This is a genomic window from Pseudomonas sp. RIT623 (genome assembly GCF_004519305.1).
In the GTDB taxonomy this organism is placed as follows: Bacteria; Pseudomonadota; Gammaproteobacteria; order Pseudomonadales; family Pseudomonadaceae; genus Aquipseudomonas.
In genome coordinates this window covers 1-54,312 of record NZ_SOZA01000025.1, presented here as the reverse complement: position 1 = coordinate 54,312, position 54,312 = coordinate 1, and the positions used below count along the sequence as shown (strand labels likewise).

Below are 54,312 nucleotides of genomic sequence, written 5' to 3'. Positions count from 1 at the left end.
GACTACTTGTGGGTCGACCAGAACAAGACCGATAAGAAGTTGCGAATTCGCCGGCACGTGAATGGCGTACTGACCGGCCTGGGCCTGTTCATCGAGGCGCTGCTTGAACGGCGCAAACTGCAGGGCGTGCGAAATTCACGCCTGATCACCAATGACGCGGGACTGCGCATGAGCTGGGAAATGCTGCGCAACCGCTTCGCAGAAGCGCGGGACAAGGCAGCGAGGAAGCTCGCTGCCGATGGCAACGCTGACCTGGCCGCCAAGGTTCGTCAGTTTCAGTTCCGCGACATCCGCCCGAAGGCTGCCTCGGAGATCGAGGATATCAGCCACGCCAGCCGATTGCTGGGGCACTCGAAAGAAGAGATCACCAAGCGGGTTTATCGCCGCGTGGGCGAGGTTGTGAGCCCAACGAAATAGGCATGGGTTGCGGAACACATGCCAAAAGTTGCGGAACACTTTGCATTTCCTGCCCGCAAAGAAAAACCCCGCAGATCTAGATCTGCGGGGTTTCGAATGGTGGAGGCCGAGGTCGGAATCGAACCGGCGTAGACGGATTTGCAATCCGGAGCATAACCACTTTGCTACTCGGCCTCAAAGTCGGAGTCAGCTTTCGCTATCTCCTTGAAACCGCTGAACTTTTTCAAGTCAGCTGCGTTTCGATGGAGGCCATTATGTCGGCATTCGAATCACCTTGCAACCCCCTTGAAGAAAAAAATCTTCAAGGGCTTCAAGGTGTTAGCGCAAGCGACCAAGCTTGCTCCACAGCCCCACCACGGTATTCTCCACCGCGCCGCTGGCCGCCATGCCGATTCGCTCCTGCAGGCTCTTGCGTTCAGCAAAGCGCAGGTGGAACACATTGGCCTCGCGAGCACTGCGGCTCAGGTATTCGTCGCTGGTGCCCAGCTCGTCGACCAACTGGCGGTTCAGCGCGGCGATACCCAGCCACACTTCACCGGTGGCCACTTCGTCGATGTGCAACTGCGGGCGGTAGCGGGCGACGAAGTCCTTGAACAGCTTGTGGGTGATGTCGAGGTCTTCCTGGAACTTCTCCCGGCCCTTGTCGGTGTTCTCGCCGAACACGGTCAGGGTGCGCTTGTACTCGCCGGCGGTGAGCACCTCGAAATCGATGTCGTGCTTTTTCAGCAGGCGGTTGACGTTGGGCATCTGCGCTACCACGCCGATGGAACCGAGCACGGCGAACGGCGCGCTGACGATCTTCTCGCCGATGCAGGCCATCATGTAACCGCCACTGGCGGCGACCTTGTCAATGCAAATGGTCAGCGGGATGCCGGCTTCGCGGATGCGCGCCAGTTGCGAGGCGGCCAGGCCGTAGCTGTGCACCAGGCCACCGCCGCTCTCCAGGCGCAGCACCACCTCGTCACGCGGGGTGGCCAGGGTCAGCAGCGCGGTGATCTCGTTGCGCAGGCTCTCGGTGGCCGAGGCCTTGATGTCGCCGTCGAAATCGAGGACGAACACCCGGCGCTTGTCCTCGGGCTTTTTCTTCTGCTGTTTTTCCGCCTTGGCCTGCTGCTTGCGCACAGCCTTGAGCTGGGCCTTGTCGAGCAGGCCCGACTCCAGGCGCTCGCGCAGTTCCTTGTAGAACTCGTTGAGGCGGGTGACCTGCAGTTGCCCGCCCGGCTTGCGCCGCCCTTTGCCACGCAGGCCGGCGATGGCCGACAGCACCACCAGGATGGCAATCACCAGGGTGGCGGTTTTGGCGAGAAAGCTTGCGTATTCGGCAAGAAACTCCACATTGACTCCTTGATAAACCAGCGCCGCAAGGACGCGAACTGGATGCAAGCATACCGGGGCGCCAGAGCCGCTGCCAGCGGGTGAAAATGCTGGCAACACAGTTCAAACGACCTTTTCAAACGCTTGTATGTTTTTTCGTTGACAGCCTGCCTGGGGCAACCTAACCTCGCAGCAACCTCCAACCGGGCCGGACTTCAACGTGGGCAATCTCTACCTGATCCGACATGGCCAAGCCTCCTTTGGTGCCGCCGACTACGACGTGCTGTCGCCTGTAGGCGAACGTCAGAGCCAGGCGTTGGGCGAACACCTCGCCCAACTGGGCCTGCGCCTGGACCGCTGTGTGGCCGGCACCTTGCGTCGCCAGCAGGACACCGCCCGCCTGGCCCTGGATGCGCTGCATGGCCATGGCAACCCGATCCCGGCCATTGAGACCGATGCGGCTTTCAACGAGTTCGACGCCGATGGCGTGATCCGCGCCCTGCTCCCGCGCCTGCTGCCTGAAGAGCCTGAAGCCCTGCATGTACTGCGCAACGGCGCCCAGCACCGCAGCGAGTTCCAGCGCCTGTTCGCCCTGATGGTGCAGCGCTGGCACGACGGCGACCATGACCACGACGACCGCCTGGAAACCTGGCAGTCCTTCACTGGCCGGGTCGGCGCTGGCCTGGAGCGCCTGCTCGCCAGCGCCGCCAGCGCCGACAACATTGCCCTGTTCACCTCCGGCGGCACCATCGCCGCCCTGCTCCACCTGATTACCGGAATCACGCCGGCTCAGGCGTTCAGCCTGAACTGGCAGATCATCAATACGTCGCTCAGCCACCTGAAGTTCCGTGGCCGCGACGTGACACTGGCTTCCTTCAACAGCCAGGCCCATGTGCGGCTGTTGCGGTTGCCGGAGCTCATCACCTACCGATGAGCCCGGTCTGTTGTGTCCTTGCGGACGCGAAAATCACTTAACAAGGAATACACCATGAGCGATGTAGCTAAAGCCGTCGAGGCGATGAAAGCAAAATTCAACCCGGCAGCGGCCGCCGGCCTGGACCTGGTGTTCGGCTTCAACATCACCGACGAAGACAAGCACTACGCCCTGCTGGTCAAGGACGGCACCTGCGAGATCCAGGAAGGCGAGAACGCCGACGCCAACTGCACCCTGGTAATGGACAGCGAAACCCTCAAGGGCATCGTCAGCGGTGACACCGACGGCATGCAGGCCTTCATGGGCGGCAAGCTGCGCGTCGAAGGCGACATGATGCTGTCGATGAAGCTCAGCGAGCTGTTCCCGGCCTGATTGGCGCGGTAGATCGCCAATGAAAAAGACCGAAGCCTGATGCGCTTCGGTTTTTTTTCGCCCGCGCAAAGCCCGTCCATCAGGGCCATTGATCGGCCGGCAACACCCAGGCCAATAAGCGTCTGGCACGCTTGTACCAGCTTCGACAGGAAATTAGATTAGCCAATAGTCCTTGCTATCGATCATAAGGAAATCGCATGACGCTCACCGACCAGTCCACCCAGGTACGCCCCGGCGAAGAACTCGACGCGGCCGTCATCGATCCTTACCTCAAGGGTCATGTACCTGGCCTGCAGGGCAGCCCGACCATCAGCCAGTTTCCGGGTGGCGCCTCGAACCTGACCTACCTGGTGGCCTACCCGGGCAAGGAACTCGTCCTGCGCCGCCCGCCCTTCGGCCACAAGGCCAAGTCGGCTCACGACATGGGCCGCGAATTCCGTATTCTCAACCAGCTCAATGCCGGTTTCCCCTATTGCCCCAAGGCCTACGTGCACTGCACCGATGAAGCGCTGATCGGCGGCGAGTTCTACGTGATGGAGCGGGTCAACGGCATCATCCTGCGCTCGGACATCCCTGTCGAACTCGATCTGGACGCCGGTCGCACCGAGGCGCTGTGCAAAAGCTTCATCGATCGCCTGGTCGAGCTGCACCAGGTGGACTACCAGGCATGCGGCCTGGCCGACCTGGGCAAACCGGAAGGTTATGTGCAGCGCCAGATCGAAGGCTGGGCCAGCCGCTATGAAAAAGCCCTGACCCCCGACGCGCCGCGCTGGGAACAGGTTATCGCCTGGCTACGCGAGAAGATGCCCACCGACCACCCGCGCCCGGGCATCGTGCATAACGACTACCGCTTCGACAATGTCATCCTCGACAGCACCAACCCGATGCGCATCATCGGTGTATTGGACTGGGAAATGGCCACCATCGGCGACCCGCTGATGGACCTGGGCAACAGCCTGGCCTACTGGATCGAGGCCGGCGACCCGGCGCCGGTGCAACTGATGCGCCGCCAGCCGAGCAACGCCCCCGGCATGCTCACCCGCCAGCAATTCGTCGACTACTACGCCGAGCGGGCGGGCATCCGTATCGACAACTTCGACTTCTATTACTGCTACGGCCTGTTCCGCCTGGCCGGCATCGTCCAGCAGATCTACTACCGCTTCTTCCACGGCCAGACCCAGGACAAGCGCTTCGCCCAGTTCATCCACATGAACAAGCTGCTGGAGCACATGAGCCTGCAACTGATCGGCAAATCCAGCCTGTAACTTCGGCAGACAACAAGGAATACGCGCATGTCCAAGACCCACCTGTTCGACCTCGACGGCAAGATCGCCTTCGTTTCCGGTGCCAGCCGCGGCATCGGCGAAGCCATTGCCCACCTGCTGGCCCAACAGGGCGCCCATGTGATCGTCTCCAGCCGCAAGCTCGACGGCTGCCAGCAGGTGGCCGAGGCCATCATCGCGGCAGGTGGCAAGGCCACTGCGGTGGCCTGCCACATCGGCGAGATGGAGCAGATCCAGCAGGTGTTCGCCGGCATCCGCGAACAGTTCGGGCGCCTGGATATCCTGGTCAACAACGCCGCGACCAACCCGCAGTTCTGCAACGTGCTGGACACCGACCTGGGCGCGTTCCAGAAGACCGTGGATGTGAATATCCGTGGTTACTTCTTCATGTCGGTGGAGGCCGGCAAGCTGATGCGCGAGCACGGCGGCGGCAGCATCATCAACGTGGCCTCGATCAACGGCGTGTCGCCAGGGCTGTTCCAGGGCATCTACTCGGTGACCAAGGCGGCGGTGATCAACATGACCAAGGTCTTCGCCAAGGAGTGCGCGCAGTTCGGTATCCGCTGCAACGCCCTGCTGCCGGGCCTGACCGACACCAAGTTCGCCTCCGCGCTGGTGAAGAACGACAGTATCCGCAACGCCGCCCTGCAGCAGATCCCGCTCAAGCGCGTCGCCGACCCGAGCGAGATGGCCGGCGCGGTGCTGTACCTGGCCAGCGCGGCGTCCAGCTATACCACGGGCACCGCGCTCAATGTCGACGGTGGCTTCCTGTCCTGATTAGCGCCGACCGGGGCTGCTGCGCAGCCCTTTCGCCGGCGCGCCGGCTCCTACAGGACAGCGTGCGCCTTCGGGAGCGCGCCCTACCCCTTGACCGCCTGCAGCGTATAGCTCAGCGGTAACCGCCAGGGCGCCTCGTTCAGGCGCCACTCGCCGTCATCGCCCAGCGTCATCTGCCCCGGCAATGCCTCCCACGGGATGGACTGGTGCTCCTCCAGGCCAGTGATGCGCATACCCTGCTTGAGCAACGCGGTAATCACCTCGCCCAGGCCGTGGTTCCACTCATGGGTCTCGGTATGGGCCAGGGCCTGGTCGGTGTCGACGTAGGTCTGGTCGCTGACCCACACGGTGGGCGCTTCGCGTTCGAAGTATGGGTATTCCAGCTGCAAACGGTCCTCGTGGTCCTCATTGACCGCCATCAGCATCGGGTGGCCATCGCGCAGGAACAAGCGCCCACCCGGCTTGAGCAAGGCCGCCACGGTACGCGCCCAACGCTCGATGCTGGGCAGCCAGCACAAGGCACCGATACCGGTGTAGACCAGGTCGAAAGAAGCGGCCGGCAGTACCTGCGCCGCCAGGTAGACATCCGCCTCGACATACCCGATGTCGGCACCGCAACGTTGGCCAAGGGTTCGCGCCTGGGCCAGCGACGCCGAGGAGAAGTCCAGGCCGCAGACCTCAGCGCCCAGGCGTGCCAACGACAAGGTGTCGGTGCCGATATGGCATTGCAGATGCACCGCGCGCTGGCCGCGGATATCGCCCAGGCGCGGCAGGTCGAAGCGCACCACTTCGGAAAGGTGCCCAGGGTTGGCCACGAAGCATTCGACTTCATAGTCCTTCGACGCCGCGTGCAGCGGCGCGCGCTCATCCCAACTGGCGCGGTTGAGCTCCTGTGATCGGCTCATGCGATGCTTTCCTTGTCGTGATCAGGTCAGGCGCAACGGTAACCGCCCTTGACGTATACGGCAACCAGCCGCGCGCCCATTACAAGCAGGTAGCCGCCGCTGCCCGACGCTGCAGCGCCACACCGTCGTCGTGCTGCGCGTAGTAGTCCACTCGCGTCCCGGCGGCCTGGGCATAGACATCGACGAACGACTCCGCTTCCCGGGTATACACGGTGAAGCCACCTTGCTTGCGCGCTTCAAGGTAGCCGCTGGCATCGACGCCAAAGGTCTTCTCTTCCTGCCAGCTGAACTGGATGCATTGGGCGACCACATCCGGGGTCTTGTGCGAAGCCAGCTGTGCAGTTGGCGCCCCATTGCGCGCCGCTTCCATGGTCGACGACGCACAGCCCAGCAACAACAGCGCCGCAGTCATCGGCAAAATCGCTCGCATGTTCGATCCTCGAAAAAAAGAAAGCGACTCTAGCACTGGCGCCCATGCTGCGCGCGGCATTTTGCAGCAACGACCACTCATCAGCAGCGCGGCAATTTTTTGCGTGCCAGAGAACCAAATCGATCGAATCCGGTCCTATCAGTTACCCCGTAAACCTTTGCGGATCAAGGACCTATAACCTGATGAAGCGCCTTGCAAGCCTTTCGCTGATCACTGCCGTGCTGCTACTGGGCGGTTGCTACAGCCACCACTACCACGATGACGACGATGGCTGGCGCGACCGTGATCGCGGCCACCGTCATCACCATCGCCACGACCGCGGCGACGATGACGACAACCGTCAATACCGTGACCGTTACTGGCGCTGAAGCGTCTTTGCCCCCTGACTGGCCGCCTACCTGCGGCACCCTACCCTGATGATTCCCCTGAGGTTCCTGAACATGCGTCTGACTTTGCCTTCCCTCGCCCTCGGCCTTCTGCTGTGCCAGGGCGCCTTTGCCGGTGACGGCACTGCTGCCATCGGTGGCGGCCTGGGCGGCGCCCTGGGCAACGTCGTCGGCAAACAGATCGGCGGCAGCACCGGCGCGGCCATCGGCGCCGGCCTGGGTGGCGCGGCCGGTAGCGCCGTCGGCGCACGCAAGGGCAACCGCACCGAAGCCGCGATTGGCGGCGGCCTGGGTTCGGCGGGCGGCTCGCTGATCGGCGGCAAGCTCGGCGGCTCCAACGGCTCGACCATCGGTGCCGGCCTGGGCGGCGCGGCCGGCGGCGCGATCGGCAACCACATGGGCGACAACAACCGCAAGCACAAGCGTCACCGTCACTGAGCAGCAGCGTAACGGCCGTGCCGCGCTCCAAGCAGGAGCCGGCCCTGCCGGCGGCCACCGACGCAGCCGGTGCCATGCTCCGTGGAGCCGGGTTCGCCAGCAAGGCTGGCTCCTACTAGCTCCCCACCTGCAATCAACGGGCAAAACACTGCAGCACGTCAACGACGCATTCGCGTCAAGCTGCCACACTTGGGCCATAACCTTACGTGCCCCGTGTGAAGGAACACCCCCTCCCCATGAACCATGAGCTGCTCTGGGTCCTCGGTCTGCTGGCCGTTGTCGTCTGCCTGTTCATCATCAACCGCCCGCGCATGGATGTGGTCGCCCTGATGGTGATCCTCGCCCTGCCGCTGTCGGGCATCCTCACCGTGGAACAGGCCCTGGCCGGTTTCAGCGACCCCAACGTGGTGCTGATCGCCGCGCTGTTCGTGATCGGCGAAGGGTTGGTGCGCACCGGTATCGCCTACCGCATCGGCGAGTGGATGAGCGAGCGCGCCGGCAACAGCGAGGCACGCCTGCTGGTGCTGCTGATGGTCGCGGTGGCTGGGCTCGGTTCGGTGATGAGCTCCACCGGCGTAGTGGCGATCTTTATCCCGGTGGTGCTGAGCATCGCCGCGCGCCTGCAACTGTCGCCCAGCCGGCTGATGATGCCGCTGAGCTTCGCCGGCCTGATCAGCGGCATGCTCAGCCTGGTGGCCACGCCCCCGAACGTGGTGGTGCACAGCGAGCTGATGCGCCACGGCGAGGCCGGCTTCGGCTTCTTCAGCTTCACCCCCTTCGGCCTGGTGGTGCTGGTGCTTGGCATCGGCTACATGCTGCTGACCCGCCACTGGCTCAACGGCGAGGTGCGCAAGGACGGCCGAGTGGAAAGCCGGCGCACCCTGCTCGACCTGGTCCTGGACTACAAGCTCAATGGCCGCGAACGGCGCCTGCGCATCCGCCCGCATTCACCCTTGATCGGCCATACCCTGGGCGAACTGGAACTGCGCACCCGCCATGGCGCCAATGTGATCGGCATCGAACGCCAGCACAAATTCACCACCCGGGTGATCGCCGCCGATTCCGGCACCCTGCTGCAACAAGGCGACGTGCTGCTGCTCGACCTGTTCGCCAATCGCGACGACCTGCGCAGCCTGTGCCAGGCCATGCTGCTCGAGCCCCTGCACTTCAAGGCGGCCTATTTCATCGACCAGTCCCAGGAACTGGGCATGGCCGAGATTTCCCTGCCCCCAGGCTCGCAGTTGATCGGCAGAAGCATCCTGGAGCTGACCTTCCGCACCCGCTACGACCTCAACGTGGTAGGCCTGCGCCGCGACCAAGTGGCCATCGAGGGCCCCTTGGTTGAAGAAAAACTGCGCCTGGGCGACACCTTGCTGGTGGTCGGCCCGTGGAAGGCGGTGCGGCAACTGCAAGGCAAGCCGCGCGACTTCCTGGTGTTGAGCCTGCCGGCGGAGATCGACCAGGTGGCCCCGGCACGTACCCGCGCGCCGTTCGCGCTGCTGAGCCTGGCGGTGATGGTCGGCTTGATGGTCAGCGGCCTGGTGCCCAACGTCATCGCCGCGCTGATCGGTTGCCTGCTGATGGGCGCCGGGCGCTGCATCGACATGAACAGCGCCTACCGCGCCATCCACTGGCAAAGCCTGGTGCTGATCGTCGGCATGCTGCCCTTTGCTTTGGCCCTGCAAAAAACCGGGGGCATCGATATGGCGGTCGGTGCGCTGGTCGGCCTGCTTGGTGACGCCGGCCCGGGGGTGATTCTCGCCTGCCTGTTTGCCGTCACGGCAGTGATCGGCCTGTTCATCTCCAACACTGCCACCGCCGTGCTGATGGCACCGGTGGCGGTGAGCACCGCGCAACAGTTGGGTATGTCGCCCTACCCGTTCGCCATGACCGTGGCCCTGGCGGCTTCGGCGGCGTTCATGACGCCGGTGTCCTCGCCCGTGAATACCCTGGTGCTGGGGCCGGGGCAGTACCGCTTCGCCGACTTCGTCAAGATCGGCGTGCCTTTCACCGTGCTGGTGATGCTGGTCACGGTGCTGATGGTGCCCTGGGTGTTCGGGTTGTAAACCGGCGCCAAATCTTCGCCGTTCGCGGCGAATTGACATCAAATGCCGACTTGAAACACACTGACATCACATATCCCAGGGGCCTACAAACCAATTCCTGGATTCTGTCTTCGCTTGCCGGTCGAGCCTATGGTGTCTCCAGCCCCGTCGCGCCTGTTGCCTCTGCTGATTCTGTTTGGCTTGACCCTGGGCCTGACCCTGGCCGGCATTCTCGCTCGGCCAATCGAATCGCTCTCGCTGTTCTGGCCGGTCAACGCGGTACTGGCCGGCGTGCTGCTGCGCAACCCGCGCCAGGCCAGCCCCGTCGGTTTCGCCCTGGTGTACCTGGCCATGGTCCTGGCCGACCTGGCCTGTGGCAGCGCCTGGCAGCCGGCCTTGTGGCTCAACCTGTGCAACCTTGGCGCCATCGCCACCATCTGGTACCTGATGGCGCGCCTGCCACGCCTGCACCGCCGCCTGCGCACGCCCCACGGCACCCTGTGCCTGTTCGGCGCCTGCGCCGCCGGCGCCATGGTCGCCGCCACCCTGGCCTGCGTCATGGCCACGCCCTGGTTCGAACAATCCTTGCGCGCCACCTGGCTTGCCTGGTTCAGCGAGCAGTTCTCCACCAGCGTGCTGGTGCTGCCGGTGTTGCTCACCGCGCCCTCGCCTCGCGCCTTGACCCACAGCAGCAGCGATAGCCAGCCGATTCGCCTGGCACCGCTGCTGGTGCTGCTCGGTTCATTGTCGCTGAGCATCGTCTTTGGCGGCCCCGGCGCCATCGCCTTCCCGATTGCCGCATTACTCTGGTGCGCGCTGAGCTACTCGGCGTTCCTGGTCTCGCTGCTGACACTCACCGCCGGCAGCACCCTGATCGTCGCCGTGGCACAGAACCTCATGCATTTCAGCGTGCCGCAGAGTGAACCCGGGGTTACCACGCTGATGTCGGCGCGCCTGGGCATCGCCATGCTGGTGCTAGGGCCGCTGGTGCTGGCTTGCGTGAGCAGCGCCAACCGCAGCCTGATGGCGCGCCTGGCGCACCAGGCGACCATCGACCACCTGACCGGCGCCCTCAGCCGCAGTGCCTTCACCCGCCGCGCCAATGCGCTGCTTGACGACCGCCAGCAGCACACCCCGGGCCTACCGCTGACCCTGATGATGCTCGATATCGATCACTTCAAGGCCATCAACGACCGCCATGGCCATGCCGTGGGCGACCAGGTGCTGCGCCAATTCGCCAACACCGTGCAGGACCACTTGCATGAAGGCGAACTGTTCGCCCGCCTGGGGGGCGAGGAGTTCGTCATCGTCGTGCCGGGCCTGGCGCCGGAACAGGCCACGTTCACCGCCGAGCGCCTGCGCCGGGCGATTCAGGACCTGCACGCGACCCATGCCGAACAGCACCTGCCGATCACCGTCAGCATCGGCCTGGCCGGTTGCGCCGCCAATGCCCCGGCGCCCAGCCTGGATCTACTGCTGGCCAGCGCCGACCAGGCGCTGTACCGGGCCAAGGCCCAAGGCCGCAACCGCATCGAGCAGGCCGAGGCGCAACGCCAGGTAGTCTGACTCAGCCAGCCAGCAAGTCCCAACTGAGCTTGGCGATCAGCAAGCACAGCAGGATCAGGAACAACCCCCGCACGAACCCTGCCCCCTTGCGCACCGCCAGCCAGGTGCCGGTCAAGGCGCCGAGGATATTGAACAGCGCCATCGGCAGGGCAATGGCCCAGAGCACGTTGCCAGTCGGAATGAAGAACACCAGCGCGGCCAGGTTGGTGGCGATGTTGACCAGCTTCGCCGACGCCGAGGCGTGCAGGAAGTCCAGGGCGAAGAAGCGGATGAACAGGAAGATCAGGAAGCTGCCGGTACCAGGCCCGAACAAGCCGTCGTAGAAGCCGATGGCGCCACCGATCAGCACCGCCAGGCATTGCTCCTTGCGGCCGATCGCGGTCGGCGCGTGCAAGGTGCCGAAGTCCTTCTTGCAGAAGGTATAGATAGCCATCAGCACGATCAGCACCAGTACCATCGGCCGCATCACGCTGGCCGGCACCAGTGACACCGTGGCCGCGCCGAAGAACGACATGACGAAGGCGCTGAGCGCCGCCGGCACGATCAGCCCCCAGTCCAGCTTGACCTTGCGGATGAACGACCGCGCCGCGAATGTCGTGCCGCATACCGAGGCCAGCTTGTTGCTGCCCAGCAGGGCGGCCGGCTGCGCCGTGGGCAGCACATTGAATAACGCCGGGATCTGGATCAGCCCGCCACCACCCACGGCAGCATCGATCAGGCCAGCGGCGAAGGCGAACAGCGAAAGCAGGGCGATATCCATCATTTCGAACGTCCAAGCGGCAGCAAACAGGCCGTCAGACTAATCAAAGCCGCGCGCTTGTGTTGAAATACCACGTTGCGAAAACTGCAATGAGGATTGACCACCATGGCCCTGGACATGCTGCGCGAAATACAAGCTTTCGTCAGCGTTGCGCACAAGCGCAGCTTCGTCAGCGCAGCCCGCGCCCTGGGCCGCTCGCCCAGCGCGGTAACGCGCGCCGTGCAGGCGCTGGAAGATAACAGCGGGGCCAAGCTGTTCAACCGCAATGCCAGCGCCGTGACCCTGACCGAGGCCGGGGAGCGCCTGCTACCCCATGCCGAGCGCTTGCTGGATGTGCAACGGGACGCCGCCGACGAGCTGGCCGCGCTGACTGGCAGCGCGCAAGGCTGGATCCGCCTGGCGGCCCCCGAGGTGTTGGCCCAGCAGGTACTGCCCGCGGTGCTCGCGGAATTTTCCCGACGCCACCCGCAGGTGACCCTCGACGCGCAGTTCAGCGACCAGACCCTGGACCCATTGCAGGGCAAGTTCGACTTCGTCATCCGTGGGGCATTTCCGCAGTCCAGCGAACTGATTGGCTATCCGCTGTGGCGCTATCGTCGGCACTTGTATGCCAGCCCGCAGTACCTCGAGCATGCCGGCACGCCCCAGGGCCTGGACGAACTGGAGCAGCATGCGCTGATCCTGCACACCGCCCCGCGCATCCTCAAGGCCTGGCATTTCTGCCGCGCGCAACGCATCGTCAGCCTGCGTCCGCAACCTCGCCTGCGCCTGGGCTCGGGCGTGGCCGTGCTGCAAGCCACCCTGGCCGGCGCCGGGATCGCCCGCCTGGCGGACTGGCTAGGAGAGCCCGAAGTAAGCGCCGGACGCCTGGTGCGGGTGTGCCCCGACTACCACCTGACCTCCAGTACCGGCCAGGATCCGCAGATGCATGCCGTGTACCCGGCAGGCGATGTGCCGGCACGGGTGCGCGAGCTGCTACAGGCCCTGCGCGAGGCCCGTCCGCGCTCAGGCTGAAGACCGGCACAGGCCTGCTCACTTTCTGCTCAATCTAACAGAGGCCTTGATAAATCTGGCCTCCAGCGGTTTATCCACAGACCTACCCACGTTTTTTGTGGACAGTTTCTACAAGCCTTGCAGGACTTTTTACAAGCGCAGTAACGCCGCATTGGCCAGCTTCACCAGCTCGATCCATTCGCTTGCGCTGATCACCCCGGAACGCTCCAACTCTTCGGCACGGCGCAATGCCTGGTCATAGTCCTCTTCGTGGAGAATACCCTCGCCGAGAAAACGACCGCGCCACTCCAGCATCGCTGCAGTGCCTTTCTTGCATTCCATAGTGTGTATCAACTCCAAGGCAGGTGATCGGCCCGTGTCTGCGGGCCCTAAAGGGGGGCGGCAGATTACACGAGCGCCTTGCACTTGAGAACGACTTGCAGATACCGCTTGTCTAGACGAGCGCGGCAGAGGCGCGCCGAGGGCGCAGGGAAAGGGTCTAGCCCGCCTTGAGGCCAGACGGGCTGAAGCAGGAAAAAAGGCGGTTCAGCTTGGCGGAATGGTACCCAGCAGGCCGATCATGATTGTCAGCAGCAGAAAACCACCCAGAAACAGCGCGAGCTTGCCCATCGGAACCTCTACAGTGTGATGACGGAACGGCTGCGGGCATAGGCGGCGCAACCGGCCCAGCGCACACCGGTGTGGAAGGCTGGGCCTGGAGCTATTGTCCGCGCCTGGCTGATACGGTTACAGATTCAGATTCTTGCAAAAAAAGCGTATCAGATGCGCGACAGGCACTGCTTGCCTCCTCGTTGTGGAGACAGGCTTCGTCTCCCCAAGGCGCTCAGCGTTCAACTCACCCGCTGATACCCGCCCACCACTCCGCGCCGCGACAATACCCACTGCCACAACTGGATATCCCGGGCACGAAACGCCCCCGCGCACGACAGCAGGTAATAGCGCCACATGCGCCGAAAGCGCTCCCCCAGCTCGGCGGCGAAATACTGCCAATGGCGCTCGAAGTTGTCATGCCAGGCCATCAGCGTGCGGTCATAGTCGGCGCCGAAATTGTGTAGGTCCTCGACCACCAGCAGGCCATCGGCGGCATCGCCGATCTGGCCAATGGAAGGCAAGTCACCATTGGGAAAAATGTACTTGTCGATCCAGCGATCTGGCACGTCGCGCCGACGGTTCTTGCCAATGGTGTGCAGCAGCATCAGCCCATCGTCGTCCAGGCAGCGCGCCGCCACTTCCATGAAGGTGCGGTGGTTCTTGCGCCCGACATGCTCGAACATGCCAACACTGACGATGCGCTCGAAGCGCTCGTCGAGTTCGCGGTAATCCTGCAGGCGAAACGTCAGCGGCAAGCCCTTGTAGCGCTGCTCCGCCCACTGGCACTGCTCGCGGGAGATGGTCACGCCGACACACTCCACGCCGTAACGTTCGGCGGCAAAACCCATGAAGCTGCCCCAGCCACAGCCGATGTCGAGCACGCGCATGCCCGGGCGCAGGTCGAGCTTGCGGCAGATCAGGTCGAGTTTGTCCTCCTGGGCCTGGGCCAGGGTGTCGGCGTCCTTCCAGTAGCCACAGGTGTAGGCCATGCGCGGATCGAGCATGGCCGCGTAGAAGTCGTTGCCCAGGTCGTAGTGCTGTTCACCCACGGCCCAGGCACGCCGGGCTGTCTGGCGGTTGAGCAGGCGCGCCTGCAGGGCATGGCGCAGCAGCGCCAGCGGGCTGACCTGGTCGGCCACCCCGGCACGCAGCAGGCGAGCGAAGAACGCGTCCAGTTGCTCGCACTCCCAGTCACCGTCCATGTAGGCCTCACCCAACCCCAGGTTGCCCTGGGCCAAGGCGCGCCGGGGAACATCGTCGCTGTGCAGCTGCATGTCCCAGGGTTGCTCGCCGTTGAAATCCAGGCCAGCCTGGGCCAGCAGGGAACGGGCAAAACGGGAACTACGATCAGCCGGCGCGGCCAGCGGCAGGTCGGAAGAAAATTCGGAAGGCATGAGGGATCCTTGATTCTTATAGGGTCGGGCGAGTCAGGCGTCAGGGCTGGCCTGGTGCAGGTGCAGCACCACGGTCAATTCATCGCGCAGCCAGGCAGGCTCCAGCGCGGGCAAGCGCTCCTGGACCTGGCGGGCGACCCAGCGCTGGCCGCGGGCGATGAACTGCATGCGTGCCTGCAGGTCGGGGATGGCCATGGCCTTGGCATGGAATTCACCCATGCCCTGCCCCGGCTCGACGCCAAGGCGCTCCAGACAATGGCGCAGGCGCCGACAACTTTCCGCCTCGCCATGGTGCAGTTGGGCGAAACGTCGAAGCAGCCCAGGGTCGTCGGTCTGACCGGCGCTGTCGAGCATCAGTCGCGCACCGGCGCGCTCGGCGCGCAGCAGCATGCGCAGCCAGTCGATCAGTTCAAGGGAAGGGTTGAAGGTGGACGAGGTGACAGGCGTATCAGGCAACATCGAAAGGCTCCTGAAGCCGCTCTACGGCGCGGCGACAGCAGGAGCTTAGAGCGATGGAGCAATGAAAATAATTGAAATTAAATGGGCGTTGAATGCAACAAAATGAATAGACACCCAGGTTTACGGCAGCCCGATTGCCCACCAACATCCATCCGCTGCGAAGTTACCAGGCCCTACCGCCAAGCCCGCTACACAGTTTTGAATTCAATTTTTTTGAAGTATCCGACGCTGTGCTAGTGTCCGTTGCAAGCCTCTGGGAGAACCGCCGGACATGACCGCTTTCGCCAGCAACACCGCCTTGCTGATCATCGACATGCAAAACGGCATCAACCACCCCCGACTGGGGCCGCGCAACAACCCCGAGGCGGAACTGCGCATGGGCGAATTGCTCACTGCCTGGCGTCACAGCGAGCGCCCGGTGATCCATGTACGGCACATCTCCCGCGATCCCCAGTCGGTGTTCTGGCCTGGCCAATCCGGTTGCGAGTTCCAGCACGCCTTCACGCCGCAGGCCAGCGAAGCGCTGTTCGAAAAGCATGTGCCCGATGCCTTTTGCGACAGCGGCCTTGCGCACTGGCTGCATCAGCGGGCGATCCGCCAACTGGTGATCGTCGGGGTGATCACCAACAACTCGGTGGAATCGACCGCGCGCTCGGCGGGCAACCTGGGGTTCGACACGACGGTGGTGGCGGACGCCTGCTACACCTTCGACCAACGCGACCTGCAAGGGCGGTCATGGCCGGCACAGGATGTCCATGCGCTGGCCTTGAGCAACCTGGCCATGGACTACGCGCGCGTCCTCGATAGCGCCGAGGTGCTAACTGGGCTTTGAGTACGCCCAATAACCTGCCCGCCTAAAGCGTCATGACCATCTCATGCCAGGCCATGCCGCCATGCTCGGAGGCCGACGGACGTACATAGGCGTAGCCCATCTTCTCGTACAAGCCAACATGCCTGTCCTTGCACATCAGGTGGATGGTCGCCTTGCCCGCCGCGCGCATCTGTTCGACGAAGCGCGCCATCAGCCGGCTGGCATGGCCTCGCCCCTGAAAGGCCGGGTCCAGCACCACCGACATGATCACCACGTTCGGCGCCAGCGGGTCATGCCCGACCAGTTCCTTGAAGGCTTCGTCCGACATCACCACTTCATGGGCACAGCCACTGTTGATGAAGCCGATCGCCTGGCCCTCGGCCTGCAGGATCAGGAAACCTTGCGGGTATTGGCCGATACGCGTGGCGATCTTCTCCCGGGTGGCGGCCTCGTCACCTTCGTAGGCGCAGGTTTCGATGGCAAAGCAACGGTCCACGTCGTCAAGCGTGGCCTGGCGGAACATCAGGGAACTCATGGGGGTACATCCGCATCAGGTGAACAAGGGGCGACATGCTAACGGAAGTCGCGCCTCGCTGTATGCGTGTCGAGCCATTCACGCAACCGTCGTAGGAGCCGGCTTGCCGGCGAACAGCAGCTTGGCCGGCGCCTATGCTGCAGGCCATACCCTGGCGCCTCAGACCGAACGGGTGATGCCGCCATCGACCCGCAGGTTCTGGCCGGTGATGTAGCCGGCGCCCTCGGAGGCCAGGAAGCTGACCGTGGCCGCGATCTCTTCAGCCCTGCCGTAGCGTTCCATGGGAATCCGGCTACGCAACTCGTCTTTCTCCGGCAGGCTGTCGATAAAGCCCGGCAGCACGTTGTTCATACGGATGTTCTCGGCGGCATAGCGATCGGCGAACAGCTTGGTGAACGCCGCCAGCCCGGCACGGAACACCCCCGAGGTCGGGAAGGCCGGATCCGGCTCGAAGGCGGCGAAGGTCGATATATTGATGATCACGCCGCATTTCTGCTGTTGCATGATCGGCGTCACCAGCCGTGTTGGACGCACCACATTGAGGAAGTAAACCTCCATGCCGCGATGCCAGTCGTCGTCGCTGAGGTCGAGGATCGGCGCGCGCGGGCCATGCCCCGCGCTGTTGACCAGTACATCCACCCGCCCCCAACGCTGCATCACGGTATCGACCAGACGCTGCAAGTCTTCTACCGACTGGTTGGAACCGGTGACACCGAGCCCGCCCAGCTCGGCTGCCAGCGCCTCGCCCTTGCCTGACGAAGACAAAATCGCCACCTTGAAGCCATCCGCGGCCAACCGCCGAGCAGCTTCGGCGCCCATGCCACTGCCACCTGCGGTGATGATTGCCACTTTTTGCGAAGTCATGCGCTGTTCCTTCCAAACGTTGAACAAGTGCCCCCATGAAGCCAGAATCCATCGCGCCGCACCAATCACAAATACTGCCATGAGCCTGCAGGAAAACTACCGGATGAGCGCCCCCAAGCGACGCACCGCCCCCGCTATCGTCAACCACCTGGTGGCCTTCGAGGCCGCCGCCCGCCTGGGCAGCTTTCGCGCGGCCGCCGAAGAGCTGCACGTCACCTCCGGCGCCGTGGCCCAGCAGGTCCGCACCCTCGAAGACAAGCTTGGGCGCCCGCTGTTCGAGCGCCTGCCACGGGGCCTGCGGCCCAACGCGGACGGCGCCGACTACCTCGCGCGCGTGCGCCTGGCGCTGGATATCATCGAGGATGCGACCGGCGAACTGCTGGAGCGCGATACCCCGCGCGACCCGCAGCATATTCTGCTCAGCACCACGCCGGCCTTCGCCAGCCGTTGGTTGATTCCCCGCCTCGAGCAATTGACCCAGGCCCATCCACAGATCGCCCTGATGATCGATGCCTCCGACAGCACCCGCCCGCTGAGCGGCAAGCATGCCGTCGACCTTGCCGTGCGCTGGGGCAGCGCGCCGTTCGAGGCAGGCTACGCCCTGCCCCTGCTGCCGGGCGTGGTGGTGCCGGTATGCACGGCGGCCCTGCGTGCCCGGCAGCCTTGGCGACAACCGGCGCAGCTGGCCGGCCAGCCGTTGATTTCCGACAGCCATAACAACTGGCAGCGCTGGTTCGACCACCACGGGCTGCCCGGCACCCGTGTCAGCGGCCCGGTGTTCAGCCAGACCATCCTGGCCATAGAAGCCGCCGAGCGCGGCATGGGAATCGCCCTGGTGCCCCGCCCGCTGGTGGAACACGCGCTGCAGACCGGCACCTTGGTGTTGGCACTCGATGGCCATGAATTGCCTGGCAGGGCGAGTTTTCATCTGCTGGCAGAACGCGCACCTGCGCCAGGGTCGCCTATCGAACAGGTGGTACTTTGGTTGCGGCAGCAGGCGATGGGGTGAGGCGCGCAGAACAGGCGCTGCCAAGTCATTTGCGACATAACGTTTCAACCGCTGCCCCAGGCTAAATGTGGATGCTCGGGCTGGACCGTATCACTCCTGCGCGCTCCAGGCCTTGTCTCTCAAGGCCTGGAGCTGGTTGGGTCGAAGCAGGTCGTAACATTCAAACCGGGATCTTTGTAGGATCCATCCGATATTGTTGTGGGTCGCTTACCGCCACCTGAGTATAGATGTATGAATAATCAGTATTTGGCAGCGGATTGAACTGATACCGTCGCGTCATCCCTACAACGGCACGGACGCCAAGAGACGCGAGAACGACATGGAAAACTACGATAGCGCCGCACTCGGGTTGCAAAAGCACCTACTGAACTTGCGCCGGGCGCTTGCGCAGACAGAAGCAGCCGGCGACGAGCAACAAGCCCTGGTACTGACCAAACTCATCGCAATGATGGAGCAAGGATTGCAGCAGGCATCAAAGGACTTCAAGCCGCAGACATTGCAGTAACAGCTTTCGTACCCCCGCCCAGCGCCCCGAGAAATGACCTGACGCTATCCCAAGGGCATGCCGGTAGATTCGAGCACCTGAAGCGCCACATAAGTACGCAGCTTCACCAGGCACAGTGTGTGGGATGTCCCTTCAGGGCCAAAAAACGTATCAGCCCGTTCACCTGTCAGGTTCTTCTCGAACTTGAATGGCGAGGTGATGGCCCGCTTGATATCCCGTTTGAAGCGCTCGGCATTGTCGTTGATCCAAGCGACCGCCTTGCGCCGCTCCTCGGCGCAGGCCCGGGGCTTGCCCGTTTTGCGCAGCAAGACCGCAGGGTAGATCTCCATATCCTTGGTGTTGTAGCGCATGAAGACATCGCAGAGTTCCTGGCTCTGGCGATTGAGCACCGTCACCCGCAGGTTATGGTCGCCTTTCCTGGCGGCGCAGGCCTTGTCACTCGCGTCGATGGACATTTGCCACGTGGCCTGCCCTTTGATTTCCCCTTGGCCAGTATCGACTTGGCTCTCGATGAACGAATACCGGGTCTCGTTGACCCTGACCCAGCCAAGCTTGCCGGCAAGCGAGACGCACAGGTAGCGATGCTGGGGTTCCAAATCATAGGTTTTGCCACCGATCTTCCAGGTCAGCAGTTTCTTGCCGTCCAGCAGATATTGCCCCCGCTTGTCCTGCTTGATCTCGCATTCCCTGGGGTTCGACTGCGGTCGGTCAGCCAGTTTCGAACGCACTTCGGCATCGATGCCGGTCACGCTACGTAGGGCCGCCCGCCGCGCCCGGTCGGCGGCGACTAGCGTGCGCTGGGCGCGCTCTGCCTTCTCGAGCAGTTTTTTATACTCCTCCGACAAGGCCTGGGCCGCTTCGTGGACATCATGCAAAAATTCAGGCGTCAGCAAGGTCGCCTTTCTCTCCATCTTCGCCACCAGCGCCTGGATACCCTTGCTGACACCCCGCACACGGATACTGGCTTCAAGGTTCTGCGTCGCGCCTCGCCGGGTAAGGTTCTGGCTGCCCAGTGCCACGAAGCGATCCTGGGCGACAATCAACTTGGCATGAAGATCCGGCAGGACGTAGACCGCAATCTGGTTATCCAGGAGCGTCTTGAGCGTGCCGTGGCATGAAGCGCCAGAGGCCAGCACCGGCACGTTGACCAGCGTGTAGACCTTGGCACTTTTCCCCAACCGCGCGATTTCCAACACGGCCTCGCCGGTCAGGTAGGGCGAAAAGATCTTCAGCTCGACCGGGTCGTTTTGCAGTTGCGCTTTCAACAGCGGCACAATATTGCGCGTGAACTTCAATGCTTGGCATCCGTGCTCGAATTTGCGCCGATGATACTACGTTGCCATCAGCTTGTGATTCACTCACACTGCCCGGCTCGCTGCTCAGGGATGACCGCGACACATGCACGCCGCGCCGAGACAGGGCACGGCCGCTGGAGCACGCCCTCAGCCGCTTCACCTGTCGACTACCGCATGTAAGGTTCAAGAATGGAAGCTGCTCTGCCACCGAAGAAAATCTCTGGCCTGATTACCCGCATCATGGGTGGCATCAGCGCCTTGCTGGCCACCATGTGGGGCCTTATCACCTACGTATTCCCCGACCCGACCGTCTTTGGCCTGAGCTTTTTGAACTGGAAGAACCTCATCCTGTTCATGAGCGCCTTCGTGTTCCTGTGCGTGATCTACCTGGGCTGGTACGCCAGCCGACTCCCGCAGATGCTCAAGGGCGCCATGCTGGTGATCCTCGCCGCCGGCTTGTCGGTGATCTTCTTCGCCTTGGGGGGCGAATACGCCAAACCCAGCTTCGACTTCGCCCGCGATCAACAGAAATTCATCGAGAACGGCGGCGCCAATCTACTGGGCAAACGCCTGGAGGTGGTCGACGGCGTACGCATCGAGCTGCTGGGCTGCGAAAAGATCGGCCGCCAGCCCAACTGCGCGTTCGAACTGACCAACACCCGGCTGGACAGCGAATTCCGCTTCGAATCGCAAACCACGCTGTTCGAGGAAAGCGGCGGCGCCTTGAACGTCGACAAGATGCAGGTCGGCTCGTCCAAGTTCACCTACCGCGATGCGTTCCCGCTGGTGCGCGGCATTCCCACCCGGGTGACCCTGGCCTTCGAACAAGGGCGTGGTGATCTGAAGCAGGCGCCGGCGCTGAAGCTCAGGGTGCGGGTAGGCCGCGAAGAGGATGCGGTGGTGAAGTTCAATGAGGTGGATATCAAGTAACGGCGCAACTGGCGCGTGCCAGTTGCACTGGGCACTTGGAATGCATTTGCGGAAACTTCGGCGTGCCGGGGTTTGCGCGCGAGGTTTTCACTGCGCCAGAAACGCAAAAGCCCCTGAATATTCAGGGGCTTGAAAGTGGCGGAAGCGTAGAGATTCGAACTCTAGGATAGTTGCCCATCGACGGTTTTCAAGACCGTTGCCTTAAACCACTCGGCCACGCTTCCAGCTGGTTTTGCGGCGGCAATAATACCGTAATGAAACACGCTGTCAAACTCTCTGTGTCGTGGGTTGCGGCAGCTCTGGTATGCTTTGCGTCATATGTTCCAATACCGCAGGTCCCAGACCGCGGTCTCACCCCAAAGGAGTGCGCCATGCGCGAACAGGATTACGCCGTCCAACACGGCCAGCAGGTCGAGCAGCAGGAGGTCAGCAAGGTCCTGCGCAACACTTACAGCCTGCTGGCCCTTACCCTCGCCTTCAGCGGCATCATGGCCTTCGTCGCCCAGCAAATGCGCGTCGGCTACCCGAACATCTTCGTGGTGCTTATCGGCTTCTACGGGCTGTTCTTCCTCACCAACAAGCTGCGTGACTCGGCCTGGGGCCTGGTGTCCACCTTCGCCCTCACCGGCTTCATGGGCTTCATCCTTGGCCCTATCCTCAACCGCTACCTGGGCATGGCCGGCGGCGCCGAAGTGGTCAGTTCGGCCTTCGCCATGACCGCCCTGGTGTTCGGTGGCCTGTCGGCCTACGTGCTGATCACCCGCAAGGACATGAGCTTCCTCAGCGGCTTCATCACCGCCGGTTTCTTCGTCCTGCTGGGTGCCGTGGTGGCCAGCTTCTTCTTCCAGATCAGCGGCCTGCAACTGGCGATCAGCGCTGGCTTCGTGCTGTTCTCGTCGGTCTGCATCCTGTTCCAGACCAGCGCCATCATCCATGGCGGCGAGCGCAACTACATCATGGCCACCATCAGCCTGTACGTGTCGATCTACAACCTGTTCGTCAGCCTGCTGCAACTGTTCGGCATCATGGGTCGCGACGACTGATCGCATCGGTAACCATTGCCCCACAAAAAGCCCGCTTCGGCGGGCTTTTTCGTGCCTGTTCGAAAACTGTAGGGCTGGCGATCGATAGCCTGACAAGCATTGACCTAAAAGTCAGCTTATTTGCTGTTTCATCCGCGATTATGTCGCCATCGTGCTTGCCTCTACCCCAATGCCGATTCAGCCCGTAGAATGCGCTCCTTTTTTCTTCCGGGGCAGCATTTCCCATGAGTTCACACGAACACGGCCCAGGCGCGGCGGCGCCTGCCAATGAACTGGTTCTTGGCCTGGAGGACAAGCCGCGCCTGTTGATCGGTTTGCTGGCGGCCTTGCAGCACCTGCTGGCGATCATCGTGCCGATCGTCACCCCAGGCCTGCTGATCTGCCAGGCCCTGGGCGTGTCGGCGCGGGATACCAACCTGATCGTGTCCATGTCGCTGGTGATCTCGGGTATCGCCACCTTCGTGCAGTGCAAGCGCTTCGGGCCGTTCGGCGCCGGGCTGCTGATCGTCCAGGGCACCAGTTTCAACTTCGTTGGCCCGCTGATTGCCGGCGGCGCATTGATGGTAAAGCAAGGCACGCCGGTGGAAAGCGTGATGGCGGCGATCTTCGGCGTTGTGATCGCCGGCTCGTTCGTGGAGATGGGTGTTTCGCGCATCCTGCCCTTCGTAAAACGCCTGATCACCCCACTGGTAACCGGCATCGTCGTGCTGATGATCGGCCTGACCCTGATCAAGGTCGGCCTGATCAGCATGGGTGGCGGCTTCGGCGCCATGGCCAACGGCACCTTCGCCGATGGCGAGAACCTGCTGCTCTCGGGCGTGGTGCTGGCGATCATCGTCATCCTCAACCGCATCCCGGTGGTGTGGATGCGCAGCTGCGCCATCGTCATCGCCCTGGCCGTGGGCTATGCCCTGGCCGGCTACCTCGGCCGCCTGGACTTCACCGGCATGCACCAGGCCGCGCTGTTCCAGGTGCCGACGCCGCTGCACTTCGGCCTGGGCTTCTCCTGGTCATTGTTCATCCCGATGCTGGTGATCTACCTGGTCACCTCGCTGGAAGCCATCGGTGATGTCACCGCCACCAGCAAGGTCTCGCGCCAGCCGGTGGAAGGCCCGGTATGGATGCAGCGGATCAAGGGCGGCGTGCTGGTCAACGGTGCCAACTCGTTGTTGGCGGGCGTGTTCAACACCTTCCCCAGCTCGGTATTCGCCCAGAACAACGGGGTGATCCAACTGACCGGCATTGCCAGCCGCCATATCGGCGTGTGGATTGCCGTGATGCTGATCCTGCTGGGGCTGTTCCCCAGCGTCGCCGGGGTGATCCAGGCAGTGCCGGAGCCGGTGCTGGGTGGCGCGGCCATGGTGATGTTCGGTGCGGTAGCCGCTTCGGGCATCAATATCCTGGCCAGCACCCGCCTCGATCGCCGCGCCTTGCTGATCATCGCCGTGTCGCTGTCCCTGGGATTGGGCGTGGCGCAGGTGCCAGAGTTCCTCGCGCATATGCCTGCGGCTTTGCGCAACGTGCTGGAGTCAGGGGTCGCCACCGGCGGCATCTGCGCCCTGCTGCTCAACTGGTTCCTGCCCGAGGGCAAGGAACAGGCCTGAGCCGCGCCGGCCAGACGCAAAAGCCCGTGCCCACCCGCGCGGGCTTTTTGCTTTATCATGGCCGCATTCCTTTGCACGAGCCTTCCATGAAATTCGCCATCGCGGTTTTTTCCCCGGCCCATGCACCCTCCTCGCGCCGCGCCCTGCGCTTCGCCGAGGCGGCGCTGGCCGGTGGGCATGAAATTGCCCGGCTGTTCTTCTACCAGGACGGGGTGCACAGCGCCTCGGCCAACATCGTCGCGCCCCAGGATGAACTGGATGTGGCCGCGCAGTGGCGCGCGTTCGTCAGCGAGCATCGCCTGGACGCCGTGGTGTGCATCGCCGCGGCCCTGCGCCGGGGCGTGCTGGACGACACCGAAGCCAACCGCTACCAGCGCCCGGCGGTGAACCTGCCGATGCCGTGGGAGCTGTCCGGCCTGGGGCAGTTGCACGAAGCTGCGCAACTGGCCGACCGCCTGGTCTGCTTTGGAGGTGATTGAAATGGCCAAGTCCCTGTTGATCATCAGCCGTCAGGCGCCGTGGAGCGGCCCATCCGCCCGCGAGGCACTGGACATTGCCCTGGCCGGCGGCGCCTTCGACCTGCCGCTGGGCATGCTGTTCCTCGATGATGGCGTGTTCCAGCTAGGCACCGGCCAGCAACCCGACGCCGTGCAACAGAAGAACCTCGGCGCCAACCTGCAGGCATTGCCAATGTTCGGCGTCGAGGACCTGTTTGCCTGCGCCCACAGCCTGGCCCGCCGCGGCTTGGATAGCACAGCGCTGGACCTCCCGGTCGCGGTGCTCGACGACGCCGCGCTGAGCGCGCTGATTGCCCGTTACGACCAGGTGGTGACGCTCTGATGAACACCCTGCATGTAATCGCCCACTCGCCCTTCGGCGACGAGCGCCTGGCCAGTTGCCTGCGCCTGCTGGGCCCGCAAGACGCACTGCTGCTGTGCGGTGACGCCACCTACGCGCTCAAGGCTGGCAGCGCGCCGTCTGTCGCCCTGCAGGCCGCCAATCTCGGCGAGCGCCTGTTCGCCCTCGCTGAAGACCTGAACGCCCGCGGCCTCCACAACACCCCGGCAAAGGCCGTGGACTACCCAGCCTTCGTCGAACTCACCCTGCACTACGACAAGGTCAACAGCTGGCTATGAGCATCCTGACTGTCGGCGAACGCGCCATTGCCCTGGACAAGGACGGCTTCCTGGTCGACTTGCAGGACTGGTCCCACGAGGCCGCCGAAGCCCTGGCGGCGCGCGAGTCCATCACCCTGACGGCGGACCACTGGGAAATCCTCGAACTGCTGCGCCAGTTCTACCAGGAGTACCAGTTGTCGCCAGCGACCCGCCCATTGATCAAGTACACCGCGCTCAAGCTGGGCGCGGACAAAGGCAACAGCCCGCACCTGAACCGCCTGTTCAACGGCACCCCCGCCAAACTGGCCGCCAAGCTGGCGGGCCTGCCCAAGCCGACCAATTGCATATGACCGAGCCTCTGTTGAACCTCGCGCGCCCCTTGACCCTGGAAACCCCGGCCGAGCACCCGTTCGCCGAATTCGTGCGCATCCTTGGCAAGGGCAAGCGCGGCGCCCGTGGCCTGAGCCGCGAGGAGGCCCGCGCGGCCATGACCCTGCTGCTCGAAGGCAAGGTCGAGGACACCCAGCTCGGCGCCTTCCTGATGCTGCTGCGCCACAAAGAGGAAAGCGCCGAGGAGCTGGCTGGTTTCACCGACGCCCTGCGTGCCCACCTCCAGGCACCAGCCATTGCCGTCGACCTCGACTGGCCGAGCTATGCCGGCAAGAAACGCCACCTGCCCTGGTACCTGCTGGCGGCCAAGTGCCTGGCAGCCAATGGTGTGCGCATCCTGATGCACGGCGGCGGTGCCCACACCGCCGGCAGGTTGTATACCGAGCAACTGCTTGAGCTGCTGGCGATCCCGTTGTGCCGCGATTGGGCCACCGTAGGCCAGGCGCTGGATACCCAGCGCCTGGCGTTCTTCCCACTGCAGGACTGGGCCCCACAACTGCAACGCATGATCGACCTGCGCAACATCCTCGGCCTGCGCTCACCCATCCACTCGCTGGCCCGGGTACTCAACCCGCTGGCCGCCCGCTGTGGCCTGCAGAGCATCTTCCACCCCGGCTACCAGGCCGTGCACCGCGAGGCCAGCCGCCTGCTCGGCGACCATGCCCTGGTGATCAAGGGCGACGGCGGTGAGATCGAGATCAACCCAGATGTCATCAGCCATCTCTACGGCGCCTCGGCCGGCGAAACCTGGGACGAAGAGTGGCCCGCCCTCAGCGCCCAACGCCATGTCAAGCCGGCCAGCCTGCAACCGCAGCACCTGCTGGCGGTATGGCGCGGCGATGCCGAGGACAGCTATGGCGAACTGGCCGTGGTCGCAACCATGGCCCTGGCGCTGCGCGGCCTCGGCCAGGATCGCGAACAGGCCTTCGCCCAGGCGCGGGCTTACTGGAGCGCGCGCAACTCATCGATTTGATCGATTGGATAGCGGCATTCTTTGCGCTATTTATTCGAACGCTTTGCTCTAGACTGGGCTCCAACGACAAACACTGTGTTTCGAGGAGCTCGACATGGGCCTTTTGATCGATGGGCGCTGGCATGACCAGTGGTACCAGACCAGCAAGGACGGCGCTTTCCAGCGCGAGAGCGCGCAGCGCCGCAACCCATTGCCCGCCGCCGAGGCCGGCCGCTACCACCTGTATGTTTCGCTGGCCTGCCCCTGGGCCCACCGCACCCTGATCCTGCGGGCCATCAAGGGCCTGGAGCCGCTGGTCGACGTGTCGGTGGTCAGCTGGTTGATGGGCGGGCACGGCTGGACCTTCGACCAGCAAGAAGGCTCCAGCGGCGATCACCTCGACGCCCTGCAGTACCTGCACCAGCGCTACACCCAGGACGACCCGCATTACACTGGGCGCGTGACCGTGCCGGTGCTTTGGGACAAGCAGCAAAAGCGCATCGTCAACAACGAGTCGGCCGAGATCATCCGCATCTTCAACACGGCGTTCAACGAACTCACCGGCAACACCCTGGACCTGTACCCAGAGCCACTGCGCGCCACTATCGACGCGCTTAACGAACGCATCTATCCGGCAGTGAACAACGGCGTGTACCGCGCAGGCTTCGCCACCTCGCAAGACGCCTATGAAAAGGCCTTCGATGAGGTATTCAACGAGCTGGATCAGTTGGAAGCGCTACTGCACAACCAACGGTACCTGGCCGGTGAATACCTGACCGAGGCCGATGTGCGGCTGTTTACCACCCTGGTGCGCTTCGATGCGGTGTACCACGGGCACTTCAAGTGCAACCTGCGGCGCCTGGCGGACTATCCGAACCTGTCGAACTGGCTGCGCGAGCTGTACCAGTGGCCGGGCGTGGCGGGCACGGTGAACATGGAGCATATCCAGAAGCACTATTACCTGAGCCACAAGACCATCAATCCGAACGGTATCGTGCCCAAGGGGCCGCTGCAGGACTTTGGCCTGGCGCATGACCGGGAGCGGTTATCGGGCAGAGGGATCTGGCAGGGTTGAGATTGCCGGGGCTGCTTCGCAGCCCCGGCGATTTCAGCTGTTTTGCGCCCCTTCAAACCACGCCAGCTTGTCACGCAACTGCACCACCTCCCCGACGATCACCAAGGTCGGCGCATGCACTTCATGGCGCGCCACCAACTCGGGCAGGTCGGCCAGGGTACCGGTGAACACCCGCTGGTTGCGTGTGGTGCCCTGCTGCACCAGCGCTGCCGGCGTACTGGCGGCCCGCCCATGGCGAATCAGCTCGGCGCAGATGGTCGGCAACCCCACCAGCCCCATGTAGAACACCAAGGTCTGGGCCGGCGCCACCAGGTCATGCCAAGGCAAGTTGCTGGTACCGTCCTTCAGATGGCCAGTGACGAAACGCACCGACTGGGCATAGTCACGGTGGGTCAGGGGAATCCCGCCATAGGCGGAGCAACCGCTGGCCGCGGTGATGCCGGGCACTACCTGGAACGGAATGCCCTGCTCGGCCAGCTCCTCGATCTCCTCGCCACCACGACCGAAGATGAACGGATCGCCACCCTTGAGGCGCAGCACGCGCTTGCCCTGGCGAGCCAGGTCCACCAGCAGGCGGTTGATCTGGTCCTGGGGCACGGCATGGTCGGCGCGGCGCTTGCCAACATAGATACGCTCGGCGTCACGCCGGCACATCTCGATGATGGCCGGGGCCACCAAGCGGTCGTACAGCACCACGTCGGCCTGCTGCATCAGGCGTAGGGCGCGGAAGGTCAGCAGGTCCGGATCGCCCGGGCCGGCACCCACCAGGTACACCTCGCCGCCTTGCTGCACCGGCGCGCCATCGACCATCGCCTGCAACAGGCGCTCGGCCTCGCCGCCCTGCCCGGCCAGCTGACGCTCGGCGATCGGGCCCTGGAACACCTGCTCCCAGAAGCCGCGGCGCTGGTTTACGTCCGGGTACAAGACCTTGACCTTGTCGCGAAAACGCGCAGCCAGCCCGGCCAGCTCGCCGTAAGCCGACGGAATCCAGGCCTCCAGCTTGGCGCGGATCAAGCGCGCCAGCACCGGCGCGTCGCCGCCGCTGGACACCGCCACCACCAGGGGCGAACGGTCGACGATGGCCGGGAAGATCACCGTGCACAAGGCCGGTGCGTCCACCACGTTGACCGGCAGGCTGCGCGCCTGGGCGTGGGCCGAGACCTGGGCATTGAGCCCAGCGTCGTCGGTGGCCGCGATCACCAGGCGGCATCCCTCGAGGTCCGCCGCCTGGTAACCACGCACCAGGACCTCACCGCCGCCCTCACGGGCCAGCGCGGCCAACTGGCCGTCGACGTCCGGCGCCACCACCCGCAGCGCGGCACCGGCATCGGCCAGCAGGCGTGCCTTGCGCAAGGCGATCTCGCCGCCGCCGACGACCAGTACCCGGCCCCCCTGCAGCTTGTGGAACAGCGGCAGGTAATCCATTTAGCGGATGACCTCGACACCACCCATGTAGGGTTTGAGCACGTCCGGCACACGGATCGAGCCGTCGGCCTGCTGGTAGTTTTCCAACACTGCCACCAGGGTACGGCCCACGGCCAGGCCGGAACCGTTGAGGGTGTGCACCAGCTCCGGCTTGCCGGTTTCCGGGTTGCGCCAGCGCGCCTGCATGCGACGCGCCTGGAAGTCGCCGCAGTTGGAGCAGGAACTGATCTCGCGGTATTTGTCCTGGCTCGGCACCCAGACTTCCAGGTCGAACGTCTTCACCGCGCCAAAGCCCATGTCACCGGTGCACAAGGCCAGCACGCGGTATGGCAGTTCCAGCAGTTGCAGCACGCGCTCGGCGTTGGCAGTCATGCCGTCCAACGCTTCCATGGACTTGCTCGGCTCCACCACCTGCACCATCTCGACCTTGTCGAACTGGTGCTGGCGAATCATGCCGCGGGTATCGCGTCCCGACGCACCGGCTTCGCTGCGAAAGCACGGGGAATGGGCGACGAACTTCACTGGCAGTTGCTTGGCGTCGAGGATCTCGCCAGACACCAGGTTGGTCAGCGACACTTCGGAGGTAGGGATCAGGTAGAAATCGGCCTCGCCTTCACGGCTGATCTTGAACAGGTCTTCCTCGAACTTCGGCAGCTGACCGGTGCCCATCAGGGCCGGCGCTTGCACCAGGTAAGGCGTGTAGGCCTCTTCATAGCCATGCTCGCCGGTATGCAGGTTGATCATGAACTGCGCCAGGGCCCGGTGCAGACGGGCAATCGGCCCGCGCAGCACGGCAAAGCGCGCACCCGACATCTTGGCCGCAGCCTCGAAGTCCAAGCCACCGCTGATCTCGCCCAGGGCGACGTGGTCCTTGATCTCGAAGTCGAAGCTGCGCGGCGTGCCCCAGCGGCGCACCTCGACGTTGTCGTCCTCATTGGCGCCGACCGGCACGCTGGCGTCCGGCAGGTTGGGGATGGTCAGCAGGATGGCGTCCAGCTCGGCCTGGATGGCGTCCAGCTCGCTCTTGCCTGCGGCCAGTTCATTGGCCATGCGCTCGACGTCAGCCATCAGTGGAGCGATGTCCTCGCCCTTGGCCTTGGCCTGGCCGATGGACTTGGAACGGGCGTTACGCTCGGCCTGCAGTTGCTCGGTACGGGTCTGCACCGCCTTGCGCCGCTCTTCCAGTGATTCGATGCGCGCGACATCCAGGCTGAAGCCACGGGAGGCCAGGCGATCCGCCACTTCCTGAAGTTGGCCGCGTAACAGTTTGGAATCGAGCATATCGTTCTCTCGTTATAGGTAGGTGTTGGTTCAGAATCGGGTCAGGGCAAGGCCGGCCCAGGTCGCGAGCAGGCCGCCCACCACGCTGATAATGGTATAGCCCAAGGCCAGCGGAAGCTGCCCGCTTTCCATCAGGCGCACGGTATCGAGCGAGAAGGAGGAAAAAGTGGTCAGGCCGCCCAGAAAGCCCACCATCAGCCCGGCGCGCAGTTCGACCGGCGCCAGGGGCTTGTGCAGGAACAGTCCGTACAGCAGGCCGATCAACAGGCAGCCCACCAGGTTGACCGCCAGCGTACCGGCATAGAAGTGCCGTGGCCAGTGGGCGGCGACCCAGTTGGCGGTGGCGAAGCGCAACAAGGTGCCGGCGATGCCACCGGCACTGACCGCAGCGATGAGTACGATCACGGCTTTCTCCGCTGGCGGGGGCTGTTGCGGTCGAGCTCGGCCAGGTGGCGCAGCTTCTCGCCGATCTTCAGTTCCAGGCCTCGCGGCACCGGCTGGTAATACTGGCGCGGCTCGAGCTGGTCAGGGAAATAGTCTTCACCGGCGGCATAGGCGTCAGGTTCATCGTGGGCATAGCGGTACTCGTCGCCATAACCCAGCTGTTTCATCAGCTTGGTCGGCGCGTTACGCAGGTGCAGCGGCACTTCCAGCGAGCCGTGCTCGGCGGCTTCGCGCAGGGCAGTCTTGAAGCCCATGTACACCGCGTTGCTCTTCGGCGCGCAGGCCAGGTAGGTGATGGCCTGGGCCACCGCCAGCTCTCCCTCCGGGCTGCCCAGGCGCTCTTGCACGTCCCACGCCGCCAGGCACAGGCTGAGTGCGCGCGGGTCGGCGTTGCCGATGTCTTCGCTGGCCATGCGCACCACGCGCCGGGCGATGTACAGCGGGTCGCAGCCGCCGTCGAGCATGCGCGCGAACCAGTACAGCGCGCCATCGGGGTTGGAGCCGCGCACCGACTTGTGCAGTGCGGAGATCTGGTCGTAGAACGCCTCGCCGCCCTTGTCGAAACGGCGACGGCTGTCGCCGAGCAGGCTTTGCAGCATCTGCACGTCGATCTCGCTGCCGTCCTCGGCCAGGTCGGAGGCGTTTTCGAGGAAGTTGAGCATGCGCCGGCCGTCGCCGTCGGCGGCGGCCATGAGCATCTTGAAGGCTTCGTCGCCCACCCGCAGGTTGCGCTTGCCCAGGCCCCGCTCCTCGCTGAGCGCGCGGTTGACCAGCTTGCGCAGCGCCGCCTCGTCCAGGCTCTTGAGCACGTAGACACGTGCCCGCGACAGCAGCGCGTTGTTCAGCTCGAACGAGGGGTTTTCGGTGGTGGCGCCGATGAACAGCAACGTGCCGTCCTCCACATAGGGCAGGAAGGCATCCTGTTGCGACTTGTTGAAGCGGTGCACCTCGTCGACGAACAGGATGGTACGCCTGCCGTACTGGCCGGCCTGCTGCTTGGCCACCTCGACCGCCTGGCGAATCTCCTTGACCCCGGCCAGCACCGCCGACACCGTCTCGAAATGCGCATCGCAGAACTGCGCCAGCAACCGCGCCAGGGTGGTCTTACCCACCCCGGGCGGGCCCCAGAAGATCATCGAGTGCAGCGCGCCCTGCTCCAGCGCCTCGCGCAGCGGCTTGCCACGCGCCAGCAGGTGCTCCTGGCCGACGTACTCGTCCAGGTTGGACGGGCGCAGGCGGGCGGCCAGGGGCTGGGCGACAGGTTCGCTACGAAACAGGTCCATCACAGGCTCCGCTTACTCCTTGATGACGTCCGCGCCCTTGGGGATGTCGAACTTGAACTTGCTGTCCGGCACCGCCTGGTTGGCCTTGACGCCATTGAACAGGATGTTGGTGCGCTGGCCGACGCTGTCGATCAGCTGCATGTCATTGATCAACCCCCGGCGGAACGACACGCGCAGCGAGTCGAACAGGGTGTCCTTGGTCTTGGGTTTCAAGGTGAAGTCCATGACCTCGCCCTGCTCCTTGGAGGTGATGTCGAAGCTCTGGCTGATCTTCGAGACATCACCGGACAGCAGCAGCGCCGGGGTCTGGTTCAGGCGCTGGTCGAGCTTCTTGATGGTGGCTTGTTCCAGGTCCGGGTCCCACAGGGTGACATTCTTGCCGTCGGACACCACCACCTGCTCCTGGGGCGCATCGGTGTGCCAGTAGAACAGGCCCGGGCGCTTGACGGTCATCTTGCCATTGGCTTCCTGCAGACTGGTGCCGCTGGCGTCCAGGGTCAGCTGGGAGAAGTTGGCCTCGATGGTCTGCGACTTTTCCAGCAACTGGGTCAGGCGTTGCACGTCCTGTTCGCCGGCCTGGGCCGACAGGCTGGCCGCGGCCAGGGCAGAAACCAACAACATGCGAATCGCGCGCATGGGAGTCCTCATTGAGCATTGAATAGGCCGGGTGCCACCGTTGGCACCCGGCGAGGTGATCATCAATCGCGCGGGCCGCCCGGGGCAATCACTTCCCGCGAGCCGTTGCTGTTCATCGGCGTGACCACGCCGGCCATCTCCATCGCCTCGATCATCCGCGCGGCGCGGTTGTAGCCAATCTTCAGCTTGCGCTGCACCGCCGAAATCGACGCGCGGCGGCTCTCGAGCACGAACTGGACGGCTTCATCATACAAAGCGTCGCTCTCGGAATCCTCGCCATCGCCGCCGCCACCGCCGCCACCATCGAAGCCACTGCCGGCCTCCTCGACGCCGTTGAGGATGTCGTCGTTGTAGTCCGGCGCGCCACGCAGCTTCCACGCCTCGACCGTACGGTGCACCTCGTCGTCGGAGACGAAGGCGCCATGCACGCGGATCGGCAGGCTGGTGCCCGGTGGCATGTACAGCATGTCACCGTGGCCCAGCAGCTGTTCGGCGCCGCCCTGGTCGATGATGGTCCGCGAGTCGATCTTGCTCGACACCTGGAACGCCATGCGGGTCGGGATGTTGGCCTTGATCAGGCCGGTGATCACGTCCACCGACGGGCGCTGGGTGGCGAGGATCAGGTGGATACCGGCGGCACGGGCCTTCTGCGCGATACGGGCGATCAGCTCTTCGACCTTCTTGCCGACGATCATCATCATGTCGGCGAATTCGTCGACCACCACCACGATGGTTGGCAGGGTCTTGAGCGCCGGTGGCTCGTCGTCCATGCTCTCGCGGCGATACAGCGGGTCGTGGATGACCTCGCCGGCTTCCTGGGCATCCTTGATCTTGCGGTTGAAGCCCGCCAGGTTGCGCACGCCCATGGCCGCCATCAGCTTGTAGCGGCGCTCCATCTCGGCGACGCTCCAGCGCAGGGCGTTGGCGGCGTCCTTCATGTCGGTGACCACCGGGCACAGCAGGTGCGGGATGCCTTCGTAGATCGACAGCTCGAGCATTTTCGGGTCGATCATGATCAGCCGCGCGTCTTCCGGGCCCGACTTGAACAGGATCGACAGGATCATCGCGTTGACGCCCACCGACTTACCGGAACCGGTGGTACCGGCCACCAGCAGGTGCGGCATCTTCGCCAGGTCGGTGATCACCGGCTTGCCGCCGATGTCGTGCCCCAGTGCCAGGGTCACCGGCGACTTGTTCTCGTCGAACTGCGGCGACGACAGCACTTCGGAGAAGCGCACCATCTGGCGGTTCTCGTTAGGGATCTCGATGCCCACGGTGGTCTTGCCGGGGATGACCTCGACCACCCGCACGCTGGTCACCGCCAGCGAACGCGCCAGGTCCTTGGCCAGGTTGGCGATGCGGCTGACCTTGACCCCGGCCGCCGGCTGGATTTCGTAGCGGGTGATGACCGGGCCCGGGTGGATCGAGTCCACCGAGACTTCGACGCCGAATTCCTTCAGTTTGATTTCCAGCAGGTGGCCGACCGCGGCCAGGGATTCTGGCGAGTACTCGACCTTTTTCTGTTCGGCCGGGTCGAGGATGGAGATAGACGGCAGGGTGCCCTCGACGGCGCTGTCGACGAACAGCGGCGCTTGCTTCTCCTTCATCACCCGCTTGCTCGGCTCCGGGGCCTTGACCGCTGGCGTCGGGATATTGATCACCGGGGCCGGCTGCTGTTCACGCTGGGCAATGTGCTTGGTCAGCGCCTCGTCGCGCTCGATGATGCGCTCGCGAGCCTTGACCTGCTCGCGCTTGTCCGCGACCACCGGGGCGACCACTTCGTCGACCTGGTCGTCCACTTCGCGCAGTTGCGCCACCAGGCGCTTGCGTTCGTTGCGCGCCTCCCACCAGCGGTTGGCGGCGCTCTGCACCAGCTCGAACAGATCAAGGGTGATCTTGCCGGTGACATCCATCACCTTGAACCAGGACAGGTCGGTGAACACGGTCAGGCCGAACAGGAACAGGGCGATGAACATCAGCGTGCTGCCCTGCACGTTCAGCAGGTTGCGCGCCAGGTCGCCCAGGCTCTCGCCCAGGGCGCCCCCGGCGGAGAACGGCAGGCTCGCCGACGGATGGAAGTGGATATGCGCCAGCGCCGCGCCCGACAGTACCAGGAACACCAAACCGATCAGGCGCCAGGAGAACAGCCAGCCGCTCCACTGCCAGGGCTGGTGGCGCTCGCGGAAGATCTGCCAGGTCTTGATCGCCAGCAGCAGCGGGAAGATGTAAGCAAAGTAGCCGAGGACCATGAACAGGATGTCGGCGAAATACGCGCCGGCGCGGCCAGCGGCGTTCTGCACCTGGTCGGCGTTGCTGGTATGGCTGAAGCCCGGGTCGGACGTGTCGTAGGTCAGCAGGGCCATCCACAGGTACAGGCACAGCGCACCGACGGCGATCAGCGCACCTTCCTTGAGTCGGTAGTGCAGCTGCTGCCGCCACAGGGGCACGGGCAAGGGAGCTGGAGTTGCGGTGGATTTCTTCAAAACGCGTCTATTCCTGCGCGTGCTGCGCGTCCAATAGTGATCGGCCGGTCGCTGGCCAATGAACCACTACTTTTAACATTACTGCCCGCCAGCCGCCATGACGGTACGTCATGCGGGGCTCAAGTGGGGGCTGATTTCATATGCCTGCAATTTGAGCATGCATTTTCTTTTGTGACAAAGGCTTATGCTGTGTTTTTGCACAGGTATGACAGCAATTGTGCCAGATGGTGCCGACGGGAGGATGAAAGCGCTGGGAAATTGACAAGTGGGAGGCCAGGCGCCCTGGCCTTGCTGTTGCCTACAGGTTGTGCGGTTACAGAGGGTTCAGAACCCGCCCTTTCCGACCGGTCCGACACCTCGGCAAGGCCGCCCCAGGACGGCGCGGTCTCTGTAGGAGCGGCCTTGTGTCGCGAAAGGGTCGCAAAGCGACCCCGGCAAGCCCAAGTTGAAACGGCTGGGGCTCAGAACGTGTAACGGGTGGTCAGCATGAAATTGCGTGGGTCACCGTAATACCCGCCGTTATAGAAGCCCAGGTTGTTGAAATACCGCTTGTCGGTGAGGTTGTTGCCGTTGAGCGATACCGAAAGCTGCTCGCTCACCTGGTAGCGAGCCATGGCATCCAGGGTCAGGTAGCTCGCCTGGGTGTAGCGATCCGTCTGGCCTGGCAACGGGCTGCTGATGTCCTTCCAGATCTTGCTCTGCCAGTTGGCCGCCCCGCCCACGGTGAGCTTGCTCCAGGCACCCGGCAAACGATAGGTGCTGGACAGGCGCAACAGGTTCTCCGGCTCGATGGTGGAGATCTTGTCACCCTCGCCATCGCGGGTGATGCGGTGGGTAAAGCCGCCCTGCACATGCCAGTCGGCCGTCAGCTCGCCAGCCAGCTCCAACTCGAAACCGCGGCTCTTGGCGCCCTTGATCGAACGGTAGACGCCACGGTTGCTGGTCGGGTCGGTGCGCACGAACTCCGCCAGGTTGTCCTGGCGCACCTCGAACACCGCAAGGCTGGCATTCAGCCGCCCATCGAAGAACTCACCTTTGAGGCCCAATTCGTAGGCATCGCCCTCCTCCGGCTCGATCATCTTGCCGCTGGCGTCCTGCTGGCTTTCATGGGGCTTGAAGATGCTGGTATAGCTGGCGTAAACCGACCAGCTGGGGTCCAGGTCGTAGACCACACCGGCATAGGGCACCACCACGCCGTTCTCTTCCAGGCTCTGGGTCTTGCGCCGCTGGCCGCTGGCGGTGTCGAACCGCGAACCGTCCAACTGCCAGTTGGACAGCCGGCCACCGATGATCAGCGCCAAGTCGTCGCTCGGCTTGAAGCGCCCGGTGAGATACGCCGCATCCTCTTGCACGCGGGTATTGACCTTGGCACTGCGCGCGCCCCACTCAGGCTCGGGATAATCGCCCCGCCATTGATAGATGTTGGCTTTGCCGAAACGCATCGGCCAGTGGTCCTCGTGGGTGCGCAGGTCACGGTGCGAGATACCCGCCACCAGCTCGTGCTCGCGCCCCAGCATCTGCAAGGGCCCGCTGGCGTAAAGGTCGTAGGTGCTCTGGTTGGTCTGGTAGTGATAGCGACCCAGCCATACGGTGATACCGTCGCCGGTCAGCGGATCAGGGTAACCATTGGTGGCCGAGCCCAGGCGCATGGGCGAGTCGTTTTCACTGCGCGTGACCGAAGCCTTGAGCGTCCAGTCGTGGGCCAGGCGTTGCTCGAGGGTGAGGAACAGGTTGTCCGCGGTGTTATCCCACTGGCTCCACTTGGCTCCTGGGTTATACGAGCGCGACATGCGAAAGCGATTGCCATTGCTGTCCAACAGCGGCGTCGAAGGCCCCCACGAGGTGGCCTCGGGGCGGTTGCTCTGGCGGCTCAGGCCGACGCTGAGCAAGGTGTCGTCGCTCAGGTCGAACTCGACGATACCGTAGAGCACCTGCTTCTTGTCGGCTAGGTTGTCCATGAACGAGTGGCCATCCTCATGGGCCACGACCAAACGCCCGCGTACATTGCCAGCGCCGGTCAACGGCCCGCCGATGTCGAACTCGCCACGGTAGCTGTCCCAGCTGCCGGCGCCCAGCGATACATAACCGGACAACGCATGGGTCGGTCGCTTGCGCACCAGGTTGACCGTGGCGGCCGGGCTGCCGAAGCCACTGAGCAGCCCGGTGGCGCCCCTGAGCACCTCGACCCGATCGAAGATGACCATGTCGGTACGGTCAACGCCATTGGAGAAGCGAAAAGCACTGGGAATGCCGTCGACCTGGAAGTTGTCGATCTCGAAGCCACGTACCCGAAAGCTGGTGCGATTGCTGTCGAGCTTGCTCACCGTGACGCCCGGCGTCTTGCCCAGCGCCTTGGCGATGTCGGTCAGGTTCTGGTCGTCCATCTGCTGACGGCTGATCACGCTCACCGACTGCGGCGTCTGCCGGGGCGACAGGGCCATGCGCGTGGCCGTGCGGGTAGCACCGGTCGTGTAGGAGCCGCTGCCCTCGGTGATCTCGCCCAGCGTCGTGGCGGTGATGGCAGTGGCGCCCAGCTCGAATGGCTTGGCCTCATCTGCCCAGGCCAGGCCGGTGCTGGCGGCCAGGCTGCTCGCCAGCATGGCCAATGCCACCGGGTGGCGTTGGCGGACGGTGATGGCATTCCCTGCCGCGTTGGTCGTGCTCGAAAGTGGCGGTTGCTGCACGTTGTACGTTCCCTGCTGATCCAAGAATGAAGCTAATCACCGACGGTTGTGTGGTTGTGAGGTGTGCGCCAGTTGGCACGCCCGTTCTGCTGACGGTTGCAGCGCATGCTAGGGTTGTTACGAAGACTTTACAATCGCTAATGATTCGCAATTTACTTTTTAACGCAAAAAACTGTAACACCTCGCCATTCGGCAACCCTGGCATTCACGGCTAGGCTCAAGCCCATGTGATACCGGGCCCCTCTGACGGCACGCGCCGCCATGTCGGAATCACTGTTGCCATGCAACGTCGACATTCAAGGAGGGGCTCATGACAGCTCTGCAGACATTCCTCTTCACGCCGTTTCTCGGCACCAGCACCTGGTTGTGGCTGGTGTTCATCGTCATCGTCGTGGGCTTGCTGGTCCTGGACCTTGGCGTGCTGCACCGCCAGGACCGCGAAATCGAAATGCGCGAGAGCCTGCTGCTGTATGCCGGTTACTTCAGTGTCGGCGTGCTGTTCGGGGTGTGGGTATGGTTCGAGCTGGGCGCACAGCCGGCGCTGGAGTTCTACACCGGGTTCCTGGTCGAACAGTCGCTGTCGATGGACAACGTGTTCGTCATGGCGATGATCTTCAGCTTCTTCGCCATCCCCCGCCGCTACCAGCACCGCGTGCTGTTCTGGGGCATCCTCGGGGTGGTGGTGCTGCGGGCGATCATGATCGGCGTCGGCGCGGCGCTGGTGCAGCACTTTGCCTGGGTGCTATATATCTTCGGCGCCTTCCTGCTGTTCACCGGGGTCAAGATGGCGCTGAGCAAGGACGATAGCCATCCGGACCTGGCCAACAACCCGGTGCTGCGTTTCGTGCGCCGGCATATACGCGTCACCGACCAGCTGCATGGTCGCCACTTCTTCGTGCGCCTGGCCCCACCCGGCACGGACCAAGCTGTCCGTTACGCCACGCCGCTGTTCCTGGCGCTGGTGCTGATCGAGCTGGCCGACCTGGTGTTCGCCGTCGACAGCGTGCCGGCGATTTTCGCCATCACCCAGGACCCATTCATCGTCTACACCTCGAACATCTTCGCCATCCTTGGTCTGCGCTCGCTGTATTTCGCCCTGGCGGCGCTGATGCACCGGTTCGTCTACCTCAAGTACGCGCTGGCCATGGTGTTGATCTTCATCGGCTGCAAGATTTTCTGGCATGGACTGGTGGGCAAGGTGCCGGCGGGGGTGTCACTGGGGGTGACGTTCGGCCTGTTGCTGGGTGGGGTGCTGCTGTCGTTGTTGCGCACCCGGGACAAGAAGTCGAATCACATCGACGCCGATCAAACCTAGCCGGCCAGCTTGGTGGATGGCAACGGCGTTGCCGGTGTTCGCCGGCAAGCCGGCGCTACGCCCTAGGAGCGAGCCCGCTGCATCCAGGCCGCCCCCAGCCCGCTCAGGCAGATGATCGCGATGCCGGCCAGGCTCACCTTGTCCGGTGCCTGGCCGAACACCAGCAGCCCCAGCAACCCGGCAAACACGATCTGGCAGTAGCTGAACGGTGCCAAAAGCGCCGGCGCCGCATGCCGGAATGCCTGGGTCAGCAGCAGGTGCGCGGTCATCCCGCAGCCCCCCAGCGCCAGCATGAATGGCACATGGGACCACTGCGGGGTCTGCCAGAAGAACGGCACCAGTGCCGTCATGACCAAGGTGTTGCACAACCCCGCATAGAAATTGCTGGTGGTCGGCGCGTCATGGACCGCCAGCTTGCGCGTAAGCAACTGGTAGAAACAGAACACCAGCGCCGAGCCGAAGGGGAACAGGATCGCCGGGGTGAACATCGCACCGCCCGGGTGCACCACCACCAGCACGCCGATGAAGCCCATCACCACCAGCAGCCACTGCGCCGTGGTCACCCGCTCCTTGAGCAGCGGCACCGACAGCGCGGTGACCAACACCGGCGTCAGGAAGTTGACCGCGGTCGCCTCGGCCAGCGGCAGGTACTGCAAGCCGGCGGTGAACAGCAAGCTGGTGCCGAGCAGGCTCAAGGCGCGCAAGGTCTGCAGCAACGGCCGCCGGGTGCGTAGCACGGCAAGGCCCGCCTTGGGCAGGAAGATCCCGGCCATCAACAGGGTATGCACCAGGTAACGCGCCCAGACCACCATGATGATCGGGTAGATGCCGCCCAGGAACTTGGACAGCCCGTCATGGCTGGCAAACAGGAACGTCGCCACCACCACCAGGGCGATACCGCGCAGCGGTTGGTTGATTCCGGACAGCGGCGTGCTGGAACTCATGGGCCCCTCGGGCAAGCGCCCAAGCCAGACGCCTGGGCATGCGCGGATTCTAGAAGAGATGCAGCGCGCTGAACATTGCCGACCCGGCTTTTTGTTCCAACCGGTACATTTTCTGCCCCATCGGCGATCACGCCGTCCTTCGGACCACGCCGACGCGCAGCGGGCTTGCCCAGCCAAGCAACGGGCAAGGCCAGGATTGTTCCAGGAGGGCCAGCCCCTACAAGGCCGTGGCGATCTGCTTGAGGCGTTCGCTTGCCGGCGCCGGGCGCCCGTACAGATACCCCTGGAAGTGCGAGCACCCCTCGGCCAGCAACCGTTCCATCTGCTCCGCCGACTCTACCCCCTCGGCCGTAGTCTTGATCATCAGGCTATTGGACAGCTCGGTGATCGCGCGGACGATTGACATCGCCTCGCGGCTTTCACACATGTCGTGGATGAACGATTTGTCGATCTTGATCCGATCGAACGGGAACGAGCGCAAGTAACCAAGCGAGGAATAACCGGTACCGAAGTCGTCGAGCGAAATCGACACGCCCAGATCCTTCAGCGCCCGCAGCGTGGCCACGTTCTCTTCGCTGTTGCCCAGCAGTACCGACTCGGTGATCTCCAGCTCCAGCCGGCTGGCTGGCAGGCCTGAATCGGCCAGGGCCAAGGCCACGCTGTGGACCAGGTTGGCATTCTTGAACTGCACCGGCGAGAGATTGACCGACACGGTCTGCGTCGTGCCCCAGCTGGCCGCCTCCTGGCAGGCCAGGTTCAGCGCGCGGGCACCGATCTCGTGGATCAGCCCGGTTTCCTCGGCAATAGGGATGAAGTCCAGCGGCATGATCATCCCCCGCGCCGGGTGCTCCCAGCGCAACAATGCCTCGTAGCCGGTCACGCTGTGGTTTTGCTGGTCGACCACTGGCTGGTAGTGCAGCTGCAACTGCCCCAGGTGCAAGGCCGTGCGCAGGTCGGTCTCGACCAGACGGCGCTGGCGGGCGGCGACATCAAGTTCGACATGGAAGCACTCGTAACGGTTGCGACCATTACGCTTGGCCTCGTACAGCGCCATGTCGGCGTAGCCGAGCAACTGCTCGGCCTGGTCATGATCGTGCGGCGCGATGGCAACCCCAATGCTTATCCCGACACTGAACTGGTGCCCGTCGATTTGGAACGGCGGGCAGATCGCTTCGATCAGACGCTGTGCGGTATTGCATGCGGCATCGCGGGTTTCCAACCCCGACAGCACCACGGCGAACTCGTCGCCGCCCAACCGCGCCAGGGTGTCGTGCTCGCGCAGTTCGCGGCGCAGGCGCTTGCCCAGCGTGCGCAGCAGCTTGTCGCCGAAGGCGTGGCCCTGGGTATCGTTGATGTTCTTGAAATTGTCCAGGTCCAAGCACAGGGTGGCGGTCAAGGTGCCGCTGTGCTCGCCACGCAGCAGCGCCTGCTTGAGGCGCTCGTTGAACAGGGTGCGGTTGGGCAGGCCGGTCAGGGCATCGTGGTGGGCCATGTGATGGATCTGCGCATGGGCCGCCAGTTCCTCGGTGGCATCCTCGGCAACGAACAACACATAGTCACCCTGCCCCTCGCGGTTCTGGCAGCGCATGGCGCGGCTACGCAGGGTGCGCGGGCCACAGGCGCTAATGACCCGCGTCTCGGCCTGGTAGCCCTTGGCGCTGCGCGCGCCCCGCGCCAGTTGCTGCTCCAGGTAGCGGGCCGCCGCCGGGGCCAGGCACTGCGCCGGTAGCTGGCCGACCATGCTCGCGCCCTGGCCGCCGAACAGGCGCTCGGCCTGCTGGTTGGCCAGCAGGATCTGCTGGCTTTGCAGGTCCTGGACGATGACGCTGGCGGGGATGTTGGCGATCACCGAATCGAGGAACTGCGACAAGCTGGTCATTTCCTGGCTGTACTGTTCGGCGAGCTCCTTGGCCTTGAGCAACTCCAGTTCATTGCGTCGACGCTCGGAAATATCGCGGGTGATCTTGGCAAAGCCGATCACCTGGCCGCTGGCCTCGTCCTTGATCGGCTCGATCACCACGCTGGTCCAGAACTGCGAACCGTCCTTGCGCTGGCGCAGGCCCTCGGCCTGGAAGCGCCCCTCGGCCCGGGCCGTGGCCAGGCTCAGCGCGGGCAACCCGGCGTCACGGTCCTGGGCGGTATAGAACACCGAGAAGTGCTGGCCGACTATCTCCTCGGCGCTGTAGCCCTTGGCCCGCTGCGCGCCGGGGTTCCAGTTGGCGACGATGCCGTCCGGGGTGAGCAGGTAGATGGCGTAGTCCGCCACGCTCTGGATCAACAGCCGGTACATCATGTCGGAACTGGGGGCGAGCGGCATGGGCTTTACCTGACCTGCGGGTGCACAAGATGCTGGCATTATGCCGCGCGACGGACAAGTTTTGTGAAGCCTGTCACATTATTCGCCGCCAAGCGACTCAGTGCAGACGTTGGGTCACCCAGTAGTTGCGCAACTGCGGCTCATCATCCAGGGCGATTTCCCGTACCGGACGCGGCAGGTCAGCCAGCACTGCCTGGCAGAACGCCAAGGCCGGCGCGTCCTCGGCATGGCAACGCAGCAGCCAGTCGTGCGGGCCTTCGCTGAGGAACTGCCGTGCCACCGCCAGCCCCACGCCCAGGCGCCGGTATTTTTTGAGCACGAATAAGTCGGCCAGCTCGAGGGCATCGACCCCCGGCAGCTCGCTACGCTCGACCAGCACGAAGCCGGCGATGAAACCGTCGACCAGGATCAGGTTGGCGCTCCAGTCTGTCGCCTGCCAATAGCGCTGGAAATGGGGCTCGTGAATATAGAAGCGGCCGTCCGCCTCGATGTCCTCCTGCTCCCAATCGGAGGACTCGTAGGCGTAGAACTGGTAGAGGTTACGCACCAGGCCGGCGTGTTCGGGGCCGGTCTGGAGCAGCTCGATGGGCACGGCCATGGATAACGCTCGGCGAAGGAAAGAACCGCGATTCTACCGGGTATCGGCAAGATTGCGTGCCGCGGTGCTCGCCAGCAAGCCGGCTCATACAGCATTAGCGAACCGCCGGCCGCTACGGGACCAACGCGGCCACGGCGTCTATTTCCACCAGCATGCCGTCCAGCGCCAAGCGCGGCACCGGGATCAGCGTGCAGGTCGGGGCCATCCGCCCACCCCAGGCACGCTCGGCTTCGGCCGCCCACTGGCGCAGGCGCGCTTCGGAGTGATCCACCACCAGCAAGGTCAACTTGCATACGTGCTGCAACGTCGCGCCCCGCGACGCCAGGGCGATCTTCAGGTTGGCCAGGGCCTGGCGCGCCTGCTCGTCGAAACGGCTCGACAGCCGTCCTTGCAGGTCTTCGCCACCCTGCCCGGCGATATACAGCAACCGGCTGCCGGCCTGGACCTCGGCGACATGGGAATAGGCGTTGGCGCCAGGGTCGTACAACCCCTGCGGGTTGGACAGGACAAAGGCACTGGACAGGGTCATGGCATCGCTCCATCAAAGGCAAGAGCGGCCGAGTATCAGACCTGGGCTTAACTCGAGGTCAAGCCCGATCATTTCTCCTCCAGCACTACCCGGCCCTTGACCGCTCGCGGTCCGCGCCAAGCCCAGAACAGCAGGCCGGGGAACGGCGCGTAGACGACGAACACCACCCACAGCATCTTGCGCTCGGCGCGACGATCGCTGCCAATGATGTGCCAGATGGCCCAGATCTCCAGGAGGATGACCAGCAGCGCGACGACGAACCAGATCGTTCCGACTTCCATGAGTTTCTCCCGTTGGCATGTAGCACGTTGGGTTGCCTGCGTTACCCAGGGTTCAGTCGGATCTTGTGCCGCACCAGTCGCCTTGGCAAAGTGGGTGACCGCTCTGCCCCGCCTGTCGGAGACCCTGCATGCCTTTTCACCCGACGCTGCTCGCCCAGGCCCGCCATGTGCTGGTGTTCACCGGTGCCGGCGTGTCCGCGGAAAGTGGCATCGCCACCTTTCGCGACAAACTCAGCGGCTTGTGGGAACGCTTCGACCCGGTGCGACTGGCCAGCGCCGAAGGTTTTCGCGCCGACCCGGCGCTGGTCTGGGGCTGGTATGAAATGCGCCGCGCCGGCATCGCCGAGGCCCGGCCCAACCCGGCGCACCGGGTCATTGCCGAACTGGCGACACGGGTGCCGCGGCTGACCCTGGTTACCCAGAACGTCGATGACCTGCATGAGCGCGCCGGCAGCCGCGACGTGCTGCACCTACACGGTCGGCTAGATGCCTTTCGCTGCTTCGATTGCGCCAAACCCGTGCGCAACATGCCGGCGCCGAATGAGAACGCAGGCGAAGGCCGGCGCATCGAGCCCCCACGCTGCGCCTACTGCGCCGGCCCATTGCGTCCCGGCGTGGTGTGGTTCGGCGAAGCGTTGCCAGCGCGCACGCTGGAACGAGCCTTCGCCGCCGCCGAGCATTGCGACCTGGTGCTGTCGGTGGGAACCTCCGGCCTGGTGCAACCGGCGGCGTCGATTCCTCGAGTGGCGCTGGCGGCCGGCGCCACCGTGGTGCATGTCAATCCGCAGCCGGCGCTGACCGGACACCCCAGGGAATTCGCCCTCGCCGGAACAGCGGCCGAGGTGTTGCCCGTATTGCTCCAGGCTGCATGGCCCCTCTAGGCGCCAGCTTGCTGGCGAAGCAAGCACCGCAGGCCTGGCACGGCTGCTACCGAAACCGTTCCAGCGCCGCACCCAGCGCCTGCGCGTCACTGAACGCCCGTTGCGCCACCAGCTTGCCGTGGTCCAGGGTCAGCCACTGCACCTGTCCCGCGTCCCCGGCATAGCGGCTGGCTACCCTGCCCTCGCGATCGAGCATCACCCGGTAGGAGTAGTCACGCATCGCCGGCACCGCGAACAGCTTGCTGATCAATGCCGGCATGCGCTGGATATCGGCGACGAACACCGCCTGGCGGGCTTCCAGGTAGCCCTTCGGGCGTTCGGCCAAGGCCGCCTTGACCAAGCGCGCGCCGTCCATGTCACGGGCCACTAGCAGCACGCGGGTTTCCGGGTTCAGGCTGTACGGCTGGTCATACTGGTCGAGCAGGGTCCAGGGCGCCAGCCTATCGCCCGGCTCAAGGGCGTGGGCCAGCAGCGGCAGCAGGCTGAACAACAGGGCGATGGCGTATTTCATGAGGATCCGGACCCCGGTAACGACACAAGACCGCCAGCATAGCCCAAAGCGCCGTCCACCCTGTTGTCTTTCCCTCCCAGCCGACGCACACTCAGCCGCGCCAGCCCGCCAGCGGAGTCCGCCGTGCCCACGCCACGCCAGTTCAGCAAGAAGAGCAGCACCAGCAACATGCTGCGGCTCAAGCCCGCCGAGGCTGGCGCGCAGCGCCCCTACCGGGTCGATTTCGTCCTGCTCGAACACTTCTCCATGGCCAGTTTTACCGTGGCCATGGACGTGCTGGTCACCGCCAACCTGCTGCGCGCCGACAGTTTCGCCTACACCCCGCTTTCGCCGAGCGGCGACCGAGTGCTCAGTGACCTGGGCCTGGAACTGATCGCCACCCCGCTGCAACCGCGCATGCTGGCAGAACTGGACATGCTGGTGATCTGCGGCGGCCTGCGCACCCCGTTGAAGTACCCCGGCCTCGACCGCCTGCTGGCCGACTGCGTCGCCCAGGGCATGACCCTAGGCGGGCTGTGGAACGGCGCCTGGTTCCTCGGCCGTGCCGGGGCCCTCGACGACTATGGTTGCAGCGTGCACCCCGAGCAGCGCGCCAGCCTCGCCGAAATCAGCCCGCAGGCGCGCATCACCCCGGCCAGCTTCACCCTCGACCGCGACCGCCTCACCGCCGCCAGCCCCAACGGCGCCATGGAGCTGATGCTTGGCCTGGTGCGCCGCCTGCATGGCGACGCCCTGGCCGAGGGCGTGGAGGAAATCCTCTCGTTCTCCGGCGCGCGCTACCGCCAGGTCGGCCCTGGGGCGAAGAAGTCCATGAGCCTGCACCTGCGCACCATCGTCGAGTTGATGGAGAACAACCTCGAGGAAACCCTCAGCCTCGACCAGCTGGCCGCTTACTCCGGACGCTCCCGGCGGCAGATCGACCGGCTGTTCCAGGCCCAGCTCGGCTCCTCGCCGCGACGCTACTACATGGAACTGCGCATCACCAAGAGCCGGCGCCTGCTGCAGTATTCGGACCTGTCGGTGATGGAGGTGGCGGTGGCCTGCGGCTTCGTCTCGGTGTCGCACTTCAGCAAGTGCTACGCGGCGTATTTCGGCTATCCGCCATCACGCGAGCAGCGCCTGGGCGAGTGAGCCTCGCACCTGCGTCATTGCGCCACATTGCGCCTACGTCTTTGGTCTTATAAATGCGCTGATACCACTTCGCCTTGCTGATTAGCCCAAAGGGTTTGATATACTGCGCCGCGACCGTAGGGTCATCGGGGCGAACCCTTGGAAAATGCGGCTCGCCCTTGGCCAAGCATGGCCACGAAGCCTGGATTGTTACCGCAGCCCAGCACTTGACGCTCGACTGATGCATCCACCATCACCGCTCGCAGCCTCTCGACTTTCCGCTCATGGCGTCGCCAGGGCGAAGCGCCTACCCTGCGCACCTCGAGACTCGAGTACGCTCAGCACATAGAGAGTTAACCCGCATGCCCACCCGTTCCAAGATCATCTACACCTTCACCGACGAAGCCCCCGCCCTCGCCACCTACTCGCTGCTGCCGATCGTCGAAGCCTTCACCGCTTGCGCCGACATCGCCGTCGAAACCCGCGATATCTCCCTGGCCGGTCGTATCCTCGCGGCCTTCCCGGAGCAACTGGGCAGCGAGAAGCAGGTAGCCGATCACCTGGCGGAACTGGGCCAGCTGGCCACCACCCCTGAAGCCAACATCATCAAGCTGCCGAACATTTCCGCATCGGTCCCGCAGTTGAAGGCGGCGATCAAGGAACTTCAGGCCAAGGGCTTCAACATCCCCGACTACGCCGACGAGCCAGCCAGCGCCGAAGAGAAAGAATCCCGCGCCCGCTACGATCGCATCAAGGGCTCGGCGGTAAACCCAGTGCTGCGCGAAGGCAACTCCGACCGCCGCGCGCCACTGTCGGTCAAGAACTACGCCCGCAAGCACCCGCACAAGATGGGCGCCTGGGCCGCCGACTCCAAGTCGCACGTTGCCCACATGACCCAGGGCGACTTCTACGGCAGCGAAAAAGCCGCGCTGATCGAGGCTGACGACAGCCTGCGCATCGAGCTGGTCGGCAAGGATGGTTCCACCACCGTCCTGAAAGAAAAGACCTCGGTAAAAGCCGCCGAAGTCATCGACTGCGCCACCATGAGCCGCAAGGCCCTGAAAGCCTTCATCGCCGAGCAGATCGCCGATGCCAAGGCCAGCGGCGTGCTGCTGTCGGTACACCTGAAAGCCACCATGATGAAGGTTTCCGACCCGATCATGTTCGGCGTGATCGTCGAGGAGTTCTACAACGACGTGCTGGCCAAGCACGCCGCTGCCCTGGCCGAAGTAGGCTTCAACGCCAACAACGGCATTGGCGACCTGTACGCCCGCATCAAGGACCTGCCTGCTGAAAAGCAAGCCGAGATCGAAGCCGACATCCAGGCCCTGTACGCCGTTCGCCCGGCCCTGGCCATGGTCAATTCCGACAAGGGCATCACCAACCTGCACGTGCCGAGCGACGTCATCGTCGACGCCTCGATGCCAGCCATGATTCGTGACTCGGGCAAGATGTGGAACACCGCCGGCGAGCTGCAAGACGCCAAGGCCGTGATCCCAGACCGTTGCTACGCCGGCATCTACCAGGCCACCATCGAAGACTGCAAGGCCAACGGCGCCTTCGACCCGACCACCATGGGCAGCGTGCCGAACGTCGGCCTGATGGCGCAGAAGGCCGAAGAGTACGGCTCCCACGACAAGACCTTCCAGGTCAAGACCGACGGCGTCGTGCGCGTGGTCGACGGCAAGGGCAAGGTCCTGCTGGAGCAGAACGTCGAAGCCGGTGACATCTTCCGCATGTGCCAGACCAAGGACGCGCCGATCCAGGATTGGGTCAAGCTGGCTGTCAACCGCGCCCGCCTGAGCAACACCCCGGCGGTGTTCTGGCTGGACCCGGCGCGCGCCCACGACGGCGTGATGATCGAGAAGGTGCAGACCTACCTGAAGGATCACGACACCGCCGGCCTGGACATCCGCATCCTGGCCCCGGTCGACGCCATCAAGTTCTCCCTGGCGCGCATCCGCGAAGGCAAGGACACCATCTCGGTGACCGGTAACGTGCTGCGCGACTACCTGACCGACCTGTTCCCGATCATGGAGCTGGGCACCAGCGCCAAGATGCTATCGATCGTGCCGCTGATGAACGGCGGTGGCCTGTTCGAGACCGGCGCCGGCGGTTCGGCACCCAAGCACGTGCAGCAGCTGGTTGAAGAGAACTTCCTGCGTTGGGACTCGCTGGGTGAATTCCTGGCCCTGGCCGCTTCCCTGGAACACCTGGGCAACACCTACGACAACCCACGCGCCAAGGTCCTGGCCAACACCCTGGACCAGGCCACCGGCAAGTTCCTCGACACCAACAAGTCGCCTTCGCGCAAGGTCGGCGGTATCGACAACCGTGGCAGCCACTTCTACCTGACCCTGTACTGGGCAGAGGCACTGGCCGCGCAGACCGACGACGCCGCCCTGCAGGCGCGCTTCGCGCCGCTGGCCAAGGCCCTGAGCGACAACGAGGCGACCATCGTCGCCGAGCTGGCCGCCGTCCAGGGCAAGCCGGCCGACATCGGTGGCTACTACGCCCCGGATGCCGAGCTGACCGCCAAGGTGATGCGCCCAAGCCAGACCCTTAACAGCGCCATTGCCGCGCTGTAAGGTTCGCTTGAAGTAACAGCACAAACCCCGGCCACGCACCGGGGTTTGTGCTTTCTGAAGCGCAGAAACGGTCCCTTGTAGGAGCGGCCTTGTGCCGCTCCTACAAGGCCCGCGCCAACCATAGGAATCGCATATGACCTGGCAACCCCACATCACCGTCGCCACCATCGTCGAACACGAAGGCAAGTTCCTCTTCGTCGAGGAGTTCAAGGCCGGCCAGCACGTCTTCAACCAGCCCGCCGGCCACCTGGAACCCAACGAGACCCTACCCCAGGCCGCCCTGCGCGAGACCCTCGAGGAAACCGCCTGGGAAGTCGAACTCACCGGGGTGGTCGGCATCTACCTGTACACCGCCCCCAGCAACGGCATCACCTACCAGCGCATCTGCTTCGCCGCCCGCCCGTTGCGCCAGCATGCCGACCTGGCCCTGGACAGCGACATCGTCCGCGCCGTATGGCTGAGCCGCGACGAACTGCTGGCCGAGCCGTCGCGCTGGCGCAGCGAACTGGTGCCACGCTGCCTGGACGACTACCTCAAAGGCCCGCTGCACAGCCTCGAACTGCTGCGCGACTGACGCCAGCCCGCGGGTTTGATAGAATCGGCGTTTTTCCCCTCTGATACACATCGGTAGCCATGACCAGCCCAGCACTCAAAGACCCCGCCAAGACCCGCGTCATCGTCGGCATGTCCGGCGGCGTGGACTCTTCCGTCTCCGCCCTTCTGCTCATGGAGCAGGGCTACCAGGTGGAAGGTCTGTTCATGAAGAACTGGGAAGAGGACGACGGCACCGAATACTGCACCGCCCGCGAAGACCTGGCCGACGCCCAGGCCGTGTGCGACCGCATCGGCATCAAGCTGCACACCGCCAATTTCGCCGCCGAATACTGGGACAACGTGTTCGAGCACTTCCTCGAGGAATACAAGGCCGGGCGCACGCCGAACCCGGACATCCTCTGCAACCGCGAAATCAAGTTCAAGGCGTTCCTCGACTACGCCCTGTCCCTGGGCGCCGACCTGATCGCCACCGGCCACTACGTGCGCCGCCGCGACACTGGCGCGCTCACCGAGCTGCTCAAGGGCCTGGACCCGAACAAGGACCAGAGCTATTTCCTGCACGCCGTGGGCGGTACGGAAATCGCCCGCACCCTGTTCCCGGTCGGCGAGCTGGAGAAGCCCGAGGTCCGCGCCATCGCCGAGAAACATGGCCTGGCCACCGCGAAGAAGAAGGATTCCACCGGCATCTGCTTCATTGGCGAGCGCCGCTTCAGCGACTTCCTCAAGCAGTACCTGCCGGCCCAGCCGGGCAATATCGAAACCACCGACGGTGAAGTCATCGGCCGCCACCATGGCCTGATGTACCACACCATCGGCCAGCGCCAGGGCCTGGGCATCGGCGGCCTGAAGGACGCCAGCGACGAGCCGTGGTACGTGCTGCACAAAGACCTGACCCGCAACGTGCTGGTGGTCGGCCAGGGCAACGAGCACCCGTGGCTGTTCTCCCGCGCCCTGCTGGCCTCGGAGATCTTCTGGGTCAACCCCATCGACCTTTCCAACCCGCGCCGCCTCACGGCCAAGGTACGCTACCGCCAGGGTGACCAGCAGTGCACCCTGGAGCGCACCGGGCATGGCTACCGGGCGGTGTTCGACGAGCCACAGCGCGCCGTCACCCCCGGGCAGTCGGTGGTGTTCTACGACGGTGAAGTGTGCCTGGGCGGCGGCGTGATCGAGACCGCCGAGCCGTGGAGCCCACGCGCATGAGCAACCTGCAGGAGCAGCTGATCGCCCTTGGCGGCGTGTTCCAGGCCGCGGTGCTGGTCGACCGCATCGCCCGCACCGGCCAGGCCAGCGAGGCCAACATCGGCTGCATGCTCGGCAGCCTGCTGGTGGTCGACCCCAAGAACACCCTTGAGGTATTCGGCGGCGACGACCTCAACCTGCGCGACGGCTACCGCGCGCTGGTCGGCGCCCTGGAGCGCGACCCCAGCAGCTTGCAGCGCGAGCCACTGCGCTACGCCCTGTCGATGCTCGGCCTGGAACGCCAGCTGAACAAGCGCGGCGACATGCTCGACACCATCGGCAACCGCCTGCCACAGATCCAGTCCCAGGCTGAGCATTTCGGCCTGGTTCATGAAAACGTCATCGCTTCCAGCGGAGCCTTGTACCAGGACACCCTGAGCACCCTGCGCCAACGCATCCAGGTGCATGGCGACATGCGCTTCCTGCAGCAGCCGAGCAACGCCTCGAAGATCCGCGCCCTGCTGCTGGCCGGCATCCGCGCCGCGCGCCTGTGGCGCCAGCTGGGCGGGCACCGCTGGCAGCTGGTGTTCAGCCGGCGCAAGCTGCTCACTGAGCTGTACGGCATGACGCGTACCAACGATTGAAACAGCGCCCTGTGTAGGAGCGGCCTTGTGTCGCGAAAGGGCTGCGCAGCAGCCCCGGCAATCATGAGCCAGGCTCGAGATCCTGGGGCCGCGATGCGGCCCTTTCGCGACACAAGGCCGCTCCTACAGGGGATCGCAACATGATTGATAGGCCCGACCTTTGGTCAGCCACCCGACCCCGGCGCGTTTTTCATGTATGATATGCGCCCTTCCAAAAGCCTGACTGTCCGAGAACACCCCATGCAGCTCTCCTCGCTCACTGCGGTTTCCCCTGTAGACGGCCGTTACGCCGGCAAAACCCAGGCCCTGCGCCCCATCTTCAGCGAATTCGGCCTGATCCGTTTCCGCGCCCTGGTCGAAGTACGCTGGCTGCAGCGCCTGGCCGCCCACCCGCAGATCGGCGAAGTGCCGGCGTTTTCCGCCGAAGCCAACGCCCTGCTGGACAGCCTGGCCACCGATTTCAAGCTCGAGCACGCCGAACGCGTCAAAGAGATCGAACGCACCACCAACCACGACGTCAAGGCCATCGAGTACCTGCTCAAGGAGCAGGCCGCGCAGTTGCCTGAGTTGGCCAAGGTCAGCGAGTTCATCCACTTCGCCTGCACCAGCGAGGACATCAACAACCTGTCCCACGCCCTGATGCTGCGCGCCGGCCGTGACGAAGTGCTGCTGCCGCTGATGCGTCAGATCGCCGAAGCGATCCGCACCCTGGCCCACACCCACGCCGCCGTGCCGATGCTGTCGCGCACCCACGGCCAGCCAGCCTCGCCGACCACCCTGGGCAAGGAACTGGCCAACGTCGTCTACCGCCTGGAACGCCAGATCGCGCAAGTGGCCGCCGTGCCACTGCTGGGCAAGATCAACGGCGCCGTGGGCAACTACAACGCCCACCTGTCGGCCTACTCGCAGATCGACTGGGAAGCCAACGCCCGCGCCTTCATCGAGGACGAGCTGGGCCTGCAGTTCAACCCCTACACCACCCAAATCGAGCCGCACGACTACATTGCCGAGCTGTTCGACGCCATCGCCCGCTTCAACACCATCCTCATCGACTTCGACCGCGACGTCTGGGGCTACATCTCGCTGGGCTACTTCAAGCAGAAGACCGTTGCCGGCGAAATCGGCTCCTCGACCATGCCGCACAAGGTCAACCCGATCGACTTCGAGAACTCCGAAGGCAACCTGGGTATCGCCAACGCGCTGTTCCAGCACCTGGCCAGCAAGCTGCCGATCTCGCGCTGGCAGCGTGACCTGACCGACTCCACCGTGCTGCGCAACCTGGGCGTGGGCTTCGCCCACAGCGTCATCGCCTACGAAGCCAGCCTCAAGGGCATCGGCAAGCTGGAAGTCAACGAAGCCCGTATCGCCGCCGACCTGGATGCCTGCTGGGAAGTCCTGGCCGAGCCGATCCAGACCGTGATGCGCCGCTTCAACATCGAGAACCCCTACGAGAAGCTCAAGGAGCTGACCCGTGGCAAGGGCATCACCCCTGAAGCGCTGCTGACCTTCATCGACGGCCTGGACATGCCGGCCGAAGCCAAGGCCGAGCTCAAGCAACTGACCCCGGCGACCTACATCGGCAACGCCGCGGCCCAGGCCAAACGCATCTAAGCTGACCGTCGCGTACAACGCCCGGCCTGGCCGGGCGTTTTTATTCCCGTACGAAAATTAAGTTTTTTCAATAGGTTGAACATGAATTCTGATACTCCACTGCAACTGTTGGGCGGCCTCACGGCCCGTGAATTCCTGCGCGACTACTGGCAGAAGAAGCCACTGCTGGTACGTCAGGCCTTCCCTGACTTCGTCAGCCCCATCGACGCCGACGAGCTGGCCGGCCTGGCCCTGGAAGAAGAAGTCGAGTCGCGCCTGGTGCTCGAGCACGGCGAGCGTCCGTGGGAGCTGCGCCGCGGCCCGTTCGCCGAGGACGCCTTCAGCGACCTGCCCGAGCGTGACTGGACCCTGCTGGTACAGGCCGTGGACCAGTTCGTGCCGGAAGTGGCCGAGCTGCTGGAAGAATTCCGCTTCCTGCCCAGCTGGCGCATCGACGACGTGATGATCAGCTACGCCGCGCCCGGCGGCAGCGTCGGCCCGCACTTCGACAACTACGATGTGTTCCTGCTGCAAGGCGATGGCACGCGCACCTGGAAAGTCGGCCAGATGTGCAATAGCGACAGTGCACTGATCGACCACGCCGACCTGCGCATCCTCGCTGACTTCGAGCAGAGCGACGAGTGGACCCTGGAGCCGGGCGACATGCTCTACCTGCCGCCACGCCTGGCCCATTACGGCGTCGCCGAGAGCGAGTGCCTGACCTACTCGGTCGGTTTCCGCGCCCCGAGCGCCGCCGAAGTGCTGACCCACTTCACCGACTTCCTCGGCCAGTTCCTGCCGGATGAAGAGCGCTACAGCGATGCCGACGCCGTGCCTGCGGCCGATCCGCACCAGATCCAGCACGACGCCCTGGATCGCCTCAAGGCGCTGATCGACAAGCACATGAACGACAAGGACCTGCTGCTGACCTGGTTCGGCCAGTTCATGACCGAGCCACGCTACCCAGAGCAGGTGGTCGGCGAGGAAGTCTCCGAGCAGGAACTGCTCGACTACCTCGGCCAAGGGGCCATCCTGATCCGCAACCCGAGCGCGCGCCTGGCCTGGTCGGAGTTCGGCGACGACCTGTTGCTGTTCGCCAGCGGTCGCAGCTGCCCGCTGCCGGGCAAACTGCGCGAGCTGTTGAAGCTGATCTGCTCCGCCGACGCGCTGCACAGCGAAAACCTGGCGCAATGGCTGCAGGACGAAGACGGCCTGATGCTGGTCCAGCAGTTGGTCATGCAAGGCAGCCTGGGGTTCGCCGATGAATAAAATCAGCGTACGCCTGGCCGACTGGCACAAAGACAACGCCGACATCCACCGTATCCGCAGCGCCGTGTTCGTCGCCGAACAGCACGTGCCACCGGAGCTGGAGTTCGACGCCGAAGACCCCAGCGCCGTGCATTTCCTGGCGCTGGAAGGCGACTACCCGATCGGTACCGCCCGCCTGCTGCCTGACGGCACCATCGGCCGGGTCTCTGTGCTCAAGGACTGGCGCGGCCTGAACGTCGGCGATGCGCTGATGCGCGCGGTGATCGTCGAGGCACAGAACCGCGACCTCAAGCAGCAGATGCTCAGCGCCCAGGTACACGCTACGCCGTTCTACGAGCGCCTGGGTTTCCGCGTGGTCAGCGAGGAGTTCCTCGAGGCCGGCATCCCGCATGTGGACATGGTCCGCGATTCGCGCGAGAGCGCCTGAGCCATCAGGTTGGCCTGCTCTTTGTAGGAGCGGCCTTGTGCCGCGAAAGGGCTGCGTAGCAGCCCCAGGATTTCAGCGTTGGCGCAAAGATCGTCGGGGCCGCTATGCGGCCCTTTCGC

The 54,312-nt window shown here is 64.2% G+C and carries 55 protein-coding genes and 2 tRNA genes (1 of these 57 only partly in view); 32 read left to right on the top strand and 25 right to left on the bottom strand.

The window, feature by feature from the left end:
• On the top strand, window positions 1-417 hold the final stretch of the coding sequence (locus tag E3U47_RS16865; RefSeq protein ID WP_134692817.1) for a tyrosine-type recombinase/integrase. The gene continues 648 nt to the left of window position 1, outside the view; only the last 417 of its 1,065 coding nucleotides appear in the window; the start codon falls outside the window, past its left edge; it ends in the stop codon at window positions 415-417.
• Window positions 418-517: 100 nt separating this feature from the next.
• On the opposite strand, the gene E3U47_RS16860 is transcribed toward E3U47_RS16865, so the two are convergent.
• Window positions 518-591: transfer RNA gene (locus tag E3U47_RS16860), tRNA-Cys, on the bottom strand.
• A gap of 144 nt (window positions 592-735) precedes the next feature.
• Window positions 736-1,752: a protease SohB gene (sohB, locus tag E3U47_RS16855; protein WP_134692816.1), complete on the bottom strand. Its 1,017-nt coding sequence runs from the start codon at window positions 1,750-1,752 to the stop codon at window positions 736-738.
• Window positions 1,753-1,951: 199 nt separating this feature from the next.
• On the opposite strand from sohB, the gene E3U47_RS16850 reads away from it, so the two are divergent.
• The 4 genes from E3U47_RS16850 (at window position 1,952) to E3U47_RS16835 (ending at window position 5,097) form a co-directional block, all read left to right on the top strand.
• Window positions 1,952-2,665, top strand: a complete 714-nt coding sequence (locus E3U47_RS16850) for a histidine phosphatase family protein (RefSeq protein ID WP_134692815.1) — start codon at window positions 1,952-1,954, stop codon at window positions 2,663-2,665.
• Window positions 2,666-2,719: 54 nt separating this feature from the next.
• Window positions 2,720-3,037 carry an SCP2 sterol-binding domain-containing protein gene (locus tag E3U47_RS16845; protein WP_023630010.1) on the top strand — a complete coding sequence of 106 codons (318 nt, stop codon included), beginning with the start codon at window positions 2,720-2,722 and terminating at the stop codon, window positions 3,035-3,037.
• A 197-nt stretch (window positions 3,038-3,234) separates the two neighbouring features.
• Window positions 3,235-4,302 carry a phosphotransferase family protein gene (locus tag E3U47_RS16840; RefSeq protein WP_134692814.1) on the top strand — a complete coding sequence of 356 codons (1,068 nt, stop codon included), beginning with the start codon at window positions 3,235-3,237 and terminating at the stop codon, window positions 4,300-4,302.
• A 27-nt stretch (window positions 4,303-4,329) separates the two neighbouring features.
• The gene (locus E3U47_RS16835) at window positions 4,330-5,097 is read left to right on the top strand and encodes an SDR family oxidoreductase (RefSeq protein ID WP_134692813.1); all 768 of its coding nucleotides are present in this window, start codon (window positions 4,330-4,332) and stop codon (window positions 5,095-5,097) included.
• A gap of 83 nt (window positions 5,098-5,180) precedes the next feature.
• On the opposite strand, the gene E3U47_RS16830 is transcribed toward E3U47_RS16835, so the two are convergent.
• A complete protein-coding gene (locus E3U47_RS16830; protein ID WP_134692812.1) occupies window positions 5,181-6,002 on the bottom strand; it encodes a class I SAM-dependent methyltransferase in 822 nt (273 codons plus the stop codon).
• Window positions 6,003-6,081: 79 nt separating this feature from the next.
• On the bottom strand, window positions 6,082-6,432 hold the full coding sequence (locus E3U47_RS16825; protein WP_134692811.1) for a hypothetical protein: 351 nt from the start codon (window positions 6,430-6,432) through the stop codon (window positions 6,082-6,084).
• Between the two features lie 182 nt (window positions 6,433-6,614).
• Between E3U47_RS16825 and E3U47_RS16820 the strand changes: the two genes are divergently transcribed.
• The 4 genes from E3U47_RS16820 to E3U47_RS16805 all read left to right on the top strand — a co-directional run bounded on the left by E3U47_RS16820 (window position 6,615) and on the right by E3U47_RS16805 (window position 10,867).
• Entirely contained in the window at window positions 6,615-6,800 is a 186-nt protein-coding gene (locus E3U47_RS16820; protein WP_134692810.1) for a hypothetical protein, read from the top strand.
• A gap of 72 nt (window positions 6,801-6,872) precedes the next feature.
• Complete coding sequence (locus E3U47_RS16815) at window positions 6,873-7,256, top strand: glycine zipper domain-containing protein (RefSeq protein ID WP_134692809.1); 384 nt, start codon at window positions 6,873-6,875, stop codon at window positions 7,254-7,256.
• Window positions 7,257-7,492: 236 nt separating this feature from the next.
• Complete coding sequence (locus tag E3U47_RS16810) at window positions 7,493-9,322, top strand: SLC13 family permease (protein WP_134692808.1); 1,830 nt, start codon at window positions 7,493-7,495, stop codon at window positions 9,320-9,322.
• A 114-nt stretch (window positions 9,323-9,436) separates the two neighbouring features.
• Window positions 9,437-10,867, top strand: coding sequence for a GGDEF domain-containing protein (locus E3U47_RS16805; RefSeq protein WP_134692807.1), 1,431 nt, complete (start codon window positions 9,437-9,439; stop codon window positions 10,865-10,867).
• Window position 10,868: 1 nt separating this feature from the next.
• Here E3U47_RS16805 and E3U47_RS16800 read toward each other — a convergent pair whose 3' ends face one another.
• Window positions 10,869-11,630, bottom strand: a complete 762-nt coding sequence (locus E3U47_RS16800; RefSeq protein WP_134692806.1) for a TSUP family transporter — start codon at window positions 11,628-11,630, stop codon at window positions 10,869-10,871.
• 102 nt (window positions 11,631-11,732) lie between these two features.
• On the opposite strand from E3U47_RS16800, the gene E3U47_RS16795 reads away from it, so the two are divergent.
• Window positions 11,733-12,641 carry a LysR family transcriptional regulator gene (locus E3U47_RS16795; protein WP_134692805.1) on the top strand — a complete coding sequence of 303 codons (909 nt, stop codon included), beginning with the start codon at window positions 11,733-11,735 and terminating at the stop codon, window positions 12,639-12,641.
• Window positions 12,642-12,770: 129 nt separating this feature from the next.
• Here the strand turns inward: E3U47_RS16795 and E3U47_RS16790 are convergent, their stop codons facing one another.
• The 3 genes from E3U47_RS16790 to E3U47_RS16780 all read right to left on the bottom strand — a co-directional run bounded on the left by E3U47_RS16790 (window position 12,771) and on the right by E3U47_RS16780 (window position 15,085).
• A complete protein-coding gene (locus E3U47_RS16790) occupies window positions 12,771-12,962 on the bottom strand; it encodes a hypothetical protein (protein ID WP_134692804.1) in 192 nt (63 codons plus the stop codon).
• A 509-nt stretch (window positions 12,963-13,471) separates the two neighbouring features.
• The gene (gene cfa / locus E3U47_RS16785; RefSeq protein WP_134692803.1) at window positions 13,472-14,626 is read right to left on the bottom strand and encodes a cyclopropane fatty acyl phospholipid synthase; all 1,155 of its coding nucleotides are present in this window, start codon (window positions 14,624-14,626) and stop codon (window positions 13,472-13,474) included.
• A gap of 33 nt (window positions 14,627-14,659) precedes the next feature.
• The gene (locus E3U47_RS16780) at window positions 14,660-15,085 is read right to left on the bottom strand and encodes a DUF6306 domain-containing protein (protein ID WP_134692802.1); all 426 of its coding nucleotides are present in this window, start codon (window positions 15,083-15,085) and stop codon (window positions 14,660-14,662) included.
• 271 nt (window positions 15,086-15,356) lie between these two features.
• On the opposite strand from E3U47_RS16780, the gene E3U47_RS16775 reads away from it, so the two are divergent.
• Window positions 15,357-15,917: a cysteine hydrolase family protein gene (locus E3U47_RS16775; RefSeq protein WP_134692801.1), complete on the top strand. Its 561-nt coding sequence runs from the start codon at window positions 15,357-15,359 to the stop codon at window positions 15,915-15,917.
• Window positions 15,918-15,939: 22 nt separating this feature from the next.
• Here the strand turns inward: E3U47_RS16775 and E3U47_RS16770 are convergent, their stop codons facing one another.
• Both E3U47_RS16770 and E3U47_RS16765 read right to left on the bottom strand, forming a co-directional pair.
• Window positions 15,940-16,431, bottom strand: a complete 492-nt coding sequence (locus tag E3U47_RS16770; RefSeq protein ID WP_134692800.1) for a GNAT family N-acetyltransferase — start codon at window positions 16,429-16,431, stop codon at window positions 15,940-15,942.
• A gap of 159 nt (window positions 16,432-16,590) precedes the next feature.
• On the bottom strand, window positions 16,591-17,295 hold the full coding sequence (locus E3U47_RS16765; protein ID WP_134692799.1) for an SDR family oxidoreductase: 705 nt from the start codon (window positions 17,293-17,295) through the stop codon (window positions 16,591-16,593).
• Between the two features lie 103 nt (window positions 17,296-17,398).
• On the opposite strand from E3U47_RS16765, the gene E3U47_RS16760 reads away from it, so the two are divergent.
• Window positions 17,399-18,304: a LysR substrate-binding domain-containing protein gene (locus tag E3U47_RS16760; RefSeq protein WP_218568160.1), complete on the top strand. Its 906-nt coding sequence runs from the start codon at window positions 17,399-17,401 to the stop codon at window positions 18,302-18,304.
• Between the two features lie 319 nt (window positions 18,305-18,623).
• Complete coding sequence (locus tag E3U47_RS16755; protein WP_134692797.1) at window positions 18,624-18,809, top strand: hypothetical protein; 186 nt, start codon at window positions 18,624-18,626, stop codon at window positions 18,807-18,809.
• A 44-nt stretch (window positions 18,810-18,853) separates the two neighbouring features.
• Here the strand turns inward: E3U47_RS16755 and E3U47_RS16750 are convergent, their stop codons facing one another.
• Entirely contained in the window at window positions 18,854-20,104 is a 1,251-nt protein-coding gene (locus E3U47_RS16750) for a phospholipase D-like domain-containing protein (RefSeq protein ID WP_134692796.1), read from the bottom strand.
• 189 nt (window positions 20,105-20,293) lie between these two features.
• On the opposite strand from E3U47_RS16750, the gene E3U47_RS16745 reads away from it, so the two are divergent.
• Window positions 20,294-21,034 carry a hypothetical protein gene (locus tag E3U47_RS16745; protein ID WP_256660296.1) on the top strand — a complete coding sequence of 247 codons (741 nt, stop codon included), beginning with the start codon at window positions 20,294-20,296 and terminating at the stop codon, window positions 21,032-21,034.
• Window positions 21,035-21,170: 136 nt separating this feature from the next.
• Here the strand turns inward: E3U47_RS16745 and E3U47_RS16740 are convergent.
• Window positions 21,171-21,258 (bottom strand) — tRNA-Ser (locus E3U47_RS16740).
• 147 nt (window positions 21,259-21,405) lie between these two features.
• Here E3U47_RS16740 and E3U47_RS16735 point away from each other — a divergent pair.
• The 8 genes from E3U47_RS16735 (at window position 21,406) to E3U47_RS16695 (ending at window position 27,216) form a co-directional block, all read left to right on the top strand.
• Window positions 21,406-22,077: a Bax inhibitor-1/YccA family protein gene (locus E3U47_RS16735; RefSeq protein ID WP_028692373.1), complete on the top strand. Its 672-nt coding sequence runs from the start codon at window positions 21,406-21,408 to the stop codon at window positions 22,075-22,077.
• 224 nt (window positions 22,078-22,301) lie between these two features.
• The gene (locus tag E3U47_RS16725; protein ID WP_134692794.1) at window positions 22,302-23,681 is read left to right on the top strand and encodes a nucleobase:cation symporter-2 family protein; all 1,380 of its coding nucleotides are present in this window, start codon (window positions 22,302-22,304) and stop codon (window positions 23,679-23,681) included.
• An 86-nt stretch (window positions 23,682-23,767) separates the two neighbouring features.
• Complete coding sequence (gene tusD, locus E3U47_RS16720; RefSeq protein ID WP_134692793.1) at window positions 23,768-24,160, top strand: sulfurtransferase complex subunit TusD; 393 nt, start codon at window positions 23,768-23,770, stop codon at window positions 24,158-24,160.
• Between the two features lies 1 nt (window position 24,161).
• Window positions 24,162-24,521, top strand: coding sequence for a sulfurtransferase complex subunit TusC (tusC, locus tag E3U47_RS16715; protein WP_134692792.1), 360 nt, complete (start codon window positions 24,162-24,164; stop codon window positions 24,519-24,521).
• Window positions 24,521-24,817 (top strand): sulfurtransferase complex subunit TusB, encoded by a 297-nt coding sequence (tusB, locus tag E3U47_RS16710; protein ID WP_134692791.1) that lies wholly within the window; start codon window positions 24,521-24,523, stop codon window positions 24,815-24,817. The genes tusC and tusB overlap by 1 nt, the downstream gene beginning before the upstream one ends.
• A complete protein-coding gene (locus E3U47_RS16705; protein ID WP_134692790.1) occupies window positions 24,814-25,149 on the top strand; it encodes a TusE/DsrC/DsvC family sulfur relay protein in 336 nt (111 codons plus the stop codon). The genes tusB and E3U47_RS16705 overlap by 4 nt, the downstream gene beginning before the upstream one ends.
• Window positions 25,146-26,162 (top strand): glycosyl transferase family protein, encoded by a 1,017-nt coding sequence (locus E3U47_RS16700; RefSeq protein WP_134692789.1) that lies wholly within the window; start codon window positions 25,146-25,148, stop codon window positions 26,160-26,162. The genes E3U47_RS16705 and E3U47_RS16700 overlap by 4 nt, the downstream gene beginning before the upstream one ends.
• A gap of 94 nt (window positions 26,163-26,256) precedes the next feature.
• Complete coding sequence (locus tag E3U47_RS16695; protein ID WP_134692788.1) at window positions 26,257-27,216, top strand: glutathione S-transferase family protein; 960 nt, start codon at window positions 26,257-26,259, stop codon at window positions 27,214-27,216.
• 33 nt (window positions 27,217-27,249) lie between these two features.
• On the opposite strand, the gene cysG is transcribed toward E3U47_RS16695, so the two are convergent.
• The 7 genes from cysG to E3U47_RS16660 all read right to left on the bottom strand — a co-directional run bounded on the left by cysG (window position 27,250) and on the right by E3U47_RS16660 (window position 37,452).
• The gene (gene cysG / locus E3U47_RS16690; RefSeq protein ID WP_134692787.1) at window positions 27,250-28,641 is read right to left on the bottom strand and encodes a siroheme synthase CysG; all 1,392 of its coding nucleotides are present in this window, start codon (window positions 28,639-28,641) and stop codon (window positions 27,250-27,252) included.
• Window positions 28,642-29,922, bottom strand: coding sequence for a serine--tRNA ligase (serS, locus tag E3U47_RS16685; RefSeq protein ID WP_134692786.1), 1,281 nt, complete (start codon window positions 29,920-29,922; stop codon window positions 28,642-28,644).
• A 30-nt stretch (window positions 29,923-29,952) separates the two neighbouring features.
• Window positions 29,953-30,327, bottom strand: a complete 375-nt coding sequence (gene crcB, locus E3U47_RS16680; RefSeq protein WP_134692785.1) for a fluoride efflux transporter CrcB — start codon at window positions 30,325-30,327, stop codon at window positions 29,953-29,955.
• Window positions 30,324-31,649 carry a replication-associated recombination protein A gene (locus tag E3U47_RS16675; RefSeq protein ID WP_134692784.1) on the bottom strand — a complete coding sequence of 442 codons (1,326 nt, stop codon included), beginning with the start codon at window positions 31,647-31,649 and terminating at the stop codon, window positions 30,324-30,326. Before E3U47_RS16675 ends, crcB begins: the two co-directional genes overlap by 4 nt.
• A 12-nt stretch (window positions 31,650-31,661) precedes the next feature.
• Window positions 31,662-32,285 (bottom strand): outer membrane lipoprotein chaperone LolA, encoded by a 624-nt coding sequence (gene lolA / locus E3U47_RS16670; RefSeq protein ID WP_134692783.1) that lies wholly within the window; start codon window positions 32,283-32,285, stop codon window positions 31,662-31,664.
• Window positions 32,286-32,347: 62 nt separating this feature from the next.
• Window positions 32,348-34,768 (bottom strand): DNA translocase FtsK, encoded by a 2,421-nt coding sequence (gene ftsK, locus E3U47_RS16665; RefSeq protein WP_134692782.1) that lies wholly within the window; start codon window positions 34,766-34,768, stop codon window positions 32,348-32,350.
• A 461-nt stretch (window positions 34,769-35,229) separates the two neighbouring features.
• Window positions 35,230-37,452 carry a TonB-dependent siderophore receptor gene (locus E3U47_RS16660; RefSeq protein WP_256660295.1) on the bottom strand — a complete coding sequence of 741 codons (2,223 nt, stop codon included), beginning with the start codon at window positions 37,450-37,452 and terminating at the stop codon, window positions 35,230-35,232.
• Between the two features lie 310 nt (window positions 37,453-37,762).
• Here E3U47_RS16660 and E3U47_RS16655 point away from each other — a divergent pair, with 310 nt between their 5' ends.
• Complete coding sequence (locus E3U47_RS16655) at window positions 37,763-38,767, top strand: TerC family protein (protein ID WP_134692781.1); 1,005 nt, start codon at window positions 37,763-37,765, stop codon at window positions 38,765-38,767.
• A gap of 62 nt (window positions 38,768-38,829) precedes the next feature.
• On the opposite strand, the gene E3U47_RS16650 is transcribed toward E3U47_RS16655, so the two are convergent.
• From E3U47_RS16650 to E3U47_RS16630, 5 genes are all read right to left on the bottom strand, one after another.
• The gene (locus E3U47_RS16650) at window positions 38,830-39,711 is read right to left on the bottom strand and encodes a DMT family transporter (protein ID WP_134692780.1); all 882 of its coding nucleotides are present in this window, start codon (window positions 39,709-39,711) and stop codon (window positions 38,830-38,832) included.
• Between the two features lie 217 nt (window positions 39,712-39,928).
• Complete coding sequence (locus E3U47_RS16645; protein ID WP_134692779.1) at window positions 39,929-42,028, bottom strand: EAL domain-containing protein; 2,100 nt, start codon at window positions 42,026-42,028, stop codon at window positions 39,929-39,931.
• A gap of 97 nt (window positions 42,029-42,125) precedes the next feature.
• Entirely contained in the window at window positions 42,126-42,626 is a 501-nt protein-coding gene (locus E3U47_RS16640; protein WP_134692778.1) for a GNAT family N-acetyltransferase, read from the bottom strand.
• Window positions 42,627-42,738: 112 nt separating this feature from the next.
• Window positions 42,739-43,155 (bottom strand): RidA family protein, encoded by a 417-nt coding sequence (locus tag E3U47_RS16635; RefSeq protein ID WP_134692777.1) that lies wholly within the window; start codon window positions 43,153-43,155, stop codon window positions 42,739-42,741.
• A gap of 68 nt (window positions 43,156-43,223) precedes the next feature.
• Window positions 43,224-43,436, bottom strand: a complete 213-nt coding sequence (locus tag E3U47_RS16630; RefSeq protein WP_134692776.1) for a PLDc N-terminal domain-containing protein — start codon at window positions 43,434-43,436, stop codon at window positions 43,224-43,226.
• Window positions 43,437-43,564: 128 nt separating this feature from the next.
• Between E3U47_RS16630 and E3U47_RS16625 the strand changes: the two genes are divergently transcribed.
• The gene (locus E3U47_RS16625; protein ID WP_134692775.1) at window positions 43,565-44,317 is read left to right on the top strand and encodes an NAD-dependent deacylase; all 753 of its coding nucleotides are present in this window, start codon (window positions 43,565-43,567) and stop codon (window positions 44,315-44,317) included.
• A gap of 46 nt (window positions 44,318-44,363) precedes the next feature.
• Here the strand turns inward: E3U47_RS16625 and E3U47_RS16620 are convergent, their stop codons facing one another.
• The gene (locus E3U47_RS16620) at window positions 44,364-44,828 is read right to left on the bottom strand and encodes an FAD/FMN-containing dehydrogenase (RefSeq protein WP_134692774.1); all 465 of its coding nucleotides are present in this window, start codon (window positions 44,826-44,828) and stop codon (window positions 44,364-44,366) included.
• A 123-nt stretch (window positions 44,829-44,951) separates the two neighbouring features.
• Between E3U47_RS16620 and E3U47_RS16615 the strand changes: the two genes are divergently transcribed.
• The 8 genes from E3U47_RS16615 to E3U47_RS16580 all read left to right on the top strand — a co-directional run bounded on the left by E3U47_RS16615 (window position 44,952) and on the right by E3U47_RS16580 (window position 54,193).
• Window positions 44,952-45,959, top strand: a complete 1,008-nt coding sequence (locus E3U47_RS16615; protein ID WP_134692773.1) for a GlxA family transcriptional regulator — start codon at window positions 44,952-44,954, stop codon at window positions 45,957-45,959.
• 341 nt (window positions 45,960-46,300) lie between these two features.
• Entirely contained in the window at window positions 46,301-48,526 is a 2,226-nt protein-coding gene (locus E3U47_RS16610; RefSeq protein WP_134692772.1) for an NADP-dependent isocitrate dehydrogenase, read from the top strand.
• Window positions 48,527-48,659: 133 nt separating this feature from the next.
• On the top strand, window positions 48,660-49,100 hold the full coding sequence (locus E3U47_RS16605; protein WP_134692771.1) for an NUDIX hydrolase: 441 nt from the start codon (window positions 48,660-48,662) through the stop codon (window positions 49,098-49,100).
• Between the two features lie 59 nt (window positions 49,101-49,159).
• Complete coding sequence (gene mnmA, locus E3U47_RS16600) at window positions 49,160-50,284, top strand: tRNA 2-thiouridine(34) synthase MnmA (protein ID WP_134692770.1); 1,125 nt, start codon at window positions 49,160-49,162, stop codon at window positions 50,282-50,284.
• Window positions 50,281-50,907, top strand: coding sequence for a high frequency lysogenization protein HflD (gene hflD, locus E3U47_RS16595; protein ID WP_134692769.1), 627 nt, complete (start codon window positions 50,281-50,283; stop codon window positions 50,905-50,907). The genes mnmA and hflD overlap by 4 nt, the downstream gene beginning before the upstream one ends.
• Before the next feature lie 240 nt (window positions 50,908-51,147).
• Complete coding sequence (purB, locus tag E3U47_RS16590) at window positions 51,148-52,518, top strand: adenylosuccinate lyase (protein ID WP_134692768.1); 1,371 nt, start codon at window positions 51,148-51,150, stop codon at window positions 52,516-52,518.
• Between the two features lie 81 nt (window positions 52,519-52,599).
• Window positions 52,600-53,766 carry a cupin domain-containing protein gene (locus E3U47_RS16585; protein ID WP_134692767.1) on the top strand — a complete coding sequence of 389 codons (1,167 nt, stop codon included), beginning with the start codon at window positions 52,600-52,602 and terminating at the stop codon, window positions 53,764-53,766.
• Entirely contained in the window at window positions 53,759-54,193 is a 435-nt protein-coding gene (locus E3U47_RS16580) for a GNAT family N-acetyltransferase (RefSeq protein WP_134692766.1), read from the top strand. Before E3U47_RS16585 ends, E3U47_RS16580 begins: the two co-directional genes overlap by 8 nt.
• The last annotated feature ends 119 nt before the right edge of the window (window positions 54,194-54,312 follow it).

What these genes read in the sequence shown, in the direction of transcription:
- E3U47_RS16845 (WP_023630010.1), top strand. Translation starts at nt 2,720, where the DNA reads ATGAGCGATGTAGCTAAAGCCGTCGAGGCGATGAAAGCAAAATTCAAC.
- E3U47_RS16840 (WP_134692814.1), top strand. Translation starts at nt 3,235, where the DNA reads ATGACGCTCACCGACCAGTCCACCCAGGTACGCCCCGGCGAAGAACTC.
- E3U47_RS16835 (WP_134692813.1), top strand. Translation starts at nt 4,330, where the DNA reads ATGTCCAAGACCCACCTGTTCGACCTCGACGGCAAGATCGCCTTCGTT.
- E3U47_RS16830 (WP_134692812.1), bottom strand. Translation starts at nt 6,002, where the DNA reads ATGAGCCGATCACAGGAGCTCAACCGCGCCAGTTGGGATGAGCGCGCG.
- E3U47_RS16825 (WP_134692811.1), bottom strand. Translation starts at nt 6,432, where the DNA reads ATGCGAGCGATTTTGCCGATGACTGCGGCGCTGTTGTTGCTGGGCTGT.
- E3U47_RS16820 (WP_134692810.1), top strand. Translation starts at nt 6,615, where the DNA reads ATGAAGCGCCTTGCAAGCCTTTCGCTGATCACTGCCGTGCTGCTACTG.
- E3U47_RS16815 (WP_134692809.1), top strand. Translation starts at nt 6,873, where the DNA reads ATGCGTCTGACTTTGCCTTCCCTCGCCCTCGGCCTTCTGCTGTGCCAG.
- E3U47_RS16810 (WP_134692808.1), top strand. Translation starts at nt 7,493, where the DNA reads ATGAACCATGAGCTGCTCTGGGTCCTCGGTCTGCTGGCCGTTGTCGTC.
- E3U47_RS16800 (WP_134692806.1), bottom strand. Translation starts at nt 11,630, where the DNA reads ATGATGGATATCGCCCTGCTTTCGCTGTTCGCCTTCGCCGCTGGCCTG.
- E3U47_RS16795 (WP_134692805.1), top strand. Translation starts at nt 11,733, where the DNA reads ATGGCCCTGGACATGCTGCGCGAAATACAAGCTTTCGTCAGCGTTGCG.
- E3U47_RS16790 (WP_134692804.1), bottom strand. Translation starts at nt 12,962, where the DNA reads ATGGAATGCAAGAAAGGCACTGCAGCGATGCTGGAGTGGCGCGGTCGT.
- cfa (WP_134692803.1), bottom strand. Translation starts at nt 14,626, where the DNA reads ATGCCTTCCGAATTTTCTTCCGACCTGCCGCTGGCCGCGCCGGCTGAT.
- E3U47_RS16780 (WP_134692802.1), bottom strand. Translation starts at nt 15,085, where the DNA reads ATGTTGCCTGATACGCCTGTCACCTCGTCCACCTTCAACCCTTCCCTT.
- E3U47_RS16775 (WP_134692801.1), top strand. Translation starts at nt 15,357, where the DNA reads ATGACCGCTTTCGCCAGCAACACCGCCTTGCTGATCATCGACATGCAA.
- E3U47_RS16770 (WP_134692800.1), bottom strand. Translation starts at nt 16,431, where the DNA reads ATGAGTTCCCTGATGTTCCGCCAGGCCACGCTTGACGACGTGGACCGT.
- E3U47_RS16765 (WP_134692799.1), bottom strand. Translation starts at nt 17,295, where the DNA reads ATGACTTCGCAAAAAGTGGCAATCATCACCGCAGGTGGCAGTGGCATG.
- E3U47_RS16760 (WP_218568160.1), top strand. Translation starts at nt 17,399, where the DNA reads ATGAGCGCCCCCAAGCGACGCACCGCCCCCGCTATCGTCAACCACCTG.
- E3U47_RS16755 (WP_134692797.1), top strand. Translation starts at nt 18,624, where the DNA reads ATGGAAAACTACGATAGCGCCGCACTCGGGTTGCAAAAGCACCTACTG.
- E3U47_RS16745 (WP_256660296.1), top strand. Translation starts at nt 20,294, where the DNA reads ATGGAAGCTGCTCTGCCACCGAAGAAAATCTCTGGCCTGATTACCCGC.
- E3U47_RS16735 (WP_028692373.1), top strand. Translation starts at nt 21,406, where the DNA reads ATGCGCGAACAGGATTACGCCGTCCAACACGGCCAGCAGGTCGAGCAG.
- E3U47_RS16725 (WP_134692794.1), top strand. Translation starts at nt 22,302, where the DNA reads ATGAGTTCACACGAACACGGCCCAGGCGCGGCGGCGCCTGCCAATGAA.
- tusD (WP_134692793.1), top strand. Translation starts at nt 23,768, where the DNA reads ATGAAATTCGCCATCGCGGTTTTTTCCCCGGCCCATGCACCCTCCTCG.
- tusC (WP_134692792.1), top strand. Translation starts at nt 24,162, where the DNA reads ATGGCCAAGTCCCTGTTGATCATCAGCCGTCAGGCGCCGTGGAGCGGC.
- tusB (WP_134692791.1), top strand. Translation starts at nt 24,521, where the DNA reads ATGAACACCCTGCATGTAATCGCCCACTCGCCCTTCGGCGACGAGCGC.
- E3U47_RS16705 (WP_134692790.1), top strand. Translation starts at nt 24,814, where the DNA reads ATGAGCATCCTGACTGTCGGCGAACGCGCCATTGCCCTGGACAAGGAC.
- E3U47_RS16700 (WP_134692789.1), top strand. Translation starts at nt 25,146, where the DNA reads ATGACCGAGCCTCTGTTGAACCTCGCGCGCCCCTTGACCCTGGAAACC.
- E3U47_RS16695 (WP_134692788.1), top strand. Translation starts at nt 26,257, where the DNA reads ATGGGCCTTTTGATCGATGGGCGCTGGCATGACCAGTGGTACCAGACC.
- cysG (WP_134692787.1), bottom strand. Translation starts at nt 28,641, where the DNA reads ATGGATTACCTGCCGCTGTTCCACAAGCTGCAGGGGGGCCGGGTACTG.
- serS (WP_134692786.1), bottom strand. Translation starts at nt 29,922, where the DNA reads ATGCTCGATTCCAAACTGTTACGCGGCCAACTTCAGGAAGTGGCGGAT.
- E3U47_RS16675 (WP_134692784.1), bottom strand. Translation starts at nt 31,649, where the DNA reads ATGGACCTGTTTCGTAGCGAACCTGTCGCCCAGCCCCTGGCCGCCCGC.
- lolA (WP_134692783.1), bottom strand. Translation starts at nt 32,285, where the DNA reads ATGCGCGCGATTCGCATGTTGTTGGTTTCTGCCCTGGCCGCGGCCAGC.
- E3U47_RS16655 (WP_134692781.1), top strand. Translation starts at nt 37,763, where the DNA reads ATGACAGCTCTGCAGACATTCCTCTTCACGCCGTTTCTCGGCACCAGC.
- E3U47_RS16650 (WP_134692780.1), bottom strand. Translation starts at nt 39,711, where the DNA reads ATGAGTTCCAGCACGCCGCTGTCCGGAATCAACCAACCGCTGCGCGGT.
- E3U47_RS16645 (WP_134692779.1), bottom strand. Translation starts at nt 42,028, where the DNA reads ATGCCGCTCGCCCCCAGTTCCGACATGATGTACCGGCTGTTGATCCAG.
- E3U47_RS16640 (WP_134692778.1), bottom strand. Translation starts at nt 42,626, where the DNA reads ATGGCCGTGCCCATCGAGCTGCTCCAGACCGGCCCCGAACACGCCGGC.
- E3U47_RS16635 (WP_134692777.1), bottom strand. Translation starts at nt 43,155, where the DNA reads ATGACCCTGTCCAGTGCCTTTGTCCTGTCCAACCCGCAGGGGTTGTAC.
- E3U47_RS16630 (WP_134692776.1), bottom strand. Translation starts at nt 43,436, where the DNA reads ATGGAAGTCGGAACGATCTGGTTCGTCGTCGCGCTGCTGGTCATCCTC.
- E3U47_RS16625 (WP_134692775.1), top strand. Translation starts at nt 43,565, where the DNA reads ATGCCTTTTCACCCGACGCTGCTCGCCCAGGCCCGCCATGTGCTGGTG.
- E3U47_RS16620 (WP_134692774.1), bottom strand. Translation starts at nt 44,828, where the DNA reads ATGAAATACGCCATCGCCCTGTTGTTCAGCCTGCTGCCGCTGCTGGCC.
- E3U47_RS16610 (WP_134692772.1), top strand. Translation starts at nt 46,301, where the DNA reads ATGCCCACCCGTTCCAAGATCATCTACACCTTCACCGACGAAGCCCCC.
- E3U47_RS16605 (WP_134692771.1), top strand. Translation starts at nt 48,660, where the DNA reads ATGACCTGGCAACCCCACATCACCGTCGCCACCATCGTCGAACACGAA.
- mnmA (WP_134692770.1), top strand. Translation starts at nt 49,160, where the DNA reads ATGACCAGCCCAGCACTCAAAGACCCCGCCAAGACCCGCGTCATCGTC.
- hflD (WP_134692769.1), top strand. Translation starts at nt 50,281, where the DNA reads ATGAGCAACCTGCAGGAGCAGCTGATCGCCCTTGGCGGCGTGTTCCAG.
- purB (WP_134692768.1), top strand. Translation starts at nt 51,148, where the DNA reads ATGCAGCTCTCCTCGCTCACTGCGGTTTCCCCTGTAGACGGCCGTTAC.
- E3U47_RS16585 (WP_134692767.1), top strand. Translation starts at nt 52,600, where the DNA reads ATGAATTCTGATACTCCACTGCAACTGTTGGGCGGCCTCACGGCCCGT.
- E3U47_RS16580 (WP_134692766.1), top strand. Translation starts at nt 53,759, where the DNA reads ATGAATAAAATCAGCGTACGCCTGGCCGACTGGCACAAAGACAACGCC.